Source organism: Streptomyces sp. NPDC020192, assembly GCF_044388685.1.
In the GTDB taxonomy this organism is placed as follows: Bacteria; Actinomycetota; Actinomycetes; order Streptomycetales; family Streptomycetaceae; genus Streptomyces.
Genome location: NZ_JBIRXG010000009.1, coordinates 171,786 through 229,456, shown reverse-complemented (window position 1 = coordinate 229,456; position 57,671 = coordinate 171,786). Strand labels below are relative to the sequence as shown.

Annotated in this window: 46 protein-coding genes and 2 tRNA genes (1 of these 48 only partly in view); 17 read left to right on the top strand and 31 right to left on the bottom strand. The window is 71.8% G+C overall.

Annotated elements, in window-relative coordinates:
* The 13 genes from ACH47Z_RS19660 to bldG all read right to left on the bottom strand — a co-directional run.
* On the bottom strand, nt 1-999 hold the 5' portion of the coding sequence (locus ACH47Z_RS19660) for a BTAD domain-containing putative transcriptional regulator (protein WP_399075192.1). 2,385 nt of this gene lie to the left of the window's left edge; the window shows 999 of its 3,384 coding nt (coding positions 1-999); its start codon is at nt 997-999; the stop codon falls past the left edge of the window.
* Nucleotides 1,000-1,406: 407 nt separating this feature from the next.
* Nucleotides 1,407-2,300, bottom strand: a complete 894-nt coding sequence (locus ACH47Z_RS19655) for a glycosyltransferase family 2 protein (protein WP_399075190.1) — start codon at nt 2,298-2,300, stop codon at nt 1,407-1,409.
* Nucleotides 2,301-2,507: 207 nt separating this feature from the next.
* Nucleotides 2,508-2,584 (bottom strand) — tRNA-Thr (locus ACH47Z_RS19650).
* A gap of 131 nt (nt 2,585-2,715) precedes the next feature.
* A complete protein-coding gene (locus tag ACH47Z_RS19645) occupies nt 2,716-4,317 on the bottom strand; it encodes an alpha/beta hydrolase (RefSeq protein WP_399075188.1) in 1,602 nt (533 codons plus the stop codon).
* A 149-nt stretch (nt 4,318-4,466) separates the two neighbouring features.
* On the bottom strand, nt 4,467-5,672 hold the full coding sequence (locus tag ACH47Z_RS19640; RefSeq protein WP_399075186.1) for a DNA polymerase III subunit delta': 1,206 nt from the start codon (nt 5,670-5,672) through the stop codon (nt 4,467-4,469).
* A 201-nt stretch (nt 5,673-5,873) separates the two neighbouring features.
* Complete coding sequence (gene tmk, locus ACH47Z_RS19635; protein WP_399075184.1) at nt 5,874-9,239, bottom strand: dTMP kinase; 3,366 nt, start codon at nt 9,237-9,239, stop codon at nt 5,874-5,876.
* 122 nt (nt 9,240-9,361) lie between these two features.
* Entirely contained in the window at nt 9,362-12,196 is a 2,835-nt protein-coding gene (gene topA / locus ACH47Z_RS19630; RefSeq protein ID WP_399075182.1) for a type I DNA topoisomerase, read from the bottom strand.
* 269 nt (nt 12,197-12,465) lie between these two features.
* Entirely contained in the window at nt 12,466-12,663 is a 198-nt protein-coding gene (locus tag ACH47Z_RS19625; RefSeq protein WP_399075180.1) for a hypothetical protein, read from the bottom strand.
* A gap of 641 nt (nt 12,664-13,304) precedes the next feature.
* Nucleotides 13,305-14,873 (bottom strand): methyltransferase, encoded by a 1,569-nt coding sequence (locus tag ACH47Z_RS19620; RefSeq protein ID WP_399075178.1) that lies wholly within the window; start codon nt 14,871-14,873, stop codon nt 13,305-13,307.
* Nucleotides 14,874-15,178: 305 nt separating this feature from the next.
* Nucleotides 15,179-15,787 (bottom strand): small secreted protein, encoded by a 609-nt coding sequence (locus ACH47Z_RS19615; RefSeq protein ID WP_399075176.1) that lies wholly within the window; start codon nt 15,785-15,787, stop codon nt 15,179-15,181.
* A 238-nt stretch (nt 15,788-16,025) separates the two neighbouring features.
* Nucleotides 16,026-18,428, bottom strand: a complete 2,403-nt coding sequence (locus tag ACH47Z_RS19610; protein WP_399075174.1) for a sodium-translocating pyrophosphatase — start codon at nt 18,426-18,428, stop codon at nt 16,026-16,028.
* Between the two features lie 272 nt (nt 18,429-18,700).
* Nucleotides 18,701-19,135: an ATP-binding protein gene (locus ACH47Z_RS19605; RefSeq protein WP_399075172.1), complete on the bottom strand. Its 435-nt coding sequence runs from the start codon at nt 19,133-19,135 to the stop codon at nt 18,701-18,703.
* Between the two features lie 158 nt (nt 19,136-19,293).
* Entirely contained in the window at nt 19,294-19,635 is a 342-nt protein-coding gene (gene bldG / locus ACH47Z_RS19600; protein WP_399075170.1) for an anti-sigma factor antagonist BldG, read from the bottom strand.
* 81 nt (nt 19,636-19,716) lie between these two features.
* Between bldG and ACH47Z_RS19595 the strand changes: the two genes are divergently transcribed.
* Nucleotides 19,717-22,242, top strand: coding sequence for a DEAD/DEAH box helicase (locus ACH47Z_RS19595; protein WP_399075167.1), 2,526 nt, complete (start codon nt 19,717-19,719; stop codon nt 22,240-22,242).
* Here the strand turns inward: ACH47Z_RS19595 and ACH47Z_RS19590 are convergent.
* The 7 genes from ACH47Z_RS19590 to ssd all read right to left on the bottom strand — a co-directional run bounded on the left by ACH47Z_RS19590 (nt 22,136) and on the right by ssd (nt 27,477).
* Nucleotides 22,136-22,516: an Rv3654c family TadE-like protein gene (locus tag ACH47Z_RS19590; RefSeq protein ID WP_399075381.1), complete on the bottom strand. Its 381-nt coding sequence runs from the start codon at nt 22,514-22,516 to the stop codon at nt 22,136-22,138. The genes ACH47Z_RS19595 and ACH47Z_RS19590 overlap by 107 nt on opposite strands.
* Before the next feature lie 221 nt (nt 22,517-22,737).
* Nucleotides 22,738-23,076: a TadE family type IV pilus minor pilin gene (locus ACH47Z_RS19585; protein ID WP_399075165.1), complete on the bottom strand. Its 339-nt coding sequence runs from the start codon at nt 23,074-23,076 to the stop codon at nt 22,738-22,740.
* 22 nt (nt 23,077-23,098) lie between these two features.
* Nucleotides 23,099-23,311, bottom strand: coding sequence for a DUF4244 domain-containing protein (locus ACH47Z_RS19580; RefSeq protein WP_399075379.1), 213 nt, complete (start codon nt 23,309-23,311; stop codon nt 23,099-23,101).
* 68 nt (nt 23,312-23,379) lie between these two features.
* A complete protein-coding gene (locus ACH47Z_RS19575; RefSeq protein WP_399075163.1) occupies nt 23,380-24,156 on the bottom strand; it encodes a type II secretion system F family protein in 777 nt (258 codons plus the stop codon).
* 140 nt (nt 24,157-24,296) lie between these two features.
* Nucleotides 24,297-25,142, bottom strand: coding sequence for a type II secretion system F family protein (locus tag ACH47Z_RS19570; protein ID WP_399075377.1), 846 nt, complete (start codon nt 25,140-25,142; stop codon nt 24,297-24,299).
* 41 nt (nt 25,143-25,183) lie between these two features.
* A complete protein-coding gene (locus ACH47Z_RS19565; RefSeq protein WP_399075161.1) occupies nt 25,184-26,374 on the bottom strand; it encodes a TadA family conjugal transfer-associated ATPase in 1,191 nt (396 codons plus the stop codon).
* On the bottom strand, nt 26,371-27,477 hold the full coding sequence (ssd, locus tag ACH47Z_RS19560; protein ID WP_399075159.1) for a septum site-determining protein Ssd: 1,107 nt from the start codon (nt 27,475-27,477) through the stop codon (nt 26,371-26,373). The genes ACH47Z_RS19565 and ssd overlap by 4 nt, the downstream gene beginning before the upstream one ends.
* Before the next feature lie 579 nt (nt 27,478-28,056).
* On the opposite strand from ssd, the gene ACH47Z_RS19555 reads away from it, so the two are divergent.
* Nucleotides 28,057-28,899, top strand: a complete 843-nt coding sequence (locus tag ACH47Z_RS19555) for an HAD family hydrolase (RefSeq protein ID WP_399075157.1) — start codon at nt 28,057-28,059, stop codon at nt 28,897-28,899.
* 340 nt (nt 28,900-29,239) lie between these two features.
* Here ACH47Z_RS19555 and ACH47Z_RS19550 read toward each other — a convergent pair whose 3' ends face one another.
* The gene (locus ACH47Z_RS19550) at nt 29,240-30,064 is read right to left on the bottom strand and encodes an oxidoreductase (protein WP_399075155.1); all 825 of its coding nucleotides are present in this window, start codon (nt 30,062-30,064) and stop codon (nt 29,240-29,242) included.
* A gap of 100 nt (nt 30,065-30,164) precedes the next feature.
* On the opposite strand from ACH47Z_RS19550, the gene ACH47Z_RS19545 reads away from it, so the two are divergent.
* The gene (locus tag ACH47Z_RS19545; RefSeq protein WP_399075153.1) at nt 30,165-31,145 is read left to right on the top strand and encodes an ATP-binding protein; all 981 of its coding nucleotides are present in this window, start codon (nt 30,165-30,167) and stop codon (nt 31,143-31,145) included.
* A 31-nt stretch (nt 31,146-31,176) separates the two neighbouring features.
* Here the strand turns inward: ACH47Z_RS19545 and ACH47Z_RS19540 are convergent, their stop codons facing one another.
* Entirely contained in the window at nt 31,177-32,445 is a 1,269-nt protein-coding gene (locus tag ACH47Z_RS19540) for a hypothetical protein (RefSeq protein WP_399075151.1), read from the bottom strand.
* A gap of 277 nt (nt 32,446-32,722) precedes the next feature.
* Here ACH47Z_RS19540 and ACH47Z_RS19535 point away from each other — a divergent pair, with 277 nt between their 5' ends.
* The 5 genes from ACH47Z_RS19535 (at nt 32,723) to ACH47Z_RS19515 (ending at nt 40,437) form a co-directional block, all read left to right on the top strand.
* The gene (locus ACH47Z_RS19535; RefSeq protein ID WP_399075150.1) at nt 32,723-35,197 is read left to right on the top strand and encodes a bifunctional SulP family inorganic anion transporter/carbonic anhydrase; all 2,475 of its coding nucleotides are present in this window, start codon (nt 32,723-32,725) and stop codon (nt 35,195-35,197) included.
* A gap of 116 nt (nt 35,198-35,313) precedes the next feature.
* Nucleotides 35,314-37,269 (top strand): acetate--CoA ligase, encoded by a 1,956-nt coding sequence (acs, locus tag ACH47Z_RS19530; RefSeq protein ID WP_399075149.1) that lies wholly within the window; start codon nt 35,314-35,316, stop codon nt 37,267-37,269.
* Nucleotides 37,270-37,459: 190 nt separating this feature from the next.
* Nucleotides 37,460-38,902 (top strand): Na+/H+ antiporter NhaA, encoded by a 1,443-nt coding sequence (nhaA, locus tag ACH47Z_RS19525; protein WP_399075375.1) that lies wholly within the window; start codon nt 37,460-37,462, stop codon nt 38,900-38,902.
* A gap of 129 nt (nt 38,903-39,031) precedes the next feature.
* Nucleotides 39,032-39,520: a phage holin family protein gene (locus tag ACH47Z_RS19520; RefSeq protein ID WP_399075148.1), complete on the top strand. Its 489-nt coding sequence runs from the start codon at nt 39,032-39,034 to the stop codon at nt 39,518-39,520.
* Nucleotides 39,517-40,437, top strand: coding sequence for an alpha/beta fold hydrolase (locus ACH47Z_RS19515; RefSeq protein WP_399075146.1), 921 nt, complete (start codon nt 39,517-39,519; stop codon nt 40,435-40,437). Before ACH47Z_RS19520 ends, ACH47Z_RS19515 begins: the two co-directional genes overlap by 4 nt.
* 392 nt (nt 40,438-40,829) lie before the next feature.
* Here ACH47Z_RS19515 and ACH47Z_RS19510 read toward each other — a convergent pair whose 3' ends face one another.
* From ACH47Z_RS19510 to nth, 3 genes are all read right to left on the bottom strand, one after another.
* The gene (locus ACH47Z_RS19510; protein ID WP_399075144.1) at nt 40,830-42,029 is read right to left on the bottom strand and encodes a MarP family serine protease; all 1,200 of its coding nucleotides are present in this window, start codon (nt 42,027-42,029) and stop codon (nt 40,830-40,832) included.
* 13 nt (nt 42,030-42,042) lie between these two features.
* Complete coding sequence (locus tag ACH47Z_RS19505) at nt 42,043-42,738, bottom strand: NUDIX hydrolase (RefSeq protein WP_399075142.1); 696 nt, start codon at nt 42,736-42,738, stop codon at nt 42,043-42,045.
* A gap of 76 nt (nt 42,739-42,814) precedes the next feature.
* Nucleotides 42,815-43,825: an endonuclease III gene (gene nth / locus ACH47Z_RS19500; protein ID WP_399075140.1), complete on the bottom strand. Its 1,011-nt coding sequence runs from the start codon at nt 43,823-43,825 to the stop codon at nt 42,815-42,817.
* A 275-nt stretch (nt 43,826-44,100) separates the two neighbouring features.
* Between nth and ACH47Z_RS19495 the strand changes: the two genes are divergently transcribed.
* Entirely contained in the window at nt 44,101-44,775 is a 675-nt protein-coding gene (locus ACH47Z_RS19495) for a Crp/Fnr family transcriptional regulator (RefSeq protein WP_399075138.1), read from the top strand.
* Nucleotides 44,776-44,908: 133 nt separating this feature from the next.
* Nucleotides 44,909-45,751 (top strand): nucleotidyltransferase domain-containing protein, encoded by an 843-nt coding sequence (locus ACH47Z_RS19490; RefSeq protein ID WP_399075136.1) that lies wholly within the window; start codon nt 44,909-44,911, stop codon nt 45,749-45,751.
* Here the strand turns inward: ACH47Z_RS19490 and ACH47Z_RS19485 are convergent.
* From ACH47Z_RS19485 to ACH47Z_RS19470, 4 genes are all read right to left on the bottom strand, one after another.
* Nucleotides 45,748-46,578 (bottom strand): MBL fold metallo-hydrolase, encoded by an 831-nt coding sequence (locus ACH47Z_RS19485; protein WP_399075134.1) that lies wholly within the window; start codon nt 46,576-46,578, stop codon nt 45,748-45,750. The two genes, ACH47Z_RS19490 and ACH47Z_RS19485, sit on opposite strands and share 4 nt — an antisense overlap.
* A complete protein-coding gene (locus ACH47Z_RS19480; protein WP_399075132.1) occupies nt 46,575-47,459 on the bottom strand; it encodes an NUDIX hydrolase in 885 nt (294 codons plus the stop codon). Before ACH47Z_RS19480 ends, ACH47Z_RS19485 begins: the two co-directional genes overlap by 4 nt.
* A gap of 82 nt (nt 47,460-47,541) precedes the next feature.
* A complete protein-coding gene (locus ACH47Z_RS19475; protein ID WP_399075130.1) occupies nt 47,542-48,006 on the bottom strand; it encodes a RidA family protein in 465 nt (154 codons plus the stop codon).
* The gene (locus ACH47Z_RS19470; RefSeq protein WP_018547934.1) at nt 48,003-48,161 is read right to left on the bottom strand and encodes a DUF4177 domain-containing protein; all 159 of its coding nucleotides are present in this window, start codon (nt 48,159-48,161) and stop codon (nt 48,003-48,005) included. Before ACH47Z_RS19470 ends, ACH47Z_RS19475 begins: the two co-directional genes overlap by 4 nt.
* 96 nt (nt 48,162-48,257) lie before the next feature.
* On the opposite strand from ACH47Z_RS19470, the gene ACH47Z_RS19465 reads away from it, so the two are divergent.
* Both ACH47Z_RS19465 and ACH47Z_RS19460 read left to right on the top strand, forming a co-directional pair.
* Nucleotides 48,258-49,235 (top strand): ArsA family ATPase, encoded by a 978-nt coding sequence (locus ACH47Z_RS19465; protein ID WP_399075128.1) that lies wholly within the window; start codon nt 48,258-48,260, stop codon nt 49,233-49,235.
* Nucleotides 49,232-50,620 carry an ArsA family ATPase gene (locus ACH47Z_RS19460; protein WP_399075126.1) on the top strand — a complete coding sequence of 463 codons (1,389 nt, stop codon included), beginning with the start codon at nt 49,232-49,234 and terminating at the stop codon, nt 50,618-50,620. The genes ACH47Z_RS19465 and ACH47Z_RS19460 overlap by 4 nt, the downstream gene beginning before the upstream one ends.
* 243 nt (nt 50,621-50,863) lie before the next feature.
* Here ACH47Z_RS19460 and wblA read toward each other — a convergent pair whose 3' ends face one another.
* Nucleotides 50,864-51,202 carry a transcriptional regulator WblA gene (gene wblA / locus ACH47Z_RS19455; protein WP_063777071.1) on the bottom strand — a complete coding sequence of 113 codons (339 nt, stop codon included), beginning with the start codon at nt 51,200-51,202 and terminating at the stop codon, nt 50,864-50,866.
* A 408-nt stretch (nt 51,203-51,610) separates the two neighbouring features.
* Between wblA and ACH47Z_RS19450 the strand changes: the two genes are divergently transcribed.
* The gene (locus ACH47Z_RS19450) at nt 51,611-53,932 is read left to right on the top strand and encodes a transglycosylase domain-containing protein (protein ID WP_399075124.1); all 2,322 of its coding nucleotides are present in this window, start codon (nt 51,611-51,613) and stop codon (nt 53,930-53,932) included.
* An 87-nt stretch (nt 53,933-54,019) separates the two neighbouring features.
* On the opposite strand, the gene ACH47Z_RS19445 is transcribed toward ACH47Z_RS19450, so the two are convergent.
* The gene (locus ACH47Z_RS19445; protein ID WP_399075123.1) at nt 54,020-54,490 is read right to left on the bottom strand and encodes a GatB/YqeY domain-containing protein; all 471 of its coding nucleotides are present in this window, start codon (nt 54,488-54,490) and stop codon (nt 54,020-54,022) included.
* Nucleotides 54,491-54,584: 94 nt separating this feature from the next.
* On the opposite strand from ACH47Z_RS19445, the gene ACH47Z_RS19440 reads away from it, so the two are divergent.
* From ACH47Z_RS19440 to ACH47Z_RS19425, 4 genes are all read left to right on the top strand, one after another.
* Nucleotides 54,585-55,511, top strand: coding sequence for a metallophosphoesterase (locus ACH47Z_RS19440; protein ID WP_399075121.1), 927 nt, complete (start codon nt 54,585-54,587; stop codon nt 55,509-55,511).
* A gap of 107 nt (nt 55,512-55,618) precedes the next feature.
* A complete protein-coding gene (locus ACH47Z_RS19435) occupies nt 55,619-56,377 on the top strand; it encodes a Pr6Pr family membrane protein (protein WP_399075119.1) in 759 nt (252 codons plus the stop codon).
* A 74-nt stretch (nt 56,378-56,451) separates the two neighbouring features.
* Nucleotides 56,452-56,525: transfer RNA gene (locus ACH47Z_RS19430), tRNA-Pro, on the top strand.
* Nucleotides 56,526-57,063: 538 nt separating this feature from the next.
* Nucleotides 57,064-57,633 (top strand): hypothetical protein, encoded by a 570-nt coding sequence (locus tag ACH47Z_RS19425; protein WP_399075117.1) that lies wholly within the window; start codon nt 57,064-57,066, stop codon nt 57,631-57,633.
* Nucleotides 57,634-57,671 lie beyond the last annotated feature (38 nt).

Below are 57,671 nucleotides of genomic sequence, written 5' to 3'. Positions count from 1 at the left end.
GGGGAGCTGGGCCGGGCGCGGGGTCTGCAGCGCGGCCGGTCCGCTCTCCCCCGGCCGGCCGCGCCCGCGCTCCTCCTCGACGACGGCAAGCACGTCACCCTGGCCCTGCGACGGTTGACGGACCGATTCCTCAGCACCTCCTTGCTGCTCCTCGCCACTCCCCCGCAGCACCTCGACATGCGCCTCCCGGACCGCCGGGCCGGGTTCGATGCCGAGCTCCTCGACCAGACGGGCACGCAGGTCACGATGGACGGCGAGGGCCTCGGCCTGGCGGCCGGTGCGGTGCAGGGCCAGCATGAGCTGACGGTGATACACCTCGCGCAGCGGATGCTCGGCGACGAGCGCCGCCAACTCCGGCACGAGCGCGGCCAACCGTGCGCCACCGAGAGCGAGTTCCGCGTCGTAACGCCACTCCAGCAGGAACAGCCGCGCCTCCACCAGACGCTGCACCAGCGCATAACCGCCGAAGTCCGCCGGGAGCCCGCTCAGCGGGGTGCCGCGCCAGAGCGCGAGCCCGGCCGTGCACGCCCCGACGACGCCCGACCACTCCCGCCGGGCATGCGCGGCACGCGCCTCGGCGACCCGGGCATCGAAGACGTGCACGTCCAGCTCGCCGTGGTCGACGCGCAGTACATACCCCGGCGGTACGGCCCTGAGCCGCTCGGGGTCGTCCAGGAGCCGGCGCAGCCGGGTGACGTGGTTGTGCAGGCTGGCCTGCGCGGAGACGGGCGGCGCCCCGCCCCACAGGGCGTCCTTCAGCGACTCGACCGACACGACCCGGCCCGTCTCCAGCAGCAACGCGGCGAGCAGGGCACGCACTTTGGGGCTGCCGATGGCACGGACGTCGTTGTCGGGAGCGTCGTCGGAGCTGTGAGCCGAGGCGCCGACGGGGCTGTCGGCCGAACTGTCGGCCGAGGGCTTGTACGACATCTCGTACGACGGTCGGTCGTACAGGACCGGCGGTCCCAGCAGGCCGAACCGCAGCCCGTACCGCCGCATCACGCCGCTCCACTGCCTTCCCGCACGGTCGGGTCCGACCATGCTCCGCGGCGGGCGCGTGCCCGCCGTTCCCTGGCGGAAATCCGCCTGCCCACAACGGTTTCCCGCCACCTTCCTACCTGCCGCCCCGGCCTCCGACCGGTCTGGCTGGACGGCCCGTCTCCGGTACGCTCGGCGAGTTTCGGCCAGCCGGTGCGCAACCTGCCGACGAACCGTTGGCCACATGTTAGCGATCCGTTGGCGAAGCCTGATGTGATCATTTCCATCGGATCCGGCCCACGGCGCGCGCGTGTGCCGCGTAACTCGGGGGAGTGTCGCCGCAGGCTGGATCCGGGGACGCAAGGGGCCCCGGTCGGCGGAGGTGAACGACCGGGGCCCCGTCCCGTCTTCTGCTGAGCCGACAGGGCTCAGATCACCGGCGGGCGCCCGAGCCGGCTGAGCCGCCACACCGTCCGCCAGCGCATGGGCCGCCGCTCGCCGGCCGGTTCCCGCAAGCCCTCCATGAACCCGGCGAACCACGCCTTCAGCCCCGCCGGCGAGCGGGTACGGGCGAGGGTGAGGAGCGTCCAGACGCCGAGATGCACGGGGACGAGGGGCAACGGCAGCCGGCGGCGGACCAGCCAGACGCGGTTGCGGGCGTTGACGCGGTAGTAGATGGCGTGCCGGGCCGGCGAGGTCTTGGGGTGCTGGAGCAGCAGTTGGGGGGCGTAGAGGATCTTCCAGCCGGCGTCGGCGGCGCGCCAGGCGAGGTCGGTCTCCTCGTGCGCGAAGAAGAACTCGGCCGGCCAGTCCCCGGTCTCGGCCAGCATCGCCGTGCTCAGGGCGTGCCCGCCGCCGAGGAACCCGGTGACATAGCCGCCGCGCATCGGATCCGACGTGCCCACCCGGGGCACGTGCCGCTGCTGGGTCTCCCCGTGCTCGTCGGCGATGCGGAACCCGACGATGCCCAGGCGCGGATCGGCGGCGTACAGGTCGCGCACGCGGCGCAGCACATCGGCGTCGACGAGCAGCCCGTCGTCGTCCAGCTCGACGACGACATCGACGTCCCCGAACTCGCGCAGCCGGGCGAGGGCCACGTTCCGGCCGCCCGGGCAGCCGAGGTTCTCCTCGACGTCGATGGTGGTGACCTCGCCGGGCAGGGAGAGCCGGCGGGCGAACTCGGGCAGCCGGCAACCGTTGCCGACGATCACGATGCGGACGGGGGCGAGGTCCTGCTTGGCCACGGACTCCAGCAGGGCGTCGACTTCGGCGGGCCGATTGCCCATGGTCACCACGGCGACGGCAATCCTCGGCTCCACCACGTCCCTCACCCCATCCGGCCGACGGCGTCACCGCACCCTGACCGCGCGGCGCCCACCGTTCACCAAGATGTTGCCTCACCTCCGCGGGTTCACCTGATCCGGATTCACTTTGCGGCCCTTTTGCTCCGCTTTTGTCAGGACCTTCCCTCAACGCCGGGCGGAAACGACGAACCCCCGGGTCGGAGGTGATCCGACCCGGGGGTCCAGTGGAGCCGCCTTCGGGATTCGAACCCGAGACCTACGCATTACGAGTGCGTTGCTCTGGCCATCTGAGCTAAGGCGGCGCGCTGTCCGCACTATGGTGCGATCAGCAACGTCGGTAAGTCTACACAGTTTCCGGGGGCGCTCTGACCACGCCCCGGAAGGGTGGGCTCCGGGGCGGGTGGCAAGGGGCGTGAGCAGCGCATTCGTTGCGCTACGAGCAGCGCTTTCCGGCGGCCGGTGGGGTGCCGTCGAGCAGGTAGGTGTTGATCGCGGTGTCGATACAGGTGCTGCCGCGGCCGTAGGCGGTGTGGCCGTCGCCACCGAAGGTCAGCAGGCGCGCCGAGGAGAGCTGGCGGGACAGGGACTGGGCCCAGTGGTAGGGGGTCGCCGGGTCGCGGGTGGTGCCGACCACGACGATCGGCGCCGCGCCCTTCGCCTCGATGCGGTGCGCCGCGCCCGCGGCCTTCACCGGCCAGTACGCGCAGCTCAGCGCGGCCCAGGCCAGGGCGTCACCGAAGACCGGGGACGCCTTCTCGAACGCGGGGAGGGCCTGCTTCACCTGGTCGGGGCCGGTGAAGGCGGGCGGCAGGTCCAGGCAGTTCACGGCGGCGTTGGCCATCATCAGGTTGCTGTAGTGGCCGTCCGCGTCCCGTTCGTAGTAGGTGTCGGAGAGCGCGAGCAGACCGGCGCCGTCGTTCTCCTTCATCGCCGAGGTCAGCGCCTCGCGCAGCTGCTCCCATCCCGCCTGGTCGTACATCGCCGCGATCACCCCGGTCGTGGCCAGTGCCTCGCCGAGCTTGCGGCCGTCCGCGTCGCCCGTCGGGACGGGGTGCGCGTTCAGCTTGCGGAAGAACGCCTTGAGGGTGGCGCCGGCCTGCGCGGGCGTCGTGCCCTTGCCGCCGAGCGGGCAGTCGGACCGCCGTACGCAGTCCTTCGCGAACGCCTGGAACGCCGTCTCGAAGCCCGTCGTCTGGTCCAGGTTCAGCGTGCGGGCGTCGACGGAGGGGTCCATCGCGCCGTCCAGGACCAACCGGCCGGCCCGGTCGGGGAACAGACCCGCGTAGGTCGCGCCGAGGAACGTGCCGTACGACGCTCCCACGTAGTTCAGTTTCGGATCACCCAGCACCGCCCGGAGGATGTCCATGTCCCGTGCCGCCTCGACGGTGGAGACGTGGCGCAGCAGCCGCGCCGAGTGCGCGCCGCAGCTCTCGTCGAACGTCTTGTCCGCCGCGACCAGCGCGTCCTGCTCCCGCTGGTCGTCGGGCGTCAGGTCCGTCTGCGTGTACGCGTCCATCTGACGGCCGTCGAGGCACTCCACGGGCTCGCTGCGGGCGACGCCCCGCGGGTCCATCGCGACCATGTCGTAGCGGGCGCGGACGTCCGCCGGGTACCCGACGCCCGCGTAACTCTGCAGGTAGGCGACCGCCGAGCCGCCCGGACCGCCCGGGTTGACCAGCAGCGAACCGATCGGCCTGCCCTTGCCGGTGGCCTTCTTGCGGGTGACGGCGAGCCGGACGTCACCCGCGCCGGGCTTGTCGTAGTCCAGCGGGGCCTTCATCGTCGCGCACTGGAAGCCGGAGGCACCGCAACTGCGCCAGCGCAACCGCTGGGTGTAGTACGACGACAGCTCCGACGGCGTCGCCCGCGGCAGCGCGGCCAGCGCCGCGTCCGCCGTGCCGGCCGAGGTGGTCGAGCTGCCGGGAGAACAGGCGGACACGAGCAGGGCGGCGGCCGCGAGGACGGTGGCGGTGAGGCGGGCCGTCGCCCGGGAGCAGGCGCCCCGAGTCCGGCGGAGGGATGGCCTGGTGTGCATCAGGCGAGCGTAACGCTGCGCGATGAGCTGAGTGCGGTGCGTGGGGACGATGTGCTCGTACGAGGGACACGGGAGGGCGTGGGTGGTGGTCCGGCTGTGGGTTGTGCTGTGGAGCGGTCCGGGCGGAATCGCATGCGCCGTGGGCTCCGTCACCCCGCCCGCAGCGCCATCGTCATCGCCTCCACCGCCAGCAGGGGGGCCACATTGCGGTCCAGGGCCTCTCGGCATGCGGCGATGGCCTCGATACGGCGGAGGGTGGACTCGGCGCTGCTGCCGTGGGCGAGTCGTTGCAGGGCGTCCTCGGCATCCGCGTTGGCGATCGCCACGCGGGAGCCGAGCTGGAGGGCGAGGACGTCTCGGTAGAAGGCGGTGAGGTCGCCGAGGGCGATGTCGAGGCTGTCGCGCTGCGTGCGCGTTCTGCGGCGCTTCTGCATGTCCTCGAGGTCCTTCATCACGCCCGCCGTGCCGCGCGGCAGCCGGCCGCCCTGGGCCGCGCCCAGCGCCGCCTTCAGCTCCTCCGTCTCCTTGCCGTCCATCTCCTCGGCGAGCTGCTTGGCGTCCTCGGCGGCCGCGTCGACCAGCTCCTGGGCGGCCTTGAGGCAGGCGCCGACCTCGTCGAGGCGCAGCGGCAGCTTCAGCACGGCGGCGCGGCGCTCGCGGGCCGCCGGGTCGGTGGCCAGGCGCCGGGCGCGGTCGACGTGGCCCTGCGTGGCGCGGGCGGCGGACGCCGCGACCTCGGGCTCGATGCCGTCCCTGCGTACGAGCATGTCGGCGACCGCGTCGACGGACGGCGTACGCAGGTTCAGGTGGCGGCAGCGGGAGCGGATCGTGGGCAGGACGTCCTCGATGGAGGGGGCGCAGAGCAGCCAGACCGTGCGCGGGGCGGGCTCCTCCACGGCCTTAAGGACGGCGTTGGCCGACTTCTCGTTCAGCCGCTCGGCGTCCTCGACCAGGATGATCTGCCAGCGGCCGTTCGCCGGCGAGGTGAACGACTTGCGGACCGTGTCCCGCATGTCCTTCACCAGGATCTCGGAGCCGACCGCGGCCACGGTCGTGACGTCCGCGTGCGTGCCGAGCAGCGCGGTGTGGCAGCCGTCGCAGAAGCCGCAGCCGGGGGAGCCGCCGAGGGCGCGGTCGGGGCTCACGCACTGCAGGGCCGCGGCGAAGGCCCTGGCCGCCTGGTTACGGCCCGCTCCGGGCGGGCCCGTGAACAGCCAGGCGTGCGTCATCTTCGACGCCTCGGGCAGCGGCTCGTCGGCCGCGGCGGCGGTGACGAGGGCGTCGGCATCCCGCGCGGCGGCGTCGAGCACCGCGCTCACCTTCTCCTGCCCGACGAGGTCGTCCCATACGGTCATGGGTCACGCCGCCCTTTCGTCACACTCCGCGTTCCTGCCCTCCATTGTGCGGGCGGGCACTGACAACGCGGTCCGACCGCCCTTTCAGCGGCCGCCGGAACGCGCGAGGGCGGCGCCGGTCGTCCTGTGACCCGCGCCGCCCTGTGCTCCGCCGTACCCGGCAGGAAGCAGCATGCTCGCCATATCCGCGGGGACCGGCCGTCAGCTTCGCCGGCCCCTGCGGCCCTGCTCCTCGTCGTGGCCGTAGTCCCGCTCGTCGTACGAACCCAGCAGCTCGTCCGCCAGCGATGGCAGGTCGTCCAGCGGAGTCTCCTCGGCCCAGTCGGAGCGCGGCCGGCGCCGCGGCCTGCCGTCGGCGTCGAGCTGGGGCATCTCGCGCGTGCGGTCCTCGGAACCGTCGGGGCGCGCGGCGGGCCGCTCGTCCCGGAAGAAGCCGGACGGCACCCGGTCCGCCGGGGCGTCCCCCGGCACGGGCGGCACGCCACCCCGTACGGGCGGCAGTACAGCTGTCTCGTCGGCGGCACCCGGAGCCACCGGCGGCAGTACGGCCGTCTCCTCGGGGGAGACCGGCGGCAGCACCGCCGTCTCGTCCGCCGCGCCCGGAACCGCCGGCGGCTGCGGCAGCTCGGCCGTCACCTCGGTGTCGGAGCCGGCTCCGGGACGCTCGTCCCGAGCACCCGCCGCCCGGTCATCAGGCTTCCCGGCCTTGTCGGCCCCGTCCTCCCGAACCGGACGCAGTACGGCCGTCTCCTCGACGCCCCGCTCGTCCTTCTCGTCCTTCCCGAGCGACACCACGGGCGTCGGCACCGTCTCCTCGGTGCCGCGCGGGTCCGGCGACACGACCGGTGTGGGAACCGTCACCGCCTCCGGCATCACGCCCGGCGCCGTCGGCAGGGCGGCGCTGGACCTGCGGGCCGCCGTGTCGGCCGCCGCCGCGGCCTCGGCCGCCTGCCGGCGGGCCTCCTCGGCACGCAGCAGCGCCTCCTCGGCCTTGCGCTGCTTCTCCAGGCGCCGGGCCTCCTCCTCGGCACGGAGGCGGGCCTGCCGGGCCTCCTCCTCCGCGCGCAGCCGGGCCTCTTCCTCGGCCTGCCTGCGGCGCCGCTCCTCCTCGGCCCTGCGGCGGGCCTCCTCCTCGGCGCGGGCCTTCTCCTCGGCGAGCAGCCTCAGCCGCTCCTCCTCGGCGCGCCGGGCGGCCTCCTCGGCCCGCTGCCGGGCCTCCTCCGCCTGTCGTTCGGCCTCGCGGCGCTGTGCCTCCTCCAGCTCGCGGCGCTTGCGCTCCTCCTCCTCGGCACGGAGCTTGGCGAGCTGTTCCTGGCGCTCGCGCTCCAGGCGCTCCTCCTCGGCCTTGCGGGCGGCCTCTTCCTCGGCCTTCTTCCGCGCCTCCTCCTCGGCCTTCTTCCGCGCCTCCTCCTGGGCCTTGATCTCGGCCTCGGACAGCGGCAGCACGGTGTCGAGCCGGTGCCGGATCACGGTCGTCACCGACTCGGGCTCCTGGCCGGCGTCCACCACCAGGTAGCGGCCGGGGTCGGCGGCGGCCAGCGTGAGGAAACCGGACCGCACGCGCGCGTGGAACTCCGCCGGCTCCGACTCCAGCCGGTCCGGCGCCTCCGTGAAGCGCTCCCGGGCGGTCTCCGGGGAGACGTCCAGCAGGACGGTGAGGTGCGGGACGAGCCCGTCGGTCGCCCAGCGGTTGATGCGGGCGATCTCGGTCGGGGAGAGGTCGCGGCCGGCGCCCTGGTAGGCGACGGACGAGTCGATGTAGCGGTCCGAGATGACGACCGCGCCGCGCTCCAGGGCGGGCCGTACGACGGTGTCGACGTGCTCCGCGCGGTCGGCGGCGTACAGCAGCGCCTCCGCGCGGTGCGACAGGCCCGCCGAGGACACGTCCAGCAGGATCGAGCGCAGCCGCTTGCCGACGGGCGTGGCCCCCGGCTCGCGGGTGAGCACGACCTCGTGGCCCTTGGCGCGGATCCACTCGGCGAGGGCCTCGGCCTGGGTGGACTTGCCGGCGCCGTCGCCGCCCTCCAGGGCGATGAAGAAGCCGCTCGCGGCCGGTGCCTCGACCGGGTCGTCGCCGCCGAGCAGCGCGTCCCTCAGGTCCTGGCGCAGCGGGATGCCGGAGCGGTCGTCGACCTTGGCGAGCACCAGCGCGGCGACCGGCAGCAGCAGCGCGCCGACCAGCATCAGCGTGAAGGAGGCGCCGCCGTGTGCGAAGACGAACCGGCCGTTCTCCAGACGGTGCCGGCCGATGAGCCCGGCGACCACGGGCGCGATCAGGACGCCGAGCGCTATGCAGACGCGGACCACCGCGTGCAGATGCTCGGTGACCCGCGCGCGGCGGAAGTCCTCGGTCTCCTGGTCGAGCAGGGAGTGCCCGGTGTTCGCGGCCACGCCCGCGGTGACGCCGGCGATCGTGACGATCAGCAGCACCGTCGTGACGTCCGGGACCAGGCCGGCGGCCAGCAGGGCGATGCCGGTGAAGGCGATCGCGAGGGCGAGGAGCCTGCGGCGCGAGAGCGAGGGCAGCAGCGCCGGGGCCGTGCGGATGCCGACGGCGACGCCGCCGGTCAGGCCGAGGACCAGCAGGCCGTACAGGACCGGGCCGCCGCCCAGGTCGCTGGCGTGCAGCACGCACACCGCGACGGCGGCGGCGATGGCGCCCGCGACGGCGGCGCAGGCCGGGACGAGCAGCGGGATCGCGCCCGTACGGCCCTTGTCGACACCGGTGCCGGTGCGCGGGCGGCGCAGGCCCTCGAGCGGCGACCGCGGGCGCGGGGTACGCACGGCGGGCAACTCGAGGGAGGTCAGCACGGACAGGGAGGCGGCGAACAGACCCGCCGCCACATACGACCCCAGGGCCGCGTGGTGCTGATCGAACCAGGCCACGCCGGTGCCCAGCAGGTTGTTGAGCAGTCCGGCGACGACCAGCACGGCCGCGGCCAGCGGGACGGCCAGGAAACCGGTGCGCAGCGACAGGCGGCGCAGGGCGTCCATGTGGTCCGGCAGTGGCCGTACGGTGGCGCCCTCCGGGGGCGGCCCGGGCAGCAGGGCGGGGGCCGCGCTCTCCCTGCACACCGTCCACAGACGCTCTACGACGCCGGTGACGAAGGCGGTGGCGAGGAGGACGGCCAGGGCGTTGCCCGGCGTCCAGTCGATCCACAGGGGCGCGACGATCAGCAGCAGGGCGCGCACGGTGTCGGCGCCGACCATGGTCCAGCGCCGGTCGAGCGGGCCCTCCTGGCCGGTGACCGACGTCAGCGGGCCGAGCAGGACGGCGCCGAAGAGCAGCGTGGCGAGCACGCGCGCGGCGAAGACCGTCGCCACTGCGAACGCCACGCCCCGGTAACCGCCGCCGAACGGGGTCTGGGCGACCGCCGCCTGCAGGACCAGGACGACCAGGACGAGAAGGGCGAGGGCGTCGCCGACACCGCTCACCAGATGCGCGCTCCACAGGCGCCGCAGCTCCGGGCGGCGCAGCAGGGAGCGGACGGCGCGCTCGCGGGAGTCCGCGACCAGGGCGTCGTCCGGGGCTGTGGTGGGGGCCGTTGGCTGCTCGGCTCGCGTCATGCCTTCAGCCTATCGGCAGCCACCGACACCACACGTCGCCTCTCCTGGCATGCGAACGCCCCGACACCAAAGTGATGCCGGGGCGTTCGCATTGCGAAGCCGAACGGAGGAGCGAAAGCCGCTCAGTCCTCCGTGCCCGAAGCCGTCGCCTTGGCGGCGGTCGCCTTCTTGGCCGTGGTGGTCTTCTTGGCGGCCGTCGTCTTCGCCGCCGCGGTGGTCTTCTTCGCCGCCGTCTTCTTGGCCGCGGTCTTCTTCGCCGGGGCCGTCTTCTTGGCCGGCGCCTTCTTCGCGGCCTTCTTGGCGGGCCCCTTCGCGCGCTTCTCGGCGAGCAGCTCGAAGCCGCGCTCCGGGGTGATCTCCTCGACGCTGTCGCCGGAGCGGAGGGTCGCGTTGGTCTCGCCGTCGGTGACGTACGGGCCGAAGCGGCCGTCCTTGACCACGACCGGCTTGCCGGAGACCGGGTCCTCGCCCAGCTCCTTCAGCGGCGGCTTGGCGGCGGCCCGGCCACGCTGCTTGGGCTGGGCGTAGATCGCCAGCGCCTCCTCCAGCGTGATCGTGAAGAGCTGGTCCTCGGACTGCAGCGAGCGCGAGTCCGTGCCCTTCTTCAGATACGGGCCGTAGCGGCCGTTCTGCGCGGTGATCTCCTGGCCCTCGGCGTCGGTGCCGACGACGCGCGGCAGCGACATCAGCTTCAGCGCGTCGTCGAGCGTCACCGTGTCGAGCGACATCGACTTGAAGAGGGAGGCCGTGCGCGGCTTGACCGCGTTCTTGCCGGTCTTCGGGGTGCCCTCGGGGAGGATCTCCGTGACGTACGGGCCGTAGCGGCCGGCCTTGGCGACGATCTGGTGGCCCGAGACCGGGTCGGTGCCCAGCTCGAAGTCGCCGCTCGGCTTGGCCAGCAGCTCCTCGGCCAGCTCGACGGACAGCTCGTCCGGCGCCAGGTCGTCCTGGATGTCGGCGCGCTGGTGCTCCTCGGTGTCCTTCTCGCCGCGCTCGATGTACGGGCCGTAGCGGCCGACGCGGAGCACGATGCCGTTGCCCACCGGGAACGACGACACCTCGCGCGCGTCGATCGCGCCCAGGTCGGTCACCAGCTCCTTGAGGCCGCCGAGGTGGTCCCCGTCGCCGTTGCCCGCATCGGCCGCGGTGCCGTGGCCAGTGCCCTCGCCGAAGTAGAACCGCTTCAGCCACGGCACGGCCTTGGCCTCGCCGGCCGCGATGCGGTCGAGGTCGTCCTCCATCTTGGCGGTGAAGTCGTAGTCGACGAGCCGCCCGAAGTGCTTCTCCAGGAGGTTGACCACGGCGAAGGACAGGAAGGACGGCACCAGGGCCGTGCCCTTCTTGAAGACGTAGCCGCGGTCGAGGATCGTGCCGATGATCGACGCGTACGTCGACGGGCGGCCGATCTCGCGCTCTTCCAGCTCCTTGACCAGGGAGGCCTCGGTGTAGCGGGCCGGGGGCTTGGTGGCGTGGCCGTCGACCGTGATCTCCTCGGCGGACAGCGCGTCACCCTCGGCGACCTGCGGCAGCCGGCGCTCGCGGTCGTCCAGCTCGGCGTTCGGGTCGTCGGCACCCTCGACGTAGGCCTTCAGGAAGCCGTGGAAGGTGATCGTCTTGCCGGAGGCGCTGAACTCGACGTCCCGGCCGTCGGCGGCCGCGCCACCGATCTTCACGGTCACGCTGTTGCCGGTCGCGTCCTTCATCTGGGAGGCGACGGTCCGCTTCCAGATCAGCTCGTAGAGCTTGAACTGGTCGCCGGTCAGGCCGGTCTCGGCGGGAGTGCGGAAACGATCACCCGAGGGGCGGATCGCCTCGTGGGCCTCCTGCGCGTTCTTGACCTTGGCGGCGTACGTGCGCGGCTGCGGGGGCAGGTAGTCGGCGCCGTAGAGCTGCGTGACCTGCGCGCGGGCCGCCGTGATCGCCGTGTCGCTCAGCGTCGTGGAGTCCGTACGCATGTACGTGATGTAGCCGTTCTCGTACAGCTTCTGGGCGACCTGCATGGTCGCCTTCGCGCCGAAGCCGAGCTTGCGGCTGGCCTCCTGCTGCAGCGTCGTCGTACGGAACGGGGCGTACGGCGAGCGGCGGTACGGCTTGGACTCGACCGAGCGCACGGAGAAGCGGGTGTTCTCCAGGGCGACGGCGAGGGCGCGGGCGGTCGCCTCGTCGAGGTGGAGGGTGTTCTCGCTCTTGAGTTGTCCCAGGGAGTCGAAGTCGCGGCCCTGCGCGATCCGCCTGCCGTCGACGGTCTGCAGGCGGGCGACCAGCGACGACGGGTCCGACGGGTCTCCCGCGCGGCCGGTCGCGAAGGTGCCCGTCAGGTCCCAGTACTCAGCAGAACGAAAAGCGATGCGGTCGCGTTCCCGCTCCACGACGAGTCGTGTCGCGACGGACTGGACACGGCCGGCCGACAGCCTGGGCATGACCTTCTTCCACAGGACCGGCGAGACCTCGTAACCGTAGAGACGGTCGAGGATACGGCGGGTCTCCTGGGCGTCCACCAGCTTCTGGTTGAGCTGGCGCGGGTTGGCGACGGCCTCGCGGATCGCGTCCTTGGTGATCTCGTGGAAGACCATCCGCTTGACGGGGATCTTCGGCTTGAGGACCTCCTGGAGGTGCCAGGCGATCGCCTCGCCCTCCCGGTCCTCATCGGTGGCGAGGAAGAGCTCGTCGGAGTCCTTCAGCAGGTCCTTGAGCTTCTTGACCTGGGCCTTCTTGTCCGCGTTGATCACATAGATCGGCTGGAAGTCATGGTCTACGTCCACACCGAGGCGGCGGACCTCGCCGGTGTACTTCTCCGGCACCTCCGCGGCGCCGTTGGGAAGGTCGCGGATGTGCCCGACGCTCGCCTCGACGATGTAGCCGGGGCCGAGGTAGCCCTTGATCGTCTTCGCCTTGGCAGGCGACTCGACGATGACGAGTCGGCGGCCGCCGTGTGCGGTCTCGCTGGTCGGGGACAACTTCGCTCTTCTCTCCGGTCGACGCTGTGGCCTCCCCAGGGCCTTCGTCCCGGGGTCGCGGCGTACTGCTGGCACGTGTGACGCTGCGGAGTGTGACGGTACATCCCGCCCCCGTGTCAAACGGGAAAAGCCCACAACGGCCACTCGAACGGTAACCCGACTACCGCCATTCCTGCCGCCCGGACCACCGGGTACCCAGGTGAGGCCTGTCCGGAGCGTGACGCTCCCCTTACTCCCGCGACATGCTCCCCACGGTGCCCCGGCCGACGTCAGAGGCGGGTCAGGCAGTACACACCGAGGGCCAGCGCGACCGTCCCGGCCACGCTCGCGAGGGTGGCCGATGCGACCTGGTTCACACCCTGGGCCACCGGCTCCCGGCGCCGGACGCGCGTGCCGGTCCAGGTCAGCAGGGCGGCTCCGAACAGGGCGAACACCACTCCCGCGAAGATCGCCGGTCCGCTCTCCATCCCCCGCACACCCCTTCCGCGCCGTCCGGCTCCGCCCAGCGGGGAGGGTGGCACGCGCGGGAGGCGAGCGGGCGACATCGGGGTGAACTGCGGGTCGACGTGATGTCGAACACCTGATCGAGATTGTTCCCCGCGGATCGGGCGCCCATACTTTTCCGGCCTTTTTGCCGACCCGCCGCGTCCCACGCCCCACAGCCGCCCGCTCCGGTCCCGTGTCACCGGCATACGACGATGATCCCGACCCGACGCCGAAACGATCCGACCGCGCCTACGACGGCAGGGGCACAGGGGGTACGGCACCTGCCCCGGGACGGCACACACGCGCCGCCCTTCGGGCTCCGGCAGCGGACCCGCCCCGCCGGTTCAGCCCGCAGACGCACCCGCCGACGACTCCTCCGCGGGCCCAGCCACCCGGCTCGTCCCGCGAGCCCGGTCGGCACCCGGCCGGCTTCCGCGCGGTCTCGGCCCGCCGCCCACGTCGCGCGTTCGCCCCACCGGCCCGGCCCGCCCGCTCGGCATGGCCAGCCGGGCCTGCGCAGCACGGCAGGCCCAGCTCGACCCATGGCTGAGCCCAGCCCTGGGCCCGCCCTCGGCCCCGGCCTCACTCTCGCGCCTGACCTCCGCCCTGCGCGGCCGCCCGCTCAGCCCGCCGGCTCCAGGAAGCCCTGTTCCACCAGCAGCCGGATCTGGGCGGGGGTGCGGTCGCGGAGCAGGACCGGGTCCTCGCCGACGAGTTGGGCGATGGCGTCCAGGATGCGTCCCGCGCTGAGCGTGCCGTCGCACACACCGGCGAAGCCCGCGCCGACCGTGTCCACCTTCGTGGCCCGGCGCATCCCGCGGTGCTGGCGCAGCACCACATGCTCCGGGTCCTCGGCGCCGGGCAGGCCGACCTGCTCCTGGACCACCTCGGCGGCCAGCTTGAAGTGGCCTTCGAGCAGCGCCGCGTCGTCGTGTCCGCGGAGATAGTCGAGGCGCTCGAAGTGCGCCCGGATCGTGTCCCCGAGCGGCTGTTCGACCGGATGCGGCCACTCCTCCAAGGTGACGACGGGCTGGGCGGACCCCGTCCGGCGCAGGGTGATCCAGCCGAAGCCGACCGCCTTCACCTTGCGCGCCTCGAACTCGTCGAGCCAGGCGTCGTAACGCGCCTGGTACTCCGCCGGGTCCCCGCGATGGTCCCCGGCGTCCCTCAGCCACAGCTCGGCGTACTGCGTGACGTCCTGTACCTCGCGCTGCACGATCCAGGCATCGCACCCGCGCGGCACCCACGACCTGAGTCTGTCCTGCCAGTCCTCCCCTGCCACGTGCTGCCAGTTGGCGAGGAACTGCGCGAACCCGCCCTCGTTCAGCCGTTCCCCCGCCTGCTGAACGAGCGAGCGGCACAGATCGTCCCCGCCCATGCCACCGTCCCGGTACGTCAGCCGGGCAATCAGGGGGGCATCGTGAAGCGATTCGGCCGAGGGTGGTGGGAGACGGGCGGGCGAAATGACGAACGGCGGGTTGGACACGATCAGGTCGAACGTCTCGTCGTCCCGGACCGGTTCGAACAGCGAACCCTCGCGCAGGTCCGCGGCGGGCGCGTCGGACAGCGCGAGGGTGAGCGCCGTGATGTGCAGCGCGCGCGGGTTGAGATCGGTCGCCGTCACGCGCGTGGCGTGCTGGGCGGCGTGCAGCGCCTGGATGCCGGACCCGGTGCCGAGGTCCAGGGCGGAGTCGACGGGCATGCGGACGGTGATACCGGCGAGGGTGGTCGAGGCGCCGCCGACGCCCAGCACAACCCCCTCGTCACGCTGTCCGATGCCGCCCGCGCCGCCCACCGCGCAGCCCAGGTCCGAGACGATGAACCAGTCCTCGCCGGCGGGGCCGCCGTAGGGCCGCACGTCCACGGTCGCGGCCACCTCGTCGCCGCCCACGCGCGTGAGCCACCCGGCGTCGAGGGCCTCCTCGGCCGGCAGAACGTGCGCCACGCGCGCGTACGGCACCGGTTGCTGGAGCAGGAACAGCCGTACGAGCGTCTCCAGCGGCGTGTCGCCACGCGTCGCGCGCAGGGCGGGCACGGTCTCGCTGCGGGCCAGCGCCGCGTACGCGGGGGCGCCGAGCAGTTCGAGCAGCCCGTCGGCGGTGAAGGAGGCGGCCAGCAGCGCGTCCCGCAGGCGCGCGGCGGTGTCGGGCCGGTCGGAAGCGGGCAGGGAGGCGAGTCCGGAGTCAGTCACGCCCCCATTGTGGCCCGCGGGCCCGGCCACCCGCGGCCTCAGCACACCGCGCCGACGGGCCACGGAACCGCGGCCTCACCGCGCCGACAAGGCACGGAGCCATGGCCTGCACCGCGCCGACGGGTGCGCGGAACACGGCCTGCACCACGCCGACAGGACGCCGGAACGGCTCACCGGCCGCGGTGCGGGCGGCCCGCCGACCGGTGCGAGGCGGCCCAACAGCGGTGCGGGGCGGTGCGGGGCGGCCGTGAGCCCCTTCCCGCAAGCCCCTCGCGCCGCCGCGAGCCCGCTGCCACCCGCTCGCGTCAGCCGGCCGACGGCGAGGCCGAGGAGGAGGCCGCGATCTTCTTGCAGCTCTCCTGCTGGGCGATCGCGTTCTTGACCTCGCCCTGCTGGAGGTTCTCCAGCGACTTGGTGCCGGACTGGTGCTGCTTCTCCAGATCCGTCATCTGCGTGGCGATGTCGTGCAGCCCCGAGGCGAACTTCGCCTGGTCCTTGGTGTTCAGCGCGTCGACCTGCTTCTTCAGGTCGGCGTAGGAGGCGGAGAGGCTGTTGAAGCTCTTCACGACGTTCTGCAGCCGCTGGGCACCGTCGTTCACACCGGGAGGCGCGCCCGCGCTGCTCACGGCGGTGGCGATCGCCTTGTAGCCGTCGGACATGTCCTGGAAGGCCTGCGAGTCCGTCTTCTGGAGGGTCTCGGGCTTGGCCGTGTCGGCGGCCGTCGTGCCGATGGCCGCGTTCGCCGCCTTGATCTTGGAGTCCTGCGCGGGCACCGCGTCGCACACGGACTTGGCCCAGGCAACCAGCTTGGGGTCGGGCCCCTTGCTACCGCCACTGCCGCTGCTGGTGCATCCCGTCAGCGCCGCCACCAGTACCGCACCGCCGGACAGTGCGGCCGCGAGCTTCTTGTTCACCGGATCGGTCCCTTCCCTGGCTCTCGGCCCACGGACCCTACACGGCGGACGCACACCCTCCACTCCCCGTACGCCCCCTAAAGCGCCCTTTATGACCCTTTGCACCATGAGAGACAAGGCTCACCACGTGGGCGATCCCACAGTCGAACCCACAGACACACCCACCGACGACAGCGGGCGGACGGCGCGTCAACACGCGCCGCCCGCCCACCCGTTGAACAGGGCTTTCCCGGAAGGTCTAGGAAACCACCGCCGTGTTCGGTGAGTTGGAGACCCGCTCGGCACTCTCGTCGTCGCCGACGGCGATACCGCGCCGCTTGGAGATGTACACGGCGGTGACGATCACCGCGAGCGCGAGGACCGCGATCAGGATCCGCATGCCGAGGTTCTTGTCGTTGCCGTAGGAGAACTTGATCACCGCGGGCGCGATGAGCAGCGAGACCAGGTTCATGACCTTCAGCAGCGGGTTGATGGCCGGTCCGGCGGTGTCCTTGAAGGGGTCGCCGACCGTGTCGCCGATCACCGTGGCGGCGTGGGCGTCGCTGCCCTTGCCGCCGTGGTGACCGTCCTCCACCAGCTTCTTGGCGTTGTCCCAGGCGCCGCCGGAGTTGGCGAGGAACACCGCCATCAGCGTGCCCGCGCCGATCGCGCCGGCGAGGTAGGAGCCGAGCGCACCGACACCGAGGGTGAAGCCGACGAAGATGGGCGCCATCACGGCGAGCAGACCCGGTGTGGCCAGCTCCCGCAGGGCGTCCTTGGTGCAGATGTCGACGACACGCCCGTACTCGGGCTTCTCGGTGTAGTCCATGATCCCGGGGTGCTCGCGGAACTGCCGCCGCACCTCGAACACCACCGAACCGGCCGAGCGCGACACGGCGTTGATGGCCAGTCCGGAGAAGAGGAAGACGACCGCGGCGCCCGCGATGAGGCCGACGAGGTTGTTGGGCTGCGAGATGTCCAGGGACAGACTCAGCGGGGCACCGGGCCCGGTGAGTTTCTCCCCGACGTCCTGCACGTTGGTGGTGATCGCGTCGCGGTACGACCCGAACAGCGCCGACGCGGCGAGGACGGCGGTGGCGATGGCGATGCCCTTGGTGATGGCCTTGGTGGTGTTGCCGACCGCGTCCAGGTTGGTGAGCACCTGCGCGCCCGCGCCCTGGACGTCGCCGGACATCTCGGCGATGCCCTGGGCGTTGTCGGACACCGGCCCGAAGGTGTCCATGGCGACGATCACGCCGACCGTGGTGAGCAGGCCGGTGCCGGCCAGCGCGACCGCGAACAACGCCAGCATGATCGACGTACCGCCGAGCAGGAACGCGCCGTACACGCCGAGCCCGATGAGCAGCGCGGTGTAGACGGCGGACTCCAGGCCGAGCGAGATGCCGGACAGCACGACCGTGGCCGGGCCGGTGAGGGAGGTCTTGCCGATGTCCCTGACCGGACGGCGGTTGGTCTCGGTGAAGTAGCCGGTGAGCTGCTGGATGACGGCGGCGAGGAGGATGCCGATGCCGACCGCGACGAGGGCGAGCAGCCGCGGATCGCCGTCCTTGCCGCGGATCGCCGCGTCCGTCACGCCGTGCAGGTCGGAGTACTTCGAGGGCAGGTAGACGAAGACCGCGACCGCGACCAGCGCGAGGGAGATCACCGCGGAGATGAAGAAGCCGCGGTTGATCGCGGTCATGCCGCTGCGGTCGGCCCGACGGGGCGCGACCGCGAAGATGCCGATCATCGCGGTGAGGACGCCGATGGCGGGCACGAGCAGCGGGAACGCCAGCCCGGAGTTGCCGAAGGCGGCCTTGCCGAGGATCAGCGCGGCCACCAGGGTGACGGCGTACGACTCGAACAGGTCGGCCGCCATGCCCGCGCAGTCGCCGACGTTGTCGCCCACGTTGTCGGCGATGGTTGCGGCATTGCGCGGGTCGTCCTCCGGAATGCCCTGTTCGACCTTGCCGACCAGGTCGGCGCCGACGTCGGCGGCCTTGGTGAAGATGCCGCCGCCCACCCTCATGAACATGGCGATCAGGGCGGCGCCGAGGCCGAAGCCCTCCAGCACCTTCGGCGCGTCGGCGGCGTACACCAGCACCACACAGGAGGCGCCCAGCAGGCCGAGCCCCACCGTGAACATGCCGACGACGCCGCCCGTGCGAAATGCGATCTTCATCGCGGTGTGCGAGACGGTGGTGAGATCCTTTTCCGGTTCACCCGGTGCCGGTGTGGCCTCCCGGGCGGCCGCGGCGACCCGCACGTTGCTGCGCACGGCGAGCCACATGCCGATATAGCCGGTGGCCGCCGAGAACGCGGCACCGATCAGGAAGAACAGCGATCGTCCGGCCCGCTGATTCCAGTTGTCCGCGGGCAGCAGCATGAGCAGGAAGAACACGACGACGGCGAATACGCCGAGCGTGCGCAACTGCCGGGCGAGATACGCCTTCGCGCCTTCCTGGACCGCCTCGGCGATCCGCTTCATGCTGTCGGTGCCCTCGCCCGCGGCGAGCACCTGGCGTACCAGGACCCCTGCGACCACCAGAGCGGCCAGCGCGACCGCGGCGATGACGGCCACGAGGATCCGGTTGTGGTCGGTCAGGACCGCGGCCGCGAGGGTGATGGAGTGACCCGATGGAGAAGTAGAAAGCCCGGCCATTCGTCCTCCTTGACGCTTGGACTGAGCTCAAGATGTGGACGGATTCTAGGTACCCCGGAGTGATCTCAACAGAGCGCGGTAAACGGAATTAGCCTCCACCGGCTCATCGGTAAATGATCGAGATCGCGCCACGCCACCCGAATGGAGTAATGCCCTCAAGGCATTGTCAATGATCGTGAATTCCTTCACGAATTGTGAGGGTACCTGTTCACGCTGGAAAAAACACCGAGGGCCCTGCTCGGCAGGGCCCTCGTGAAGTGGTGTGTCGGCTGTCAGAGAACGGCCGCCGCCGGCGGTGTCGTCGGCCAGGTCATGCGGATCAGGCCGCCGTCCTTGCCGCTGCTGACCTCCACGTCGTCGACGAGGCCGCTGATGACCGCGAGGCCCATCTCGTCCTCCTCGACATCCGCGTCGCCGTCCTGCGCGTCGCCGGGCGTGTCGCCCCGCGGCACGGCGTGCGGGGCCTCGTCGCCAACCTCGATGGAGAACTGTTTCTCCTCTTCGATCAGCGCCACCTTCACGGGCGCCGAGATACCGCTGTTCTGGTGCAGCCCGACGGCACGGGAGCAGGCCTCGCCCACGGCGAGCCGGACCTCGTCCAGGACGGCCTCGTCCACTCCGGCCCTGCGTGCCACCGCGGCCGCCACCAGGCGGGCGGTCCGGACGTGCTCGGGCAGCGCGCTGAAGCGGAGTTCGACGGTGGCCATGCATCCCCCTCGCGACTACGGGCGTGCGGTCGGGGGCGGGGCCGCCGAGCGCCCGCACCCCAAGTGTTCTTCTGTGCCCGGGCCGCCTCATCGGCCCGAACGAGACCGCCCGGCGTCCGGGCCCGCTCAGGAGCCCGGCGCCGGAGACCGGTCCGCGGTCAGTCGGTGGCCTCGACCGCTTCCTGGACCGAGGTGTGGATCGGGAACACCTTGGTGAGGCCAGTGATACGGAAGATCTTGAGAATGCGCTCCTGGTTGCAGACCAGGCGCAGCGAGCCCTCGTGGGCACGCACCCGCTTCAGGCCGCCGACCAGCACGCCGAGCCCGGTGGAGTCGAGGAAGTCCACGCCCTCCATGTCGACGACGAGGTGGAAATTCCCGTCGTTCACCAGCTCGACCAGCTGCTCGCGCAGCTTGGGCGCGGTATACACGTCGATTTCGCCACCGACTCGGACGACCGTACGATCGCCGACGGTCTCGGTCGACAGGGACAGGTCCACGGATCCTCCAGCACCTTGCTATCGAGCGTTCGCCCCTCGGGCACCTCGGCTTGCGGCCCCCGGGACGCTTCGCCAGCCGCGATGGCATTCAATCACTTACCGGCAGGCGTGCACGACGCCTTGGCTCCATTGTCCGTCACGCCAGTGACACACTCGGTGCCGATGGCCAAGAATCACCGATCCGATCGATCCCCGGCGGACCCGGCGTCCCGCCCGTCTCCGGGCGCGGTCCTGGACCGGCTCGCCTCCGGGCCGAGCCGGGCTGCGCGCATCACTCATACGGAGCACTTGCCCCCGCGCGCGGGCCGCCATGCCGTCTGGCCTGACCGGATTCGGTCCGAGGTGATCGCGGCCGTGCAGGCGGCCGGGATCGAGCACCCCTGGGCGCACCAGGCGCTGGCCGCCGAGCACGCCCTGGACGGCGATTCGGTGGTCGTCGCCACCGGCACCGCCTCCGGCAAGTCCCTCGCGTACCTCGTGCCCGTCCTGTCCGCCCTTCTGGACGGCTCCGAGGCCCCGAACGGCCGTGGTGCCACCGCCCTCTACCTGGCGCCCACCAAGGCACTCGCAGCGGACCAGTGCCGTTCGGTGAAGGAACTTTCACAACCCCTTGGCAGCGCCGTACGCCCGGCCGTGTACGACGGCGACACCCCGTTCGAGGAACGGGAGTGGATCCGCCAGTACGCCAACTACGTCCTGACCAACCCCGACATGCTGCACCGCGGGATACTCCCGTCCCACCCGCGCTGGTCCTCCTTCCTGAAGTCCCTCGAGTACGTCGTCATCGACGAGTGCCACACCTACCGGGGCGTCTTCGGCTCGCACGTCGCCCAGGTGCTGCGCCGGCTGCGCCGCCTGTGCGCGCGCTACGGCTCCTCGCCCGTCTTCCTGCTGGCCTCGGCGACCGCCGCCGAGCCGTCCGTCGCCGCCCGCCGGCTGACCGGCCTGCCGGTGACCGAGGTCGCCGACGACGCCTCCCCGCGCGGCGAACTCGTCTTCGCCCTGTGGGAGCCCCCGCTCACCGAGCTGCACGGCGAGAAAGGTGCCCCCGTACGGCGTACCGCCACCGCCGAGACCGCCGATCTGCTGACCGATCTGACCGTGCAGGGCGTGCGCTCGGTCGCCTTCGTACGGTCCCGGCGCGGCGCCGAGCTGATCTCGGTCATCGCCCAGGAGAGGCTGGCCGAGGTCGACCGCTCCCTGGTCCGGCGGGTCGCGGCCTACCGGGGCGGCTATCTCCCCGAGGAGCGGCGCGCCCTGGAACGCGCGCTGCACTCCGGTGAACTCCTCGGCCTCGCCGCCACGACGGCCCTGGAGCTGGGTGTGGACGTCTCCGGCCTGGACGCGGTGGTGATCGCCGGCTACCCGGGCACGCGCGCGTCCCTGTGGCAGCAGGCGGGCCGCGCGGGCCGCTCCGGCCAGGGCGCCCTCGCGGTCCTGGTCGCCCGCGACGACCCGCTGGACACCTTCCTCGTCCACCACCCGGAGGCCCTGTTCGACCAACCGGTGGAGTCGACGGTCCTCGACCCCGACAACCCCTACGTCCTCGCCCCGCACCTGTGCGCCGCCGCCGCGGAACTCCCGCTGACCGAGCAGGACCTGGACCTCTTCGGCCCCGCCTGCGCGGACGTGCTGCCGCAGCTGGAGGCCGCGAAGCTGCTCCGCCGGCGGACGAAGGCCTGGCACTGGACCCGTCGGGAGCGGGCCGCCGACCTGACCGACATCCGCGGCGCGGGCGGCAGCCCGGTGCAGGTCGTGGAGGCCGGCACCGGCCGCCTGCTGGGCACGGTCGACGCGGCCGCCGCGCACTCCACGGTCCACGAGGGCGCGGTCCATCTGCACCAGGGCCGCACGTATCTGGTGCGCTCGCTCGACCTGGAGGACTCGGTCGCCCTGGTCGAACAGGCCGACCCGCCGTACTCCACGGTCGCCCGCGACACCACCTCGATCTCCATCCTGGAGACGGACACCGAGATCCCGTGGGGCTCCGGCCGCCTGTGCTACGGCTCGGTCGAAGTCACCAACCAGGTGGTCTCCTTCCTCCGCAGACGCCTGATCACCGGTGAGGTGCTCGGCGAGACCAAACTCGACCTCCCTCCGCGCACACTGCGCACGCGCGCGGTGTGGTGGACGGTCACCGACGACCAACTGGACGAGGCCCGGGTCAACCCGGAGATCCTCGGCGGCTCCCTGCACGCCGCCGAACACGCCTCCATCGGCATGCTGCCCCTGTTCGCCACCTGCGACCGCTGGGACATCGGGGGCGTCTCCGTCCCCCTCCACCCCGACACCCTCCTTCCGACGGTCTTCGTCTACGACGGCCACCCCGGCGGCGCGGGCTTCGCCGAGCGTGCCTTCCACACCGCCCGCGCCTGGCTCACCGCCACCCGCGAGGCGATCGCCTCCTGCGAGTGCGAGGCCGGCTGCCCGTCCTGCATCCAGTCCCCCAAGTGCGGCAACGGCAACGACCCGTTGCACAAGCGGGGAGCGGTCCGCCTCCTCACGGTCCTGCTGCGGGAGGCGCCGGAGGAGAAGCCCGGGAATCCGTCGGTGGCGGAGCCTGCGGAGAAGCCGGCAACGGCACCGCGGGGCCCGCTCTCGACCTGACCTCCGCCGTGAACGGTCCTCTTCCCGACGCCGCCGTCACGTCCGAGGTCTCGCCCACGATCGCGCACCGCACCAGCCGTACGTCCTGGGTAGCCGCCACCCGGGCGGCCCGGGCGCAGGCCGCCGCCCCGCCCTCGGCCCAGTGGTCCGCCGCCGCGAGCGCGGCCAGATCCGCCCCGCCGGCCGCGCGGTGCCGCACGACGACGGCGTGCCCGAGGGCGAGCACGGCGCCGAACACCGCGCACAGCAAGGCGATCACCCCGAGGCTCCACACGGTGGCGGACCCCTGATCCCGAGCGGAGCACGGCCGGCCGTGCGGGCGCCTCCGCCCGCTGCCCGGCTCCCGCTCCCGCTCCGGCTCCGGCTCCCGCTCCGACTCCGACTCTGGCTCCGGCTCCGGCTCCGGCTCCGGCTCGCAGCCCACCCGGCCGGGGAGACCGCCCCGCTGCCTGCCATACGCGCACGCGGGGCCGCCGACTCGCTCATCCCCCTCTCTCACGGCCCCTCCTCCCGCGCTCCCACCGTCTCCTCGGCCAGCGCCACGGCCTGCTCACGGACCTCGAAAGGCAGTCCGCTCAGGACCGGCGGTCTGGCCGCCACCGTCACCCGGACCAGGTCGCCCTCGCGCCGCACGCTCACGCGTGCCCCGCGCGGTGCCGTCTCCCGGGTCACCGTCACCACCGCGTCGGCCGGGTCCTGCCGGGCGGCGGCCCGGGCGCCCGTGCGGGCCGCGTCCACACACTGGATCTGTGCCGCCACCACGAGCAGCCCCCAGACCAGCGCCATCGTGAACGCCACCAGCACACAGAGCACCACGGCCGCCTCCGCGGTCACGAACCCCCGGTCCGCCCCTCGCTCACATCCGCGCACTGAGGGCCTTCTTCACGATGGCCTGCAGCTCCGCCCGGACCTGGCCGCTGGTGACGACCTCGTACAACAACAAGGCGAACCCGACGGCCGCGAGCACGCCCATCGCGTACTCCGACGTGACCATGCCGGCGTCCCTACGGCACCTGCCCCGCAGCCGTACCACCGCTTCCTTGATCTTCTCGTTCATTCCAACCCCCATGAGGTTCAGGTCTTTTGTGGTCATGCGCACCTACTCGGTCCTGCTCGGTTCCGTTCGCCCCGTACGTCTCACCTCCCTCCCATCACCCCGCCCGCGAGTCCGATCACGACGGGGAGCACCCCGGCCGCGATGAAGGCCGGCAGGAAGCACAGGCCGACGGGCGCGGAGATCAGTACGGCGGCACGCCGCGCGCGGGCCGTCGCCGTGCGCGCCCACTGCGCGCGGGCGTCCGAGGCGAGCCGGGCAGCCGGGCCGGCCGCTGGAAGCCCGGACTCGTCGGCCCGCTCCAGCAACCGCGCCAGCGCTCCCGCGCCGGGCAGCGCGGCCAACCGGCGCCAGGCGTCCGCCGGTTCACCACCGAGCCGTACCTCGGCGGCGCCCCGCGCCAGCGCCTGCCCGACGGGCCCGCCGAGCGCCTCTCCCACCGCCTGGGCGGCGATCACCGGCCCGGCTCCGGCCGTGATGCAGGCGGCCAGCAGGTCGGCGGCGAGAGGCAGTTGGCGTGCGGCCGCGGCGGTGTCCACCGACTCCGTCCGGCCGGCCGCGGTCTGGCGGCTTCGCCACCGCCACAGCCCGGCGCCGACGACCAGCCCCAGGACAGCCCCGGTCAGGCCACCCACCAGCACCCACGCACCGCACCCGGCGCCGGCCGGCGGCAGCCACCGTCGCAGCGCGCCCGCGACCTCGAACGACCGCCTCGGCACCGGCGCGGCCTGCCCCAGCAACTCGGCCGCCCGCCGACGCGCCCGGCGCCGCCGCACCAGGTCCAGCCGCCGAACCGCCCAGCCGAGGCCCAGCACCACACCCCCGGCCATCCCCAACCTGTGGACAACTTCCCCGCTCATACCACCCGTTCTCCTCGCCCGCCTCGCTCCGCCGACCGGTACCGGTCCCCCTCGCACCCGGCCACCCGCACACCGCCCCACCCGTCCCCGGGTCGCACGCCCTGCCGCGGCCGTCCCCAGGTCCACACCCCGCTCCCCGCTCACGCCGCCTCCGCTCCCCGCACGATCCGGACCGCCCACGCCATCCCGGCCGCCTCGAAGGCCGCGCCGACCGTCAGGCAGCCCAGACCGGCGCCGGTGTGCAGGAGCACGTGGAGCGGGGCAGCGCCCATGGCCGTGCCGAGGAGGAGACCGAGGGCGGGCAGGGCGGCGAGCAGTACCGCCGTAGCCCGCGCTCCGGCCAACTGGGCGTACAGGTCGGCACGTTGGTCCCGTTCGGCGCGCAGGGCCGCGTCCAGCCGGTCCAGGCCGGCCGCGAGTCCGGCGCCCTGGTCCACGGCCACCCGCCAGCACGCGGCCAGTCCGAGCAGGCCCTCGGCACCCGGCTGCCGGGCGGCCGCGGCGAGCGCGCCGGGCACGTCCCCGCCGAACCGCGCCGCCGCGACCACGGCCGCCTGCGTGTCGCCGAGCCCGCCGGTGTCCCGCGCGGCCCGCGGCAACGCCTCGCCCGGCTGCCGTCCGGCGCGCACCTCCCCGGCGAGAGACCCGCACAGGGCGATCACCGCGTCCGCCCGCCGCTCCCGGTCGCGCCGGGCCTGCCGGGCCAGCCGCACCCGGCGCAGCACCGGCACCCCGGCCGCCCCCGCGGCGACCGGAATCACCGAGGCACCCAGCGCCGCGAGCAGCAGCCCGGCCGTGAGCGCCCACCACTCGGCCCCCAACCGGCCGCGCAGTCGCCGCAGTTCCGCACCCACCTGCTCCCAGGAGGGCGGCCCGGTCGGCACCACTCCGCCGCCCGCGAGCAGCAGCCGCGCTCGCCGCATCCCGTGGTGCCGCCCGCCCAGCAGCCAGACCAGCGCGCCGAGACAGACCACCGCCGCACCCATCGAGGTCTCACCCACCCCACCGACCACTTCCGCCACCCCTCTCACTCATCCGTGAACTCACGCGTCGTACCGAGCAGTTGCCGCAGCCGCTCCCAGCCCCGCTCCCGTACGAAGGCCCGCTCGCCCCAGCGCAGGGCCGGTACCGTGCGCACCAGGCCCGTGGTGTCCCGCTCCAGCACGTGCATCTCGGCGATCCGGCGCCGTCCGGACCGGTCCCGTACGAGGTGCAGGACGACGGAGAGCGCGGCCGCCAGCTGGCTGTGCAGGGCCGCCCGGTCGAGCCCCGCGGCCGTGGCCAGCGCCTCCAGCCGGGCCGGGACGTCTGCGGCGGCGTTGGCATGAGCCGTACAACAGCCGCCGTCGTGACCGGTGTTGAGGGCGGCGAGCAGATGCACGACCTCGGGTCCGCGCACCTCGCCGACGACCAGCCGGTCGGGCCGCATCCGCAGCGCCTGCCGGACGAGGTCCTCCAGGGTGACCAGGCCGGCGCCCTCCTGGTTGGCGGGCCGGGTCTCCAGCCGGACGACGTGCGGGTGATCCGGTCGCAGCTCGGCCGAGTCCTCGGCGAGCACGATCCGCTCGTCCGCCCCGACCAGGCCCAGCAGGGCGCTGAGCAGGGTCGTCTTGCCACTGCCGGTGCCGCCGCTGACGAGGAAGGAGAGCCGGGCCGCGAGCAGCGCCCGCAGGATCCGGTCGCCGCCGGGCGGCACCGTGCCGGCTGCGACCAGTTCCTCCAGGGTGAACGCCCGGGGCCGTACGACCCGCAGGGACAGGCAGGTGCAGCCGACGGCGACCGGGGGCAGCACCGCGTGCAGCCGGGTGCCGTCGGGCAGCCGGGCGTCCGCCCACGGCCGGGCGTCGTCCAGGCGCCGTCCGGCCACGGCGGCCAGCCGCTGCGCGAGGCGTCGTACGGCCGCCGCGTCGGGGAAGGTCACCGGGGTCAGCTCCAGGCCGCCGCCGCGGTCGACCCACACCCGGTCCGGCGCCGAGACCAGGACGTCGGTGACGTCCGGGTCGGCGAGCAGCGGCTCCAGCGGTCCGCTGCCGACCAGTTCGCTGCGCAGGTGCGCGGCCGCGCCGAGGACTTCGGCGTCGCCGAGCACCCGGCCCTGTTCGCGCAGGGCCTGGGCCACGCGCGCGGGGGTGGGTTCGGCGCCGCTCTCGGCGAGCCAGCGCCGGACGCCGTCGAGCAGGGCGGCGCCGTCGGCCCGGTCGAGCCCGGTGAGCGTCATCGGGCGCCTCCGGCCTCGACCAGCGCACGCTCCCAGAAGGCCGTGCAGAAGCGGGTCAGCGGTCCGCGCCCGGTCGCACCGGGCGGTTTCGCGCCACCCTGGGGGCGCAGCAGCGCCGGCTCGACAGGGACCTCACCGGCCAGCGGCAGGCCGAGCAGCCGGGCCACCTCCCTGCCGTCCAGACCGGGCGCGTACGGCCCGCGTACGGCCACCCGCACATCACGGACGACCATGCCGACGGCGGACGCCACCCGCCCGGCGGCCGCGACCGCCCGCAGTTCGGCGGGGACCACGAGCAGGGCCAGGTCGAGCTGGGCGAGGGCCTCGGCGACGCCGTCGTCGAGGCGGCGGGGCACGTCGACCACGACCGTGCCGCCGCGTCGCCGGGCGGCGGCGAGCACGGCGCGCACCGCCTGGTGCGGGACGGCGACGCAGTCGCCACGGTCCCAGCTGAGCACCCGCAGCTGATGCAGTTCCGGCAGCGACTCCTCCAGCGCGCCACCGCCGACCCGCCCCCGGGAGGCGGCGAAGGCGGGCCAGCGCAGGCCCTCGGCGCTCTCCCCGCCGAGGAGTACGTCGAGTCCGCCGCCGAGCGGATCGGCGTCCACGAGGAGGGTGCGCAGTCCCTCGCGCGCGGAGGTGACGGCGAGGGCACACGCGAGCGTGGACGCGCCGGCCCCGCCCCGGCCGCCGATCACCCCGACGGTGAGGGCCGGGCGGCCGACGCCCTCGGCGACATCGGCGATGCGGTCGACCAGCCACTGCTCGCCGTCGGGCAGCATCAGGACGTGGTCGGCGCCGATCTGGACGGCTCGCTTCCACACACCCGGGTCGTCCTGGTCACGGCCGACCAGCACCACTCCGCGCCGGCGCGCGGCCCCGCCGACGCGCCGGGCGGCGTCGTCACCGACCAGCACGAGCGGGGCCGTCTCCCAGCCGTCGCCGTGGTCCGGGACGCGGTGGTGGACCTCGGGTGTGGCGCCGGCGGCCGCGCACAGGCGTAGCAGGTCGTCCAGGAGTTCGGCGTCCTCGGTGACGATCAGCGGCCGCCCCGGCCGGTCCGAAGTGCCGGGCGGCGGGTCGTGGGTGACGGTTCCGGTCACGGGTGTTCCCCCTTCGCTGCGTGGGCCGCGCAGCCCCTGCGGCCCCGCGTTTCCCAAAGGTGTGGAGAACCGGCAAGCGGCCCTCCATATGAACGGCCGACGGAAACCGGCCATACGCGCTCCGGCAATCGGAACCGGCCATGAACTCGCCGCGGCCGCAGCGCGCTGGAATCACGGTGCAGCGATCCGCGAAATGATGTGGATCTTGGTGGAAAACTGTGGACAACTCAGGGCCTGTGAATATCTCCGTCACCCATACCGGTGACGTCTGTACCGATCCCTGTGCGACTTCCACAGAGCAGCGCGGCGATTACCATGAGTAACGAATCATGGGCATGGCAAAACGACACCGCAGCGGCGCCGAAGCGGCCGTACGGTCGCGGAAGGAAGGGGGAGAGGGACGTAAACCCGTCCGGACATGCGACGACCCCCGCCGGGGGGGAGAGCGGGGGTCGTCCCCACGGCCGACTCGGGGGGGGAGGAGTCGGACCGGGTTAGCACGGTCGCGAACGATCCGTGACTTCCATGGTGTACCCGAGAGCCCTCTCAGGCAAACCCACACGCCCCACCTTACGCCGAATGGTGGGCGCCTATGCTCAGGGCGTGGAAAACCACTCCTCGCCCCGCGCGGCAGCCTTCTTTGACCTGGACAAGACGGTCATTGCGAAGTCGAGCACGCTCACCTTCGGCAAGTCCTTCTACCAAGGCGGGCTGATCAACCGCAGGGCCGCACTGCGTACCGCATATGCCCAGTTCGTCTTCCTGGCCGGCGGCCTGGATCACGACCAGATGGAGCGTATGCGCGAGTATCTGTCCGCCCTGTGCCGCGGCTGGAACGTCCAGCAGGTCCGGGAGATCGTGGCCGAGACGCTGCACGATCTGATCGACCCGATCATCTACGACGAGGCCGCCTCCCTCATCGAGGAGCACCACACGGCCGGACGGGACGTGGTGATCGTGTCGACCTCGGGCGCCGAGGTGGTCGAGCCGGTCGGCGAACTGCTGGGCGCGGACCGGGTGGTGGCCACGCGCATGGTGGTCGGCGAGGACGGCTGCTTCACCGGGGAGGTGGAGTACTACGCCTACGGCCCGACCAAGGCCGAGGCGATCCGCGAGCTGGCCGCATCCGAGGGCTACGACCTCGACCGCTGCTACGCCTACAGCGACTCGGCGACCGACCTGCCGATGCTCCAGGCGGTCGGCCACCCGCACGCGGTCAACCCGGACCGCACGCTGCGCCGCGAGGCACTCGCGCGCGGATGGCCGATTCTGGCGTTCCGCCATCCCGTCCCGCTCAAGAAGCGGCTGCCCGCACTGTCGGTCCCGCCCCGCCCCGCGCTCGTCGCGGCGGCGGCCATAGGAGCGGCGGCCGCGACCGCCGGCCTCGTCTGGTACGCCAGCCGGCGCCGGAGCACGGCCTGAACGTCGCCCGTTTCACCCATGTTTGAACCTGAAAGTAAAGAAGTGCGGGCAGGGGTTCCGCTTCCTCCTGGCTCGCGGTAGAAAGAATTCAGGCCCGCGAGACCACAGGACATCCGAGAGGATCACCTACCACTACGCAGTTGGCCCACGGACCCCGCATGAACATCGGGCACCCACGCGACGTCGACCCGTCGATTACGGGCCAGCAACACCAGGTGACGGGCAAGGTTCCCCGACCTGATGGGCACATATCGAGGACGCTTGGTAACCGGGTGAGCATGCCAGCGGCGGTACGAGTGCTCGTACCGCCGCAACTCTTGCCCGGCGCCGGGCCGCCCGCTCAGGCCGCGCCGCGTTGCAGCGCCTCGCACACCGCCGTCGACTCGCGCACGCCCAGCTCGACCGCCTTGCCGCAGTGGGCGATCCAGGCCGCCATGCCCTCGGGGGTGCCGGAGACGTATCCGTCCAGTGCCGCCAGGTAGGAGGCGCGGCCCAGTTCGGCGTAGCCGACCTCGGCCGGGCAGATCGCCTTCGGGTCCAGGCCGCTGCCGATCAGGACGATCCGCTCGGCCGCGCGCGCGACCAGGCCGTTGTGGGACACGAAGGGCCGCAGCGCGAGCAGTTCGCCGTGCACCACGGCGGCCGTCACCAGCGCGGGCGCGGACGTCCCGGCGATGATCAGGTCCGCGAGCCCCTCCAGTCGGCCGGAGACCTCCGCGGCGTCCGGCAGGGGCAGCTCGACCAGCGGCTCGTCCACCGCCTCGCCCGCTCGGCGCGGCCGGCCGACCTCGGCACCGCTGCTCGCCGCGGCCACCAGGTGCAGCCGGGCCAGCACCCGCAGCGGCGACTGCCGCCAGATGGACAGCAGCTGCCCGGCCTCGGCCGACAGCCGCAGGGCGGCACCCATCACGCGCGCCTCGGCATCGCCACTGAAGTCGGTGCGCCGCCGCACCTCCTCCAGGGCCCAGTCGGCGCCGGACAGCGCCGCGGAGCCGCGGGCGCCGCGCAGGGCCGCCTCGGCGGTGATCTCGGTGCTACGGCGCCGCATGACCCGGTGTCCGTAGACCCGGTCCACGGCCTTGCGCACGGACTCCACGGACTCGGCCACCCCGGGCAGCGAGCCCAGGGCCGCGAGCGGATCGGCGGTCGCGCCTGTCGTACTCATGAGTACGACACTACGCACCCCCGCGTCGTACCCCTCGAAGGAGTGGTCTTCTTCACTCACGCTGACACATGCAGATATCACCTGACTACCCTTGGTGAACATGAAAATTGCTTTCGTCGGGAAGGGCGGCAGCGGCAAAACCACGCTCTCCTCCCTCTTCATCCGCCACCTCACGGCCGCCGGCGCCCCGGTGGTCGCCATCGACGCGGACATCAACCAGCACCTCGGCCCGGCGCTCGGCCTCGACGAGGCGGAGGCGGCCGCGCTGCCCGCCATGGGCGAGCGGCTGCCGCTGATCAAGGACTATCTGCGCGGCGCCAACCCGCGCATCCACTCCGCCGCGACGATGATCAAGACGACCCCGCCCGGCGAGGGCTCGCGCCTGGTCCGCGTGCGCGAGCCGAACCAGATCTACGACGCCTGCGCGCGCCCGGTGGAACTCGACGGCGGCGCCGTCCGTTTGATGGTCACGGGCCCCTTCACGGACGCCGACCTGGGGGTCGCCTGCTACCACTCCAAGACGGGAGCGGTGGAGCTGTTCCTGAACCACCTCGTCGACGGCCCCGACGAGTACGTCGTGGTCGACATGACGGCGGGTTCGGACTCCTTCGCCTCCGGCATGTTCACCCGCTTCGACATGACGTTCCTCGTCGCCGAGCCGACCCGGAAGGGGGTCTCCGTCTACCGCCAGTACCAGGAGTACGCCCGCGACTTCGGCGTCGCCCTGAAGGTCGTCGGCAACAAGATCCAGGAACAGGACGACATCGACTTCCTGCGCGCGGAGGTCGGGGACGACCTGCTCGTGACGGTCGGGCGCTCGGACTGGGTGCGCGCCATGGAGAAGGGCCGCCCGCCCCGGTTCGATCTCCTGGAAGAGGCCAACTCCCGCGCCCTGCACACCCTGCGGGCCGCCGTGGACGCCACGTACGAGCTGCGGGACTGGGAGCGCTACACCCGCCAGATGGTGCACTTCCACCTGAAGAACGCCGAGGCGTGGGGCAACGAGCGCACCGGGGCCGACCTGGCGGCGCAGGTCGACCCCACCTTCGCGCTCGGTGAGAGCGTGGCCACCCCCGCCTGACTCCCGCCGCCTTCCCTCTGCCGCTCGACGTCTACTGCCTGACCGCCGGCGCCCCGGGCACACCCTTGGGCGCCGGGGCCGGACGGCCGGAGAGGAAGGACGCCCAGCCCTGCCGGGGCGCCTCACCCACGTTCAGGGTGCGCAGCTTCTGAAGGGTCTGCGGGTCCTGGGCGTCCAGCCAGTCGGCCAGTTGGTGAAAGGAGACACAGCGCACGTCGGGCTTGTTGCACACCTCTTTCACCGTGTCCTCGACGGCGCGCATGTACGTGCCGCCGTTCCAGGACTCGAAGTGGTTGCCGATGATCAGCGGCGCGCGGTTGCCGTCGTAGGCCCGGTAGAAGCCCTTGACCAGGCCGTCGTGCATCTGGTCGCCCCAGTAGTCGAACTTGTCGGGGTCGCCCTGGGTCTTGGTGCCGGACTGGTTGACCATGAAGTTGTAGTCCATGGTCAGCTGCTCGAAGGTGTGCCCGGGGAAGGGCACCAGCTGCATCGACAGGTCCCACAGGCCCTCCTTCTTCTTGGGCCAGATCTGGTTGTCGACGCCGCTGGAGTCGTAGCGGAAGCCCAGGTCACGGGCGGCCTTCATGAAGTTCTTCTGGCCCTCGAGGCAGGGGGTGCGGGCGCCGATCAGCTCCTTGTCGTAGTCGAAGGGCAGCGGGGCCGCCTTCTTCATGCCGGTGTTGGTCTTCCAGGTCTTCACGAACTGCTTGGCCTGGGCGATCTCGCTCTTCCACTCGTCCACCGACCAGGTGCCGACCCCGCCGTCGGGTCCGCAGAAATGGCCGTTGAAGTGGGTGCCGATCTCATTGCCCTCCAGCCAGGCCAGCCGCGCCTGCCTGACGGTATTGGCAATGCCCTGCTGGTCGTTGAAGCCGATGTCGGAGCGGCCCGGCGAGTGCTGCGGGGGCCGGTAGAGGTCGCGCTTGTCCTCCGGCAGCACGTACACGCCGCTGAGGAAGTACGTCATGGTCGCGTGGTTCTCCTTGGAGACCTTGCGGAAGTGCGAGAACAGCTTCTGGCTGTCCTCGCCCGCGCCGTCCCAGGAGAAGACGACGAACTGGGGCGGTTTCTGACCGGGCTTCAGCCGCTCGGGCCGGGGCAGATGCGGCTGCGCGCCGGTGTACGCGGTGGATCCGTCGCCGATCAGCCGGACCACGCTCTGGGGCGGCGCCGCCGCTCCCTTCTGCGGGCCGGGCACCCCTTCCTTCGAACCGTGGGAGCCGGTCGCGCAACCGGCGAGCGATGAGGCGCAGGCCGCGGCGACCACGACGCCGACGGCGATCCTCTGGGTGGCGGTCATGCTCCGCCCACCTTCTTCCTTCTCTCGGACACACGCTGACGAGGGCCGTTCTCTGGTGATGCGCCGGGCTTGCACCGACAGCGCCGCCAAGGTCGCACGGGGCCGAGAAGGAATGAGGCTGACAAGCCCATCAAATGATTACTTCACTCACGCGAGCGATTCGATAAGCCATTTGCCCCGAAAAGCTATGCTCTTTCTTTACGTTACGTTACTCTTCATTTACTGACAGTGCTCCCCGCCCAGTCCGCGACCACGCCGCCCCGGAGGAGACGGGACCATGCCAGCCTGCGCACCCCCACACACCCAGCACCCGCACCCGCCGCACAGCCCGCCGGCCGGGCCCCGCCGCCGCTTCCCCGTCGAGGGCGCCGACCTGTCCGCGTCCGTCGCGGTCTTCCTGATCGCCCTGCCCCTGTCCCTCGGCATCGCCCTGGCCACCGGCGCCCCGCTCCAGGCCGGCCTCGTCGCCGCGGCCGTGGGCGGGCTCGTCGCCGGCCGGCTCGGCGGCTGCCCGCTCCAGGTCAGCGGGCCCGCCGCCGGACTCACCGTGATCACCGCCGACCTGATCCAGCGCTACGGCTGGCGGGCCACCTGCGGCATCACCGTCCTCGCCGGACTCGCCCAGCTCGGACTCGGCTGTCTGCGGGTGGCGCGTGGCGCGCTCGCGGTCAGCCCGGCCGTGGTGCACGGCATGCTCGCCGGCATCGGCATCACCATCGCCGTCGCCCAGCTGCACATCGTCCTCGGCGGCAGCCCGGACAGCTCCGTCGTCGCCAACCTCCGCGCGCTGCCTGCCCAGTTGGCCCGGATGCACCCGGCCGCCGTGTCGATGAGCGCGCTCACGTTCGTCCTGCTGCTGACCTGGCCCCGACTCCCCGGCCGGACCGGGCGGCTGCTGCGCAGAGTTCCGGCCGCCCTCGTCGCCGTGGCCGGGGCCACCGCCGCGGCGCCCCTCGCCGGCCTCGCCCTGCCCCGGGTCGACCTGCCGTCCTGGTCCGGGCACGCCCTTCCGGAGCCGCCCGCCGGTCCCGTGCTGGGCATCGCCACGGCCGTCCTCACCGTCACCCTGGTCGCCAGCGTCGAGTCACTGCTGTCCGCCGCGGCCGTCGACAAACTGGTCGCCGCCCGTGGCGGGCCACACGTTCCGCACTCGGACCTGGACCGGGAACTACGCGGTCAGGGCGCCGCCAACATGGTGTCCGGGGCGCTCGGCGGCCTGCCGGTCACCGGGGTCGCCGTACGCAGCGCCGCGAATGTGAAATCGGGTGCCGTGAGCCGGAACTCCGCGATGCTGCACGGCGTTCTCGTAGTAGTCGCCGCGCTGCTGATGGTCCCGCTCCTGGAGGAGATCCCGCTCGCCTCCCTCGCCGCCCTGGTGATGGCCGTCGGCATCCAGATGGTGTCCCTGCACCACATCCGCACGGTGACGCGCCACCGCGAAGTGCCGGTCTACGCCGCGACCGCACTCGGCGTGGCCCTCCTCGGCGTCCTTGAGGGCGTGGTCCTCGGGGTCGCCCTGGCGGTCGCCGTCGCCCTGCACCGCCTCGCCCGCACCCGCATCACCCATGACCAGCAGGAAGGAGTCCATCACGTACGTGTCAGAGGCCAGTTGACGTTCCTCGCCGTGCCCCGGCTCAGCAGAGCCCTGCAGCTCGTCCCCCAAGGCGCCCACGCCGTCGTGGAGTTGGACGGGTCGTTCATGGACCACGCGGCGTACGAGTTCCTGCAGGACTGGCGCAGCGCCCACACCGCGCGCGGCGGTACGGCAGAGCTGTCGGGCCGGCGCGGCGGAATCCGGACCGCCACCGGATCCGCCCTGCCCGCCGCCACCCTGTCCGCCGCCGTCACCCCGGCTCGGTCCGCCCCGTGCCGGTGCCGCCCCTGGACGCCCTGGCGCAACCACCAGGACTGCGCCACAGGGATTCCGGCCGGCCCGGCGGGGCGGGTGGCCGGACAGGAGGCGGGTCGGGTGGCAGGGCGGGAACTGGCGCGTGGCATCAGCTCGTTCCAGCGTCACACCGCGCCGCTGGTGCGGGCGGAGCTGGCGCGGCTGGCCCGGGAGGGCCAGCGCCCCGCACAGCTCTTCCTGACCTGCGCCGACTCCCGGCTCGTCACGTCGATGATCACCGCCAGTGGTCCCGGCGACCTGTTCGTCGTCCGCAACGTCGGCAATCTGGTGCCGCCGCCGGGCGAGGAGCACGGCGACGACTCGGTGGCGGCGGCCATCGAGTACGCGGTGGAGGTGCTCCGGGTGCGCTCCATCACGGTGTGCGGGCACTCGGGGTGCGGGGCGATGCAGGCGCTGCTGTCCGCCGGGCCCGGTGCCGCCGGGGCCGCCAGGACCGTCTCCGCTCGGCCCGGACACACCGAGTCCGGGTCCGCCGGGCCCGCACCCGGCGAGCCGGCATCCGCCGACGAGCCCACCCCCCTGCGCCGCTGGCTCCGGCACGGGATGCCGAGTCTCGCCCGGATGGGCCAGGACCGCCGCGCCTGGCCCCGGTTGGCCGGGCGGGCGCCGGCGGACGCGGTGGAGCAGCTGTGCCTGGTCAACGTGGTCCAGCAGTTGGAGCATCTGCAGGCGCACGGCCCGGTCGCCCGCGCACTGGCCCGGGGTGAGCTGGAGCTGCACGGGATGTACTTCCACGTGGCCGAGGCGCAGGCGTATCTGCTCGCGGAGGCGGCGGGAGACGGGGTGTTCGAGGACGTCAGAGAGGGCGTCGCCGCTGGAGAGGAGGCACGTGACGCGGTGTGAGCCACCGAGTTCCCAACAGGTCTAAACCAATTTTGCCGACGACCCTTGTCATCGGACCGCGTGTCTGATGAGCTGTGGCCCGGGACACAACGGACACCCTGCGAGAGGGAGATGTCGTGAGCAACGAAAGCCTGGCCAACCTGCTCAAGGAAGAACGCAGGTTCGCGCCCCCCGCCGACCTGGCCGCGCACGCCAACGTCACCGCGGAGGCGTATGCACAGGCCAAGGCTGACAGGCTCGGCTTCTGGGCCGAGCAGGCCCGCCGGCTGACCTGGGCCAAGGAACCGACCGAGACGCTGGACTGGTCGAACCCTCCGTTCGCGAAGTGGTTCAAGGACGGCGAGCTGAACGTCGCCTACAACTGCGTGGACCGCCACGTCGAGGCCGGACACGGCGACCGGGTCGCCATCCACTTCGAGGGCGAGCCCGGCGACAGCCGCTCGATCACCTACGCGGAGCTGAAGGACGAGGTCTCCAAGGCGGCCAACGCCCTGCTGGAGCTGGGCGTCCGCAAGGGCGACCGGGTCGCCGTCTACATGCCGATGATCCCGGAGACCGCGATCGCGATGCTGGCCTCGGCCCGGATCGGTGCCGCGCACTCGGTCGTCTTCGGCGGTTTCTCGGCGGACGCGCTCGCGACCCGCATCCAGGACGCGGACACCAAGGTCGTCATCACCGCCGACGGCGGCTACCGGCGCGGCAAGCCCTCCGCCCTCAAGCCCGCCGTGGACGAGGCGATCGAGAAGGTCGACAACGTCGAGCACGTGCTGGTGGTGCGCCGTACCGGCCAGGACGTGGCCTGGACCGACGGGCGGGACCACTGGTGGGACGACCTGGTCGAGCGTCAGTCGGCCGAGCACACCCCGGAGGCGTTCGAGGCGGAGCAGCCGCTGTTCATCCTCTACACCTCCGGTACGACGGGGAAGCCGAAGGGCATTCTGCACACCTCCGGTGGCTACCTCACCCAGGCGGCGTACACGCACCACGCGGTCTTCGACCTCAAGCCGGAGACGGACGTGTTCTGGTGCACGGCCGACGTCGGCTGGGTCACCGGGCACTCGTACATCGTCTACGGCCCGCTGGCCAACGGCGCGACGCAGGTCATGTACGAGGGCACTCCGGACACCCCGCACCAGGGCCGGTTCTGGGAGATCGTGCAGAAGTACGGCGTCACGATCCTCTACACGGCGCCGACCGCGATCCGGACGTTCATGAAGTGGGGCGACGACATCCCCGCCAAGTTCGACCTCAGCAGCCTGCGCATCCTGGGGTCCGTCGGCGAGCCGATCAACCCCGAGGCGTGGATCTGGTACCGCAAGCACATCGGCGCGGACACGACGCCGGTGGTGGACACCTGGTGGCAGACCGAGACCGGCGCGATCATGATCTCGCCGCTGCCCGGTGTCACCGAGGCCAAGCCCGGCTCCGCGCAGCGCCCGCTGCCCGGCATCAGCGCGACCGTCGTCGACGACGAGGCGAGCGAGGTGCCCAACGGCGGCGGTGGCTACCTGGTGCTGACCGAGCCGTGGCCGTCGATGCTGCGCACCATCTGGGGCGACGACCAGCGGTTCATCGACACCTACTGGTCCCGGTTCGAGGGCAAGTACTTCGCCGGTGACGGGGCGAAGAAGGACGACGACGGCGACATCTGGCTGCTGGGCCGGGTGGACGACGTCATGCTCGTCTCCGGGCACAACATCTCGACCACCGAGGTGGAGTCGGCGCTGGTGTCCCACCCGTCGGTCGCCGAGGCGGCCGTCGTCGGCGCCACCGACGAGACCACCGGCCAGGCGATCGTCGCGTTCGTGATCCTGCGCGGTACGGCCTCGGAGAACGATGCGCTGGTCGGCGAGTTGCGCGACCACGTCGGCGCCACGCTCGGCCCGATCGCCAAGCCCAAGCGGATCCTGCCGGTGGCCGAGCTGCCGAAGACCCGTTCCGGCAAGATCATGCGCCGCCTGCTGCGCGACGTGGCCGAGAACCGTCAGCTCGGCGACGTCACCACGCTGACAGACAGCACGGTCATGGACCTCATCCAGGCCAAGCTGCCGGCGGCGCCCAGCGAGGACTAGGCAGAACCGCAGCAAGGGGCGCCCGGTGTCGTCACCGGGCGCCCCCTTTTTCGTTCGGCTCACTAACATCCAGCGTCAAAATCCGGTAAAGTGGCACCCTCAGGGTGTGCCGGGAAGTCTGGTCGGCGACGCCGTCGACGATCCCGAGCGACGGCGTGATCATCGCCGTACCGACCCGGAGGTCCCCGCCGTGGCCGCGCCCCGCACCCCGAAAGCCCCCCGCAAGGTCCTCGGACGCCTGTCCCTGCCCGAGCGGGCCTTCGTCGCGGACGCCCTGCGGACCGAGACCGTCGGTGGTGTCCTGCTGCTCCTCGCCGCCGTAGCGGCGCTGATCTGGGCGAACATCCCCGCCCTCCGCCACAGCTACGAGACGCTCGCGGACCTCCACATGGGCCCCGGCACGCTCGGCCTGAACCTCTCCATGGCCCACTGGGCCGCCGACGGTCTGCTCGCGGTGTTCTTCTTCGTCGCCGGTATCGAGCTCAAGCGCGAGCTGGTCGCCGGGGATCTGCGCGACCCGAGGGCGGCCGTGCTGCCCGTGGTCGCCGCGCTGTGCGGCATGGCCGTACCGGCGCTCGTCTACACCCTCACCAACCTCACCACAGGCGGCTCGACGCAGGGCTGGGCGGTGCCCACCGCCACCGACATCGCCTTCGCGCTCGCCGTCCTCGCGGTCATCGGCACCTCCCTGCCCAGCGCCCTGCGCGCCTTCCTGCTCACGCTCGCGGTCGTCGACGACCTCTTCGCGATCCTGATCATCGCGGTCTTCTTCACCGACGGGCTGAACTTCGCCGCCCTCGGCGGGGCCGCCGCCGGGCTGGTGGTCTTCTGGCTGCTGCTGCGCAAGGGCGTACGCGGCTGGTACGTGTACGTGCCGCTCGCGATGGTGATCTGGGCGCTCATGTACAACAGCGGCGTGCACGCCACCATCGCCGGCGTGGCCATGGGCCTGATGCTGCGCTGCACCACCCGGGAGGGTGAGGAGCACTCGCCGGGCGAGCACGTCGAGCACCTGGTGCGGCCGCTGTCGGCCGGGCTCGCCGTGCCGGTGTTCGCGCTGTTCAGCGCCGGGGTGAAGGTCTCCGGCGGGGCGCTCGCGGACGTGTTCACCAAGCCGGAGACGCTCGGCGTGGTGCTCGGCCTCGTCGTCGGCAAGGCGCTCGGCATCTTCGGCGGCACCTGGCTGACCGTCCGCTTCACCCGCGCCTCCCTCAGCGAGGACCTCGCCTGGGCCGACGTCTTCGCGGTGGCCACCCTCGCCGGGATCGGTTTCACCGTCTCCCTGCTCATCGGCGAGCTCGCCTTCGCCCGCGACGCCGTCCTCACCGACGAGGTGAAGGCCGCCGTCCTCACCGGCTCGCTGATCGCGGCGGTGTGTGCGACGGTGCTGCTGAAGATACGCAACGGCAAGTACCGCAGGCTGTGCGCGGAAGAGGAGCGCGACGACGACCTCGACGGCATCCCCGACGTGTACGAGGAGGACGACCCGGCGTACCACCTGCGCATGGCCCAGATCCACGAGCGCAAGGCCGCCGAGCACCGGCGCATCGCCGCCGAGCGGGCGGCCGCGGCCCGCCACGGGCTTGCGGAAGTGGCGGGCGGGGCAGGCGAGGAGGACGACCGTCCGGCATGATCTGACGAGACGGTACAAAACAAGACGGCCACACAAGCGGGACGGCCGGTCGGTACGGCCGCTCGAACGAGACGGCCGTAGCGGACGACGGTACGCCCGCGGCATGTCAGACCTTTGAGGGAGAACGCGATGAGCGCACCCGACGGCAGCCCGGTCGGCGCCGAACGCAGCATCGGCCAGTTGTTCGCCTCGGCGACGACCGAGATGTCGGCGCTGGTGCACGACGAGATCGCGCTGGCCAAGGCCCAGCTGAAGCAGGACGTGAAGCGCGGCGCGGTCAGCGGCGGCGCCTTCACCATGGCGGCCGTGATGCTGGTCTTCTCCCTGCCGATGCTCAACTTCGCCCTCGCGTACGGCATCCGGACCTGGAGCCACTGGAATCTGGCGATCTGCTTCGTGCTGTCCTTCGCGGCCAACGTGCTCGTCGCGGTCCTGCTCGGGCTCATCGGCCTGGCCTTCGCGAAGAAGGCCAAGAAGAGCAAGGGCCCGCAGAAGGTGGCCGCGTCGGTGAAGCAGACGGCGGGCGTCCTGCAGAACGCCAAGCCGCACCCGCGCACGGAACTCCCCGAGGACCGCGCCCCCGCGGCCATCGAAGCTGTGGCACGCTCGACGTCATGAGCGACCCCGCCCCCTCGGCCGTACGGATCGAAGGTCCCTGGACACACAGGGACGTCGCCGCCAACGGCGCGCGCTTCCACATCGCCGAACTCGGCGACGGCCCGCTGGTGCTGCTGCTGCACGGCTTCCCGCAGTTCTGGTGGACGTGGCGGCACCAGCTGACGGCGCTCGCGGACGCGGGCTACCGGGCGGTGGCGATGGATCTGCGGGGCGTCGGCGGCAGCGACCGCACACCCCGCGGCTACGACCCCGCCAACCTCGCGCTCGACGTCACCGGCGTGATCCGCTCGCTCGGCGAGCCGGACGCGGCGCTGGTCGGCCACGACCTGGGCGGTTATCTGGCGTGGACGGCGGCGGCGATGCGGCCGAAGCTCGTACGACGGCTCGCGGTCGTCTCGATGCCGCATCCGCGGCGCTGGCGCGCGGCGATGCTGCGGGACGCCCGGCAGACGGCCGCCAGCTCCTACATCTGGGGTTTCCAGCGGCCTTGGCTCCCGGAGCGTCAGCTCGCCGCGGACGGCGGTGCGATGGTGGGCCGGCTGATCCGGGACTGGTCCGGGCCGCGGGCGCCGGAGGACGAGGCGGTGGAGACGTACCAGCGGGCCATGTGCATCCCGTCGACCGCGCACTGCTCGATCGAGCCGTACCGCTGGCTGGTCCGCTCGCTCGCCCGCCCGGACGGCATCCAGTTCAACCGCCGTATGAAACGCCCCGTTCGGGTGCCCACGCTGCATCTGCACGGCTCACTCGACCCGGTGACCCGCACCCGCAGCTCGGCCGGCTCCGGCGAGTACGTCGAAGCGCCGTACCGCTGGCGCCTGTTCGACGGTCTCGGTCACTTCCCGCACGAGGAGGACCCGGTGGCGTTCTCCACGGAACTCGTCAACTGGCTGAAGGATCCCGAGCCCGACCGGTAACGGTTTGCCGGTGACCGTACGGTGACGCGTTCGATGCGTGGAGTATCCGGTTCCTGAACACTTGTCTCTCGAACGGCCACATGCCTGCCGCATAGGCCAATTGGGGGGCGCGCAGGCGGTTATCGACCTTCTGACGGGGCACACGTCGGGGTATGGGCTGGATGCACGACAGTGACGCACCCCGCAACCGCCGCTCGACCTCCGGTCTGAGGCAGCCTCAGCGAGGCACCCCGCACCTCGCGGAAGCGGACCTCCGGGTAGGGATCCCGCACATCCTGCGCCGCCGGGCCCGCTGGGTCTCGGTACGTCTGCGTCACCCGCGCGGCTGAACCCCGCGCGACGGAATCACGCCCAGGCTCACAGAACACGGCCGAACGGGGTCTCGCCAGGGCTCACAGGGCGCAGCTGTCCGTACCCACTTCCTCGGTCGCCGTACGTCCCTGGTCGATGTCGGGCCGGATCTCGTCCGCCGTGAGCGCGTAGCCGGTCTCGGCGTCGTCGAGGGACTTGGCGAACACCACGCCGTACACCCGGCCCTCGGGCGTGAGCAGCGGGCCGCCCGAGTTGCCCTGGCGGACGATCGTGTACAGCGAGTAGACGTCACGGCTGACCGTGCCGCGGTGGTAGATGTCCGGGCCGTTGGCCGTGATGCGCCCGCGCACGCGCGCGGCGCGCACGTCGTACGAGCCGTTCTCCGGGAAGCCCGCGACGATCGCGCCGTCGCCGCCGGCCGCCCCCTGGCCGGAGAACCGCAGCGCGCTCGCCCTCAGGTCCGGTACGTCGAGTACGGCGATGTCGCGCTTCCAGTCGTACAGGACGACCTTGGCGTCGTACTTGCGGCCCTCTCCGCCGATCTGCACGGTGGGCGCGTCGACGCCGCCGACCACGTGCGCGTTGGTCATGACGCGGCGGTCGGCGAAGACGAAACCGGTGCCCTCCAGGACCTTGCCGCAGCTCTGGGCGGTGCCGGTGACCTTGACGATGGAGCGCTGGGCGCGGGTGGCGACCCCACTGCCGGCGAGGGCTGGGTCGGGCGGCTGGACGTCCTTGATCGGTTCGTTGGCGAAGGGGCTGAAGACCTGCGGGAAGCCGTTCTGCGTGAGGACGTTGGAGAAGTCCGCGAACCAGGTGTTCGCCTGCGCGGGCAGCGCCCGGGAGACCCCGAGCAGCACCTTGGAGCTACGGAACTCCTTGCCGAGCGTCGGCAGTGTCGTACCGGCGAGGGCTGAGCCGATCAGCCAGGCGATCAGCAGCCACGCGACGACGTTGACCAGCGCGCCGCCGGTGGCGTCCAGGGCGCGGGCCGGGGACCAGGTGATGTACCGGCGCAGTTTGTTGCCCAGGTGGGTGGTCAGGGCCTGGCCGACGGAGGCGCACACGATGACGACGACCACGGCGACCACGGCCGCGGTGGTGCCGACGGTCGCCTTGTCGGTCACGGCGTCCCAGATCACGGGCAGCGTGTACACGGCGACGAGGCCACCGCCGAGGAAGCCGATCACCGACAGGATGCCGACGACGAAGCCCTGGCGGTAGCCCACGACCGCGAACCACACGGCCCCGACCAGCAACAGGATGTCCAGCACGTTCACGGAGGACACACTGTCATGACCGCCAGTCGAGTGGGACCCGCTTCTCCCTGTCCCAGGGGCGCTCCCAGCCCGCGTAGTGCAGCAGGCGGTCGATCACTCCGGCCGTGAAGCCCCAGACCAGGGCCGATTCGACCAGGAATGCCGGGCCGGCGTGGCCCCGGGGGTGGATGGCGGTGGCGCGGTTGGCGGGGTCCGTGAGATCCGCCACGGGGACCGTGAAGACCCGGGCGGTCTCGTTCGGGTCGACGACACCGACCGGGCTGGGCTCGCGCCACCAGCCGAGCACGGGCGTGACGACGAAGCCGCTGACCGGGATGTAGAGCGCGGGCAGCACGCCGAAGAGCTGGACCCCGGACGGATCGAGGCCGGTCTCCTCCTCGGCCTCGCGCAGCGCCGCTCTGAGCGGCCCGTCGGCCTGCGGATCGCCGTCCTCGGGGTCGAGGGCGCCGCCCGGGAAGGACGGCTGCCCGGGGTGCGAGCGCAGCGAGCCGGCGCGCTCCATGAGCAGCAGCTCGGGGCCGCGCTCGCCCTCGCCGAACAGGATCAGCACCGCCGACTGCCGTCCCGAGCCGTTCTCCGGCGGCAGGAAGCGGCTCAGCTGGACCGGCTCGACCGTCTCGGCCGCCTTCACCACCGGCGCCAGCCAGTCCGGCAGCCCTTCCTTGCTGAGCGTCACCGCACCGCCCCGCGTCTCGCTGGCCTTCGTCATCGCCACCCCCGTCGCCTCTGCCCGTTCAACGCCCGAGGGCCCCGAGATCGTTCCGTCACGCGGCGAGATCGTCCCGTCACGCGGCCCCCAGCGGCGGGGCCGGCCTGCCGCCCGCGTCGAGGTACGCCTGCGGGGGCTTGAGGCGCTGGCCGGGGAAGCCGCCCTTCTCGTACTTCAGCAGCTTCTTCGCCTTCTCCGGGTCGGTCTCGCCCTCGCCGTAGGCCGGGCAGAGCGGGGCGATCGGGCAGGCGCCGCAGGCGGGCTTGCGGGCGTGGCAGATCCGGCGGCCGTGCCAGATCACGTGGTGGGACAGATCGGTCCACTCGCTCTTCGGGAACAGCGCGCCGACGGCGGCCTCGATCTTGTCCGGGTCGGTCTCCTCGGTCCACCGCCAGCGCCGTACCAGCCGCTGGAAGTGGGTGTCGACCGTGATCCCGGGCCGTCCGTAGGCGTTGCCGAGCACCACGAAGGCGGTCTTGCGGCCGACGCCGGGCAGCTTGACGAGATCCTCCAGCCTGCCCGGCACCTCGCCGCCGAAGTCCTCGGTCAGGGCCTTGGAGAGCCCTATCACCGACCTGGTCTTGGCCCGGAAGAACCCGCAGGGGCGCAGGATCTCCTCGACCTCCTCCGGGTTGGCCGCGGCGAGGTCCTCGGGCGTCGGGTACTTCGCGAAGAGCGCCGGGGTCGTCTGGTTGACGCGCAGGTCGGTGGTCTGGGCCGACAGCACCGTGGCGACGAGCAGCTGGAAGGGGTTCTCGAAGTCCAGCTCGGGATGGGCGTACGGGTACACCTCGGCCAGCTCGCGGTTGATACGGCGGGCGCGGCGGACCAGGGCCGTGCGGGACTCCTGCGCCGGGGGCTTCACCGCGACCTTCTTGACGGGCGCGGTCTTCTTGACGGCGACGCGCTTCCCGGTCGCCACCGCCTCGGCCTTCCTGGTCCCCAGGGCCTTCTTGGCCACGACCGCCTTTTTGGCCACGACGGTCCTCTCGGCCGTCACGGCCTTTTTGGCGGCCGCCCTCTTGCCGGTGACCTTTTTAGCCGTTTTTCCGGTTTTCTTATCGCCGCCAGGACCTTGTTCGCCCACAGCGGAATCGCGACGTACAACCACCCGCTAAGCCCCCTTGGCCTGTGCTCTCACGGTGATTTGGACACCCGGCCAGCCTAGAGCCCAGCACCGACATCCGCCCCGGACCCGGAAGATCGGCCCCCGATTGGACCCCTGACGCTTACCTCAGGACACCTGTGCGGCATCCTTGTGACAGATCACACTGTTTGGACCGTCCGGCAAAATGGGGAGCACGGTCCCCTGGTACCAAGGGGGAGCAAGATCCCCTGAGCAGGTCGACAAGGAGAGAACTCGTGGACGACGTTCTGCGGCGCAACCCGCTCTTCGCGGCTCTCGACGACGAGCAGTCCGCGGAGCTTCGCGCCTCCATGAGTGAGGTGCCCCTCGCACGTGGCGACTCCCTGTTCCACGAGGGCGACCCGGGCGACCGGCTCTACGTCGTCACCGAGGGCAAGGTCAAGCTGCACCGCACCTCCCCCGACGGCCGCGAGAACATGCTCGCCGTCGTCGGCCCCGGCGAGCTGATCGGTGAGCTGTCCCTCTTCGACCCGGGTCCGCGCACGGCGACCGCCACCGCGCTGACCGAGGTCAAGCTGCTGGGCCTGGGCCACGGCGACCTCCAGCCCTGGCTGAACGCCCGCCCCGAGGTGGCCACCGCGCTGCTGCGCGCCGTGGCCCGCCGACTGCGCAAGACCAACGACGCCATGTCCGACCTGGTCTTCTCCGACGTGCCCGGCCGTGTGGCGCGCGCCCTGCTGGACCTGTCCCGCCGCTTCGGCGTGCAGTCCGAGGAGGGCATCCACGTCGTGCACGACCTCACGCAGGAGGAGCTGGCCCAGCTGGTGGGCGCCTCGCGCGAGACCGTGAACAAGGCGCTGGCGGACTTCGCCCAGCGCGGATGGCTCCGCCTGGAGGCGCGGGCGGTCATCCTGCTGGACGTGGAGCGGCTCGCCAAGCGCTCCCGCTGAGGCACCGGGGCCTACCGGCCCCGGACCCCGTGCGGGGCCTTCGGACGCCGGACGGGCGGAGTTTGCCCGCCCGTCACCCGCCGTCACGCGAAAATCAACTGCCCCGGACAGCAGCGCACGGGACAGTTGCCCCATGGCTGAAACGATCCGCCGTCCCGGGATCCGCCGTCCCGGCCTCGACGAGCAGGGCTTCATCGCGCGCGAAGGCTCCCTCGCGCGCGTGCCCGTCGCCTTCCGCCCGGTGGTGGCCGCCGCACGCGACCGGCTGCTGGACGTCTTCGGGGCGCGGCTGCACAGCGCCTACCTCTACGGCTCGATCCCGCGCGGCACCGCGCGCGTGGGGCGCAGCGACCTGGACCTGCTCGTCGCGCTGCGGGAGGAACCCGGCGAGGCCGACCGGGAGGCCGTACGGGCGCTCGGTGAGGCCGTCGACAAGGAGTTCCCGCAGATCGACGGCGTCGGCACGCTGCTGTACGGCCGGGACCGGTTGCTGAGCGAGCTGGAGCGGTACGACCTGGGCTGGTTCGTGGCCTGTCTGTGCACCCCGCTGCTCGGCGACGACCTCGCCGAGTACCTGCCGCGCTACCGGCCCGACTCCCTGCTCGCCCGCGAGACCAACGGCGACCTGGCCCGGTGGCTGCCCCGCTGGCGCGAGCGGATCGCGGGCGCCGAGAACACCGAGGAGGCCCGGCGCCCGCTCGTCCGCTTCATGTCCCGCCACCTCGTCCGCACCGCCTTCACCCTGGTCATGCCCCGCTGGAACGGCTGGACCAGCGACCTGCGGGAGATGGCCGAGGCGTTCGCCGCCTCGTACCCGGAGCGGGCCGCACAGCTGCGTACGGCGGCGGAGTACGGCTACGACCCCGTGGGCGACCCCGGCGTACTGCGCACGTACGTCGACGACCTCGGCCCCTGGCTCGCCGCCGAGTACGCGCGCGTGCACGGCGTGAAGGCACCCCGGCCGGACGGGCCCTAGATCAGCCCGTGCTCGCGCAGATAGTCCAGCTGAGCCCGTACCGACAGTTCCGCCGCCGGCCACAGGGAGCGGTCGACGTCGGCGTAGACGTGGGCGACGACCTCGGAGGGGGTCCGGTAACCGTCCTCGACCGCCGTCTCCACCTGGGCGAGCCGGTGGGCGCGGTGGGCGAGGTAGAACTCGACGGCACCCTGGGCGTCCTCCAGGACCGGCCCGTGGCCCGGCAGGACCGTGTGGACGCCGTCGTCGACCGTCAGGGAGCGCAGCCGGCGCAGGGAGTCCAGATAGTCGCCCAGGCGGCCGTCGGGGTGCGCCACGACCGTCGTACCGCGCCCGAGGATGGTGTCGCCGGTGAGCACCGCCCGGTCGGCCGGGAGGTGGAAGCTCAGGGAGTCGGCCGTGTGCCCGGGGGTCGGGACGACCCTCAGCTCCAGGCCGCCCACGGTGATCACGTCCCCGGCGGCCAGGCCCTCGTCACCGAGACGCAGCGCCGGGTCGAGGGCACGCACGCGCGTGCCGGTCAGTTCCGCGAACCGGGCGGCGCCCTCGGCGTGGTCGGGGTGGCCGTGGGTGAGCAGGGTCAGGGCTATCCGCCTGCCCGCCTTCTCGGCCGTGTCGACCACCGCGCGCAGATGGCCGTGGTCCAGCGGGCCCGGGTCGACGACCACGGCCAGGTCGGAGTCGGGCTCGGCGACGATCCAGGTGTTGGTGCCGTCCAGGGTCATCGCGGAGGCGTTGGGCGCGAGGACGTTGACGGCTCGTTCGGTGGCGGGGCCGGAGAGCACCGCGCCGCGCGGCTGGCCCGGCAGCGTGCTTGCGTCGGTCATGCGGGGCCTCCACCGGTCGGACCGGGAGTCGTCGGGACGTGCTTGGTGAACTCCTCGTACCCCGGCCAGGACAGCACGATCTCGCCGTCCACCAGGCGGGCACCGGCCATCACCGGGGTCATGTCCCGCGCGGGCGCGGCTGCCAGTGCCCCGGCGGCGGTGGCGTACGGGAGCAGCTGGCGCAGCGTGGCGATGGTGGGCGGCATCATCAGCAGCTCGCCCTTGTCGTAGCCGGCGGCGGCCTCCTCGGGACGGATCCACACCGTGCGGTCGGCCTCCGTGGAGGCGTTGCGGGTGCGCTGGCCCTCGGGCAGGGCGGCGACGAAGAACCAGGTGTCGTAGCGGCGGGCCTCGAACTCCGGGGTGATCCAGCGGGTCCAGGCGCCCAGCAGGTCCGAGCGCAGCACCAGACCGCGCCGGTCGAGGAATTCGGCGAAGGACAGCTCGCGCGCGACCAGCGCCGCCCGGTCCGCCTCCCAGTCCTCCCCGGTGGTGTCGCCGACGACCGAGTCCGCGTCGGGCCCGGCGAGCAGCACACCCGCCTCCTCGTACGTCTCCCGTACGGCCGCGCACACGATCGCCTGGGCGCCCGGCTCGTCGACGCCGAGCCGCTCGGCCCACCACGCGCGCGTGGGGCCCGCCCAGCGCACCAGACGGTCGTCGTCGCGCGGGTCGACACCGCCCCCGGGATACGCGTACGCGCCTCCGGCGAAGGCCATGGAGGCGCGTCTGCGCAGCATGTGGACGAACGGACCGGACTCGGTGTCCTTCAGGAGCAGCACCGTGGCCGCGCGCCGGGGGGACACCGGAGTGAGGGTGCCGTCCGCGAGCGCGCGGATCCGGTCCGGCCACTCCTGGGGGTACCACTGACCGTTCGCCATGGCCGGAGGCTATCCCGTGCAGAGCGAATGTTCGAGAGGTGGCCGAGGCCGGCGGGGCCGAGGCACCCGAGGTCAGCGGCCCTTACGGAAGCAGCTCGACCTGGATCTCGACCTCGACCGGCGCGTCCAGCGGGAGCACCGCGACGCCGACCGCGCTGCGCGCGTGCACGCCCTTGTCGCCGAGGACCTCGCCGAGCAGCTCGCTGGCGCCGTTGACGACACCGGGCTGCCCGGTGAAGTCGGACGCGGAGGCGACGAAGCCGACGACCTTCACCACGCGCGCGATGCGGTCCAGGTCACCGGTGACGGACTTCACGGCGGCCAGCGCGTTCAGCGCGCAGACGCGGGCCAGCTCCTTGGCCTCCTCCGGCGTGATCTCGGCGCCGACCTTGCCGGTGGCCCGCAGCTTGCCCTCGACCATCGGCAGCTGGCCGGAGGTGTACACATACGCACCGGACCGCACGGCCGGCTGGTACGCGGCCAGCGGCGGGACGACGTCCGGCAGGGTCAGTCCCAGTTCGGCCAGCTTGGCCTCGACCGCGCTCATGCCTGCTTCTCCCGCTTCAGGTAGGCCACGAGCTGCTCGGGGTTGGGCCCGGGCACGACCTGGACGAGCTCCCAGCCGTCCTCGCCCCAGTTGTCCAGAATCTGCTTCGTGGCGTGGACGAGCAGCGGCACGGTTGAGTATTCCCACTTGGTCATGGGGCCGACTGTAGCCGCTGCGGCCCGAGGGACGGTGACCTGCGTTATCCACAGCCTCCCGCGTGAGTGTCGGCCGGACTGGTTAGTCTCGAAGGCGTGAGCAGGCTCCAGGTCGTCAGCGGCAAGGGCGGGACCGGAAAGACGACGGTCGCCGCCGCACTCGCGCTGGCCCTCGCGACCGAGGGGAAGCGGACGCTTCTCGTGGAGGTCGAGGGTCGGCAGGGCATCGCCCAGCTCTTCGAGACGGAGGCGTTGCCGTACGAGGAGCGGAAGATCGCGGTCGCCCCGGGCGGCGGGGAGGTGTTCGCGCTCGCCATCGATCCGGAACTGGCCCTTCTGGACTACCTCCAGATGTTCTACAAGCTCGGTGGAGCCGGCCGGGCCCTGAAGAAGCTCGGCGCCATCGACTTCGCCACCACGGTCGCACCCGGCATCCGGGACGTGCTGCTGACCGGCAAGGCGTGCGAGGCGGTGCGCCGTAAGGACAAGAGCGGGAAGTTCGCGTACGACTACGTCGTCATGGACGCCCCGCCGACCGGCCGCGTGACCCGCTTCCTGAACGTCAACGACGAGGTGGCGGGCCTGGCGAAGATCGGCCCGATACACAATCAGGCGCAGGCCGTGATGCGGGTGCTGAAGTCCCCGGAGACGGCCGTGCACCTGGTGACGCTGCTGGAGGAGATGCCGGTCCAGGAGACGGCCGACGGCATCGCCGAACTCCGCGCGGCCCGGCTCCCGGTGGGCCGTGTCATCGTGAACATGGTCCGGCCCGAGGTGCTCGACACGGCCGACCTGGAACTCGTACGGAGCGTGGAGCGTTCCTCTGTCGCACAGGCGCTCTCGGCCGCCGGTCTGGGCGGAGCCCGGCGGGGCGGGAACGCCGAGAAGCTGGTGGACCCGCTGCTGCGGCAGGCCGCGGAGTACGCCGAGCGGTACACGCTGGAGCAGGAGCAGCGCGCGGTCCTCGGCGAGCTGGACCTGCCGCTGGGCGAACTGCCGCTGCTCGCCGAGGGCATGGACCTGGCGGGGCTGTACGAACTCGCCACCGAGCTGCGGAAGCAGGGGTTGTCATGAGTCCGGACCCGGCCAAGGCGCCCGAGACGGCATCCGAGGGGCGGGAGAAGGCCCACGGTCTCTCCCCCGCGCGCGTGCTGGACGTCGACTCGCTGCTGGACAACCCGAAGACCCGGATCGTGGTGTGCTGCGGCTCGGGCGGGGTCGGCAAGACGACGACCGCGGCGGCGCTCGGCCTGAGGGCCGCCGAGCGGGGCCGCAAGGTGGTCGTCCTGACCATCGACCCGGCCCGGCGGCTGGCCCAGTCGATGGGCATCGACTCCCTCGACAACGTGCCCCGGCGGGTGAAGGGCACCAACGGCGACAGCGAACTGCACGCCATGATGCTCGACATGAAGCGCACCTTCGACGAGGTCGTGGAGGCGCACGCGGACCCCGAGCGGGCGGCCGTGATCCTGGCGAACCCCTTCTACCAGTCGCTCTCGGCGGGCTTCGCGGGCACGCAGGAGTACATGGCGATGGAGAAGCTGGGCCAGCTGCGCGCGAAGGACGAGTGGGACCTGATCGTGGTCGACACCCCGCCCTCCCGCTCCGCGCTGGACTTCCTGGACGCGCCGAAGCGGCTGGGCTCCTTCCTGGACGGCCGCCTGATCCGCCTGCTGACGGCCCCTGCCAAGCTCGGCGGCCGCGCGGGCATGGCCTTCCTCAACGTCGGCATGTCGATGATGACCGGCACGCTGGGCAAGCTGCTGGGCGGTCAGCTGCTGAAGGACGTCCAGACGTTCGTGGCCGCGATGGACACCACCTTCGGCGGGTTCCGCACGCGCGCGGACGCCACGTACAAGCTCCTCCAGGCGCCCGGTACGGCGTTCCTGGTGGTCGCGGCCCCGGAGCGGGACGCGCTGCGCGAGGCGGCGTACTTCGTGGAGCGGCTGGCCGAGGAGAAGATGCCGCTGGTCGGCCTGGTGCTCAACCGGGTGCACGGCAGCGGTGCCGACGGACTGTCGGCCGAGCGGGCGCTCGCCGCCGCGGAAAATCTTGAGGACCCCCGCATTGTCGATCAGGGTGGCGGGAAAGCTGGACTTCGTAACTCTCCCGACACGTACGGCAGTTCACAATCTTCCGCATCACCTCCCGCATCCGAGGCCGCAACCGGCGCCCCCGCTTCCGGAGAAGGCTCCCCCGCCGCTTCCGAGGACGGCTCCCCCGCCGACGCGGAGCGCCCCGTCGACCGGCTCGCCGCGGGACTGCTGAGACTGCACGCGGATCGCATGCAGCTGCTCGCGCGTGAGCAGCGCACGCGTGACCGGTTCACCGCCCGTCACCCCGAGGTGGCGGTCGTCGAAGTGCCCGCGCTGCCCGGCGATGTCCACGACCTCACGGGCCTGCGCGACATCGGCACCCTGCTTGCCGCGGGCGCGCAGGGCGGTACGGAACTGCCGTAGCGGCGGTGAGCAGTGAGTGAGCGTGCGGCGCATGGTCGTCGCACGCAGGCACATGCGCGCGTACGGACGGCAATGCGGAACGCATCCGCGGCAAGGACGCAGGACGCCTCCCCAGGTACGCCTTCCCGGGCACGCGCGCGGAACGCCTCCCCGGCGGGGCGGGCCGCAGGCCGATCCCCACGGCTTCCCGGCGTTTGCCCTGCTCCTCCGGGTTCCTGCGGCGTGTGCCGGGGGGAAATGCCCTCAGCTGACCGCCGCGTAGTTCTCGTACACCTCGTCGTTGTCGAGGGGCACGATTCCGGTGCCGCGCTCGTACTCCGAGCGGGCGGTCTCCAGCAGCCTGCGCCAGGAGGTCACAGTGGGCCGCCGGCGCAGCAGTGCGCGGCGCTCCCGCTCCGTCATGCCTCCCCACACGCCGAATTCGACGCGATTGTCCAGCGCGTCGGCCAGGCATTCGGTACGTACCGGACATCCGGTGCACACCGCCTTGGCCCTGTTCTGCGCTGCTCCCTGAACGAACAGTTCATCCGGATCGGTAGTGCGGCAGGCAGCCTGCGCACTCCAGTCGGTTACCCAGCCCATACCGGCGCCGTCCTCTCCCGAATCGAGGCTCCCCCACGGCGGCAGCGGCATATTCACCGCCGCCAGTTGAGGACGTTACGGAAGGTGGGGACAGCGCAACACCCCCTTCGGGCCCAATCTTGAATGGCCCGAACGGACTATGGGTAAGCGGCAGATCACCCGCGGGAGTGAGCTGGCGACATACACGACTGTCCCGGCAAACCAGGACAGCTGTGGTGCGTCACATCGGGCACCGGATGACACACGAGGCGGATTCGGACACGCGCCCATCAAAAGAGCCGGGAAACCTCCGGAACGATTCGGGGTCGCCGGACGTATTGATACGTGACCGCACTGCTGTGACAGTTGAGAGCAGCTTAGGCCAAGGCATATACGCGTGTCCGGCGATTGAGAACGTAGGCTGCCCTCATGCCAAAGAAGCGCTCGGGCGGTGGTCTGTCGGCAACGCAGCAGGCCGCCAAGTTCCTCGGTGTCAGTGTCCTCGCCGGAGCCGTGATGGCGGGCATCGCACTGCCCGCGGCCGGCGCGCTCGGCCTCGCGGCCAAGGGCTCGGTCCAGAGCTTCGACGAGATCCCGGCCAACCTCAAGAGCCCCCAGCTGAGCCAGCGCACGACGATACTGGACAGCCAGGGCAACCAGATCGCGAGCGTCTACTCCCGCGACCGTACGGTGGTCGACCTCAAGGACATCTCGCCGTACATGCAGAAGGCGATCGTCGCGATCGAGGACTCGCGCTTCTACAAGCACGGCGCGATCGACCTCAAGGGCGTGCTGCGCGCGCTGAACAAGAACGCGCAGGAGGGCGGGGTCTCCCAGGGCGCCTCCACGCTCACCCAGCAGCTGGTGAAGAACTACTTCATCGAGGAGGCCGGCGACGACCCGACGAAGGTCGCCGAGGCCACCCAGCAGACCATCGGCCGCAAGATCAAGGAACTGAAGTACGCGATCCAGATCGAGGAGAAGCTCGGCAAGAAGAAGATCCTCGAGAACTACCTGAACATCACCTTCTTCGGTGAGCAGGCCTACGGCGTCGAGGCCGCCGCCCAGCGGTACTTCTCCAAGCACGCCAAGGATCTGAGCCTGCCGGAGGCCGCGCTGCTGGCGGGCATCGTGCAGTCCCCGAGCCGCTACGACCCGGTCAACGACGAGGCGGAGGCCACCAAGCGCCGCAACATCGTCCTGCAGCGCATGGCGGAGGTCGGCGACATCTCCCAGAAGGAGGCCGACGAGGCCAAGCAGAAGCCGCTCGGGCTGAACCCGAGCCAGCCCAGGAACGGCTGCATCACGGCGGTCCGCGGCGCCGGTTTCTTCTGCGACTACGTGCGCAACGTCGTCCTGACCGACCCGGTCTTCGGCAAGACCAAGGTGGACCGCGCGAAGCTGTGGAACCAGGGCGGTCTGACGATCCGGACGACGCTCGACCCGCAGGCCCAGGACTCCGTGCAGGCGTCCGTCAAGAAGCACGTCTACCAGTCCGACCCGGTGGCCACGGCCGCGACCATCGTCGAGCCCGGCACCGGCAGGATCCTGGCGATGGGCCAGTCCCGCCCGTACGGCTTCGGCAAGAACGAGACGCAGATCAACCTCTCCGTCAACTCGGACATGGGGGGCGGCGCGGGCTACCAGCCCGGTTCAACGTTCAAGCCGATCGTCGCGGCGGCCGCGATCGAGGGCGGCAAGCCCGCGACACAGCAGTACTCGTCGCCGTACGAGATGCCGTACCCCAGTCCCGTGCAGGCGTGTGACGGCAAGGTCTGGCGTACCGACCCGGCCAAACCCGAGAAGCTGACGAACGAGAACCCGTCGGAGCACGGCCCGTACGGCATGAAGGAAGCGACCGCCAAGTCGGTCAACACGTACTACGTGCAGCTGATCAGCGACATCGGTATCTGCCCCGTCACGCAGATGGCGCAGAAGATGGGCGTGCAGCGGGCCGACGGCCGCACGATCGTCCAGGCCCCCTCGATCGCCCTCGGCACCCAGGAGATGTCCCCGCTGACGATGGCGAACGCGTACGCCACCTTCGCCTCGCGCGGCATGTACTGCACCCCGGTCGCCATCGCGTCGATCACGCAGAAGATCGGCAGCCAGGAGAAGTCCCTCCAGGTGCCGAAGTCGGCCTGCTCGCGCGCGATGTCCGAGAAGACCGCGGACACCGTCAGCACGATTCTCAAGGGCGTGGTCGAGGACGGTACGGGCCAGGAGGCCGGCCTCGACGCCCGCCCGAGCGCGGGCAAGACGGGTACGACGGACGAGCGCTACGCCGCCTGGTTCGTCGGCTACACCCCGAACATGGCGGGCGCGGTCTGGGTCGGCGACCCGCAGCACAAGCGCAAGATGATCAACATCACCATCGGCGGCGTCCCGTACGACAAGGTCTTCGGCGGCAAGGTGCCCGGCCCGATCTGGCGCGACATGATGACCGGCGCGCTGGCGGGCAAGCCCGCCCCTGACTTCAACCTGATCGACATCCCCGACGACACCAAAAAGGGAGATGGTCAGGGAAAAGGCCAAGGGGGGACGGACGGCGGCAAGAACGGGGACAGCACGGGGGGAATCGGCGGACTGATCGGCGGTCTGACAACCGGCGGCACGGCTGACGGCGGCACCACGGGCGGCACCACCGGCGCCCCCGTCCCGGCCCCGACCTTCTCCCTCCCCGGCAACTTCATCCAGGGGCAGGGGAACGGCGGCAACAACGGGAACGGGAACGGGGGCTTTCCGGGCTAGCCGGTAGGCGCGTATGCATGGCGGCGGGGCCGCACCCCTGGGTGAGGGGTGCGGCCCCGCCGCCGTACTCAGTTCCCGTCGATCGGCTCAGCCCTGGAGCAGCAGCTGCTTCACCGCGGCGGCGACGCGGCCGCCCTCGGCCTGGCCGGCCACCTTCGCGTTCGCGATCTTCATGACGGCGCCCATGGCCTTCGGGCCCTCGGCACCGGCCGCCTTCGCCTCGGCCACGGCCTCGGCGACGATCGCGGTCAGCTCCTCGTCGGACAGCTGCTTGGGCAGGTACGCGGCAAGAACCTCACCCTCCGCCTTCTCCCGCTCGGCCGACTCGGGACGACCGCCCTGCTCGAAGGCATCGGCCGCCTCGCGCCGCTTCTTCGCCTCACGGGTGATCACCTTGAGGACCTCGTCGTCGGAGAGCTCCCGCTTCTCCTTGCCCGCGACCTCCTCCTTGGTGATCGCGGCAAGCGTCAGCCGGAGCGTCGAGGAGCGGAGCTCGTCGCGCTCCTTGATCGCGGCGTTGAGGTCGTCGTGCAGCTTCGACTTGAGCGTGGTGGTCATGGGGTCGATTGTCGCAGGTGTGCAGGGCCGAACGCCCGTTCATTTAGGGGCCCGCCGGTCTTCCCGCGCTTCCGGGGTCTGACACGATGGACGTATGCGCGCGCGATACGGAGTACCTCTGGGAATCATGGCGGCAGGCGCCGCCGGGCTGGCGTACGCGGCGGGCTTCGAGGCCCGCTCCTTCCGCCTGCGACGGGTGACGGTCCCGGTCCTCCCGCCGGGCATGCGCCCGCTGCGCGTGCTCCAGGTCTCCGACATCCACATGGTGGGCGGGCAGCGCAAGAAGCAGCGCTGGCTGCAGTCGCTGGCCGGCCTGCGCCCGGACTTCGTGATCAACACGGGCGACAACCTGTCGGATCCCGAGGCCGTGCCGGAAGTGCTGGACGCCCTCGGCCCCCTGATGGAGTTCCCGGGCGCGTACGTCTTCGGCTCCAACGACTACTACGGCCCCAAACCCCGCAATCCCGCCCGCTACCTGCTGGAGAAGACGAGCGGCCGCCACGGCCTGAACGGCAACCCGCCGGTGGTCGGCGCCATCCACAACCCGTGGGAGGACCTGCGGGACGGCTTCGACACGGCGGGCTGGCTGAACCTGACCAACACGCGGGGCGTGCTGAAGGTCGAGGGCGCGTCGATCGAGCTGACCGGCCTGGACGACCCGCACATCAAGCGCGACCGCTACGCCCGGGTGGCCGGCGGCCCCTCGGAGACGTACGACTTCTCGATGGGTGTGGTGCACGCGCCGTACCTGCGGGTGCTGGACGCCTACGCCGCGGACGGCTACCCCCTGGTCCTGGCCGGCCACACCCACGGCGGCCAGCTGTGCATCCCCTTCTACGGCGCCCTGGTCACCAACTGCGACCTGGACACGGACCGCGTGAAGGGTCTGTCGACGCACACGGCGGAGGGCAGGACGTCGTACCTCCACGTCTCGGCGGGCTGCGGCACGAACCGCTACACCCCGGTCCGCTTCGCGTGCCCGCCGGAGGCGACGTTGCTGACGCTGGTGGGGCGGGGGTAGCGGGGTTTCCCCGGAGTGGTTTCCCCGGAGTGGGCCGGACGGGGTTCCGTAACCCACCCGGAGCAGCCCGCATGGCCGCACCCCTCCCCCGCTCCTAGCGTGAGGGCATGACCGCCCCCATACCCAGGGAGATCCCGGACCTGCCCGCGGTCCCGGGCCCGCCCCTGCTGCTGCCCTCCCCGGTCCCGGCCACGGCGGTGGTGGCGCCGGTCCGCCGCCCCGTGGTCGCGCTCCTCCGCCTGCTGACCGCCCTGGCCGCGGCCGGCGGCGTGGCCCTGGAACTCCTGCTGGGCACGCCGGCCCGCACACTGAGCTACTTCGGCGTCCAGACGAACATCCTGCTGGCCGTGGTCATGCTCCTGTCGGCGCGCAGGGCCTGGCGGGCCCGCCGGCCGCTGCCGTCGGGCGTGACAGGCGCCACCATGCTCTACGCCGTGATCACCGCGCTGGTCTACCACCTGCTGCTGGCCCACACGACGCCCCCGTTCTCCATGACCGGCGCGACGACGCTCCCGGCCCGCTGGCACGGCGCGTGGACGACCCTGCAGATCCTGCACACGGTGACCCCGCTGGCGGCCGTCCTGGACTGGCTGCTGCTCACCCCCGCGGCCCGCCTGCACCTCCGCCAGGCCGCGACCTGGCTCCTCTACCCCCTGGCCTACCTGGCCTTCTCCCTGATCCGCCCGGCGTTCCTCGCCCCCTCGGCCCCCGACCGCTACCTCTACCCGTTCCTGGACGTCGCCACCCACGGCTACCGCAGCACCCTGGCCAACGCCCTCCTCCTGGGCCTCGCGATCTACGCCCTGGCCGTCCTCCTGGTGGCCCTGGACCACACCCGCCCGACCCCGGTCCGCCGCCGCGTCTAAACCGGATTTCGTCTACAGCCACCGGTGGGCTAAAGTAAACGACGTCGCCGCGACAAGCAGCACAGCAGCGACACCGGGGTGTAGCGCAGCTTGGCAGCGCGCTTCGTTCGGGACGAAGAGGTCGTGGGTTCAAATCCCGCCACCCCGACAGCCAAGTAGCAGGTCAGAGGGCCCTTACCGAGTCGGTGAGGGCCCTCTGGCTTTGCTGTGTGTCTATCTGCGTGACTATCGATTTCTGAGTGACTACGGCCGTCGCGAGTCGGCGCCGAAGATCCCGTCCATGACCACGGCCCCGGTCTGGATCACGGGCCGGATCTGCTTCCGGTAGACCTCCTCCGTCACGGCCGTCCCGGAGTGCCCGACGAGTCGGCGGCATGAGGTGCCGCCGGCGCGGGCCAGCGTCTTGCGCTCCTGGACCGAGGGGTCACGACCGTTACACTGCCTGCGCTGATCGAACTGATGACCCAGGGGTTGGGGCCGTGAATCTCAAGGCTAGGCGCGTTGCGTGCGCAGCGGTTCTCTCGCTGGGCATTGTCCCGGTGTCCGCGTGCAGCAGTGGCAGCGGAACGGCCCAGTCACCCCAAAAGCCTGCGCCAACTGCTGCGAGGCGGTCGACGCAGTCGAGTACCAACCTCACCGGCTCACAAGCGAGTGCCGCTTCACCTTCGGTGGCGAGTGGGACGCCGATGACGGAGAGCCAGCTCAAGGCTGCCGTGATAACCGCCGCAGATGTTCCGGGCCTGCGAGCCGACACAGCCCGGGACAGTAACGGGATCATGAGCCGGAGGCTCACAGCGAGCTCTGGGGGGCCGGTCTGCACGGAATTCCTGAACGCTTCCAACGCGTCCGCTGACTCCTACCATCCCTCTTCCGAGCTGGGTAGGGCCTTCACTGCCAACACGACCGCCGGAACGATGCGTATCAGGGTCTCGTTGGTCGGCCATGCCTCATCGGCCGATGCGCAGCGGGTCATCAACGAAACTCGCAGTTCCGCCAAGGGATGCCCCCATCTCACAGATGGAACGCAGCGCATGAACGTGGCCCCGCTGACACTGCCGGTCATGGGCGACGATTCCACCGTTACCCGTGTCGGTCTGATTTCTGGCAGGTTGGGCGAATGCGTGACCATGGGCTTGGTGCGAGTGGGCACCGTATCGCTCGCCATCACAGTGTTCGCACATGACGCGTATTACCCCAACCTGCTCCAAGAGGTGGCGAAAGCGTCCGTGAGCAAGCTCCAAAAAGCAGAACGCTAGATCGCAGTCGGAAGATCTGCTCACCGATCATCCTGACC

Bases quoted from the DNA above. Each gene is read 5' to 3' on its own strand.
- ACH47Z_RS19475 (WP_399075130.1), bottom strand. From the start codon at position 48,006: ATGAGCGCGGTCGAGGCCAAGCTGGCCGAACTGGGACTGACCCTGCCG.
- ACH47Z_RS19435 (WP_399075119.1), top strand. From the start codon at position 55,619: ATGACCGCCCCCATACCCAGGGAGATCCCGGACCTGCCCGCGGTCCCG.
- ACH47Z_RS19575 (WP_399075163.1), bottom strand. From the start codon at position 24,156: ATGAGCGGGGAAGTTGTCCACAGGTTGGGGATGGCCGGGGGTGTGGTG.
- ACH47Z_RS19610 (WP_399075174.1), bottom strand. From the start codon at position 18,428: ATGGCCGGGCTTTCTACTTCTCCATCGGGTCACTCCATCACCCTCGCG.
- ACH47Z_RS19445 (WP_399075123.1), bottom strand. From the start codon at position 54,490: ATGACCACCACGCTCAAGTCGAAGCTGCACGACGACCTCAACGCCGCG.
- ACH47Z_RS19605 (WP_399075172.1), bottom strand. From the start codon at position 19,135: ATGGCCACCGTCGAACTCCGCTTCAGCGCGCTGCCCGAGCACGTCCGG.
- ACH47Z_RS19490 (WP_399075136.1), top strand. From the start codon at position 44,909: ATGGCTGAAACGATCCGCCGTCCCGGGATCCGCCGTCCCGGCCTCGAC.
- ACH47Z_RS19625 (WP_399075180.1), bottom strand. From the start codon at position 12,663: ATGGAGAGCGGACCGGCGATCTTCGCGGGAGTGGTGTTCGCCCTGTTC.
- ACH47Z_RS19595 (WP_399075167.1), top strand. From the start codon at position 19,717: ATGGCATTCAATCACTTACCGGCAGGCGTGCACGACGCCTTGGCTCCA.
- ACH47Z_RS19555 (WP_399075157.1), top strand. From the start codon at position 28,057: ATGGTGGGCGCCTATGCTCAGGGCGTGGAAAACCACTCCTCGCCCCGC.
- ACH47Z_RS19640 (WP_399075186.1), bottom strand. From the start codon at position 5,672: ATGACCGTATGGGACGACCTCGTCGGGCAGGAGAAGGTGAGCGCGGTG.
- ACH47Z_RS19540 (WP_399075151.1), bottom strand. From the start codon at position 32,445: ATGACCGCCACCCAGAGGATCGCCGTCGGCGTCGTGGTCGCCGCGGCC.
- ACH47Z_RS19460 (WP_399075126.1), top strand. From the start codon at position 49,232: ATGAGTCCGGACCCGGCCAAGGCGCCCGAGACGGCATCCGAGGGGCGG.
- ACH47Z_RS19580 (WP_399075379.1), bottom strand. From the start codon at position 23,311: ATGGGGGTTGGAATGAACGAGAAGATCAAGGAAGCGGTGGTACGGCTG.
- wblA (WP_063777071.1), bottom strand. From the start codon at position 51,202: ATGGGCTGGGTAACCGACTGGAGTGCGCAGGCTGCCTGCCGCACTACC.
- ACH47Z_RS19440 (WP_399075121.1), top strand. From the start codon at position 54,585: ATGCGCGCGCGATACGGAGTACCTCTGGGAATCATGGCGGCAGGCGCC.
- ACH47Z_RS19535 (WP_399075150.1), top strand. From the start codon at position 32,723: ATGCCAGCCTGCGCACCCCCACACACCCAGCACCCGCACCCGCCGCAC.
- ACH47Z_RS19545 (WP_399075153.1), top strand. From the start codon at position 30,165: ATGAAAATTGCTTTCGTCGGGAAGGGCGGCAGCGGCAAAACCACGCTC.
- ACH47Z_RS19515 (WP_399075146.1), top strand. From the start codon at position 39,517: ATGAGCGACCCCGCCCCCTCGGCCGTACGGATCGAAGGTCCCTGGACA.
- ACH47Z_RS19570 (WP_399075377.1), bottom strand. From the start codon at position 25,142: ATGGGTGCGGCGGTGGTCTGTCTCGGCGCGCTGGTCTGGCTGCTGGGC.
- ACH47Z_RS19645 (WP_399075188.1), bottom strand. From the start codon at position 4,317: ATGCACACCAGGCCATCCCTCCGCCGGACTCGGGGCGCCTGCTCCCGG.
- tmk (WP_399075184.1), bottom strand. From the start codon at position 9,239: ATGACGCGAGCCGAGCAGCCAACGGCCCCCACCACAGCCCCGGACGAC.
- ACH47Z_RS19485 (WP_399075134.1), bottom strand. From the start codon at position 46,578: ATGACCGACGCAAGCACGCTGCCGGGCCAGCCGCGCGGCGCGGTGCTC.
- ACH47Z_RS19425 (WP_399075117.1), top strand. From the start codon at position 57,064: ATGACGGAGAGCCAGCTCAAGGCTGCCGTGATAACCGCCGCAGATGTT.
- ACH47Z_RS19520 (WP_399075148.1), top strand. From the start codon at position 39,032: ATGAGCGCACCCGACGGCAGCCCGGTCGGCGCCGAACGCAGCATCGGC.
- ACH47Z_RS19505 (WP_399075142.1), bottom strand. From the start codon at position 42,738: ATGACGAAGGCCAGCGAGACGCGGGGCGGTGCGGTGACGCTCAGCAAG.
- ACH47Z_RS19565 (WP_399075161.1), bottom strand. From the start codon at position 26,374: ATGACGCTCACCGGGCTCGACCGGGCCGACGGCGCCGCCCTGCTCGAC.
- ACH47Z_RS19480 (WP_399075132.1), bottom strand. From the start codon at position 47,459: ATGGCGAACGGTCAGTGGTACCCCCAGGAGTGGCCGGACCGGATCCGC.
- ACH47Z_RS19470 (WP_018547934.1), bottom strand. From the start codon at position 48,161: ATGACCAAGTGGGAATACTCAACCGTGCCGCTGCTCGTCCACGCCACG.
- ACH47Z_RS19550 (WP_399075155.1), bottom strand. From the start codon at position 30,064: ATGAGTACGACAGGCGCGACCGCCGATCCGCTCGCGGCCCTGGGCTCG.
- ACH47Z_RS19450 (WP_399075124.1), top strand. From the start codon at position 51,611: ATGCCAAAGAAGCGCTCGGGCGGTGGTCTGTCGGCAACGCAGCAGGCC.